This is a genomic window from Catenulispora subtropica, assembly GCF_039531675.1.
Lineage (GTDB): Bacteria > Actinomycetota > Actinomycetes > Streptomycetales > Catenulisporaceae > Catenulispora > Catenulispora subtropica.
Map to the genome: position 1 here is coordinate 115,344 of NZ_BAAAQM010000001.1, position 57,488 is coordinate 172,831.

49 protein-coding genes, 1 tRNA gene and 2 pseudogenes (2 of these 52 cut by a window edge) are annotated in these 57,488 nt (G+C 69.1%); 25 read left to right on the forward strand and 27 right to left on the reverse strand.

Annotated elements, in window-relative coordinates; genetic code table 11:
- A protein-coding gene (locus tag ABD466_RS00475) for a sensor histidine kinase (protein ID WP_344654853.1) crosses the window boundary here: on the reverse strand, window positions 1-724 show its 5' portion. Its footprint begins 485 nt before the window's first position; 724 of the gene's 1,209 nt are visible here — the first part of the coding sequence; it begins with the start codon at window positions 722-724; its stop codon lies beyond the left edge, outside the window.
- A gap of 131 nt (window positions 725-855) precedes the next feature.
- Here ABD466_RS00475 and ABD466_RS00480 point away from each other — a divergent pair, with 131 nt between their 5' ends.
- From ABD466_RS00480 to ABD466_RS00490, 3 genes are all read left to right on the forward strand, one after another.
- Complete coding sequence (locus ABD466_RS00480) at window positions 856-1,584, forward strand: ABC transporter ATP-binding protein (RefSeq protein ID WP_344654854.1); 729 nt, start codon at window positions 856-858, stop codon at window positions 1,582-1,584.
- An 89-nt stretch (window positions 1,585-1,673) separates the two neighbouring features.
- Complete coding sequence (locus tag ABD466_RS00485; RefSeq protein WP_344654855.1) at window positions 1,674-4,007, forward strand: ABC transporter permease; 2,334 nt, start codon at window positions 1,674-1,676, stop codon at window positions 4,005-4,007.
- A 70-nt stretch (window positions 4,008-4,077) separates the two neighbouring features.
- Window positions 4,078-4,851 carry an alpha/beta fold hydrolase gene (locus tag ABD466_RS00490; protein WP_344654856.1) on the forward strand — a complete coding sequence of 258 codons (774 nt, stop codon included), beginning with the start codon at window positions 4,078-4,080 and terminating at the stop codon, window positions 4,849-4,851.
- Between the two features lie 405 nt (window positions 4,852-5,256).
- Here ABD466_RS00490 and ABD466_RS00495 read toward each other — a convergent pair whose 3' ends face one another.
- The gene (locus ABD466_RS00495; RefSeq protein ID WP_344654857.1) at window positions 5,257-5,709 is read right to left on the reverse strand and encodes a MarR family winged helix-turn-helix transcriptional regulator; all 453 of its coding nucleotides are present in this window, start codon (window positions 5,707-5,709) and stop codon (window positions 5,257-5,259) included.
- A gap of 132 nt (window positions 5,710-5,841) precedes the next feature.
- Here ABD466_RS00495 and ABD466_RS00500 point away from each other — a divergent pair, with 132 nt between their 5' ends.
- Window positions 5,842-6,690: an NAD(P)H-binding protein gene (locus ABD466_RS00500; protein ID WP_344654858.1), complete on the forward strand. Its 849-nt coding sequence runs from the start codon at window positions 5,842-5,844 to the stop codon at window positions 6,688-6,690.
- A 390-nt stretch (window positions 6,691-7,080) separates the two neighbouring features.
- Entirely contained in the window at window positions 7,081-7,392 is a 312-nt protein-coding gene (locus tag ABD466_RS00505) for a hypothetical protein (protein ID WP_344654859.1), read from the forward strand.
- A 129-nt stretch (window positions 7,393-7,521) separates the two neighbouring features.
- Here ABD466_RS00505 and ABD466_RS00510 read toward each other — a convergent pair whose 3' ends face one another.
- The 3 genes from ABD466_RS00510 to ABD466_RS00520 form a co-directional block, all read right to left on the reverse strand.
- Window positions 7,522-9,285, reverse strand: a complete 1,764-nt coding sequence (locus ABD466_RS00510; protein WP_344654860.1) for a serine/threonine-protein kinase — start codon at window positions 9,283-9,285, stop codon at window positions 7,522-7,524.
- Window positions 9,286-9,873: 588 nt separating this feature from the next.
- On the reverse strand, window positions 9,874-11,292 hold the full coding sequence (locus ABD466_RS00515; protein WP_344655157.1) for an RtcB family protein: 1,419 nt from the start codon (window positions 11,290-11,292) through the stop codon (window positions 9,874-9,876).
- 83 nt (window positions 11,293-11,375) lie between these two features.
- Window positions 11,376-11,810, reverse strand: coding sequence for an archease (locus tag ABD466_RS00520; RefSeq protein WP_344654861.1), 435 nt, complete (start codon window positions 11,808-11,810; stop codon window positions 11,376-11,378).
- Window positions 11,811-12,424: 614 nt separating this feature from the next.
- On the opposite strand from ABD466_RS00520, the gene ABD466_RS00525 reads away from it, so the two are divergent.
- On the forward strand, window positions 12,425-12,814 hold the full coding sequence (locus ABD466_RS00525; RefSeq protein ID WP_344654862.1) for a LysR substrate-binding domain-containing protein: 390 nt from the start codon (window positions 12,425-12,427) through the stop codon (window positions 12,812-12,814).
- Between the two features lie 271 nt (window positions 12,815-13,085).
- On the forward strand, window positions 13,086-15,542 hold the full coding sequence (locus ABD466_RS00530) for a cell wall-binding repeat-containing protein (RefSeq protein WP_344654863.1): 2,457 nt from the start codon (window positions 13,086-13,088) through the stop codon (window positions 15,540-15,542).
- 352 nt (window positions 15,543-15,894) lie between these two features.
- Here the strand turns inward: ABD466_RS00530 and ABD466_RS00535 are convergent, their stop codons facing one another.
- The 3 genes from ABD466_RS00535 to ABD466_RS00545 form a co-directional block, all read right to left on the reverse strand.
- Window positions 15,895-16,839 (reverse strand): hypothetical protein, encoded by a 945-nt coding sequence (locus ABD466_RS00535; RefSeq protein ID WP_344654864.1) that lies wholly within the window; start codon window positions 16,837-16,839, stop codon window positions 15,895-15,897.
- A complete protein-coding gene (locus ABD466_RS00540) occupies window positions 16,836-17,369 on the reverse strand; it encodes a cytochrome b N-terminal domain-containing protein (protein ID WP_344654865.1) in 534 nt (177 codons plus the stop codon). Before ABD466_RS00540 ends, ABD466_RS00535 begins: the two co-directional genes overlap by 4 nt.
- Before the next feature lie 145 nt (window positions 17,370-17,514).
- A complete protein-coding gene (locus ABD466_RS00545) occupies window positions 17,515-17,700 on the reverse strand; it encodes a hypothetical protein (protein WP_344654866.1) in 186 nt (61 codons plus the stop codon).
- Between the two features lie 734 nt (window positions 17,701-18,434).
- Between ABD466_RS00545 and ABD466_RS00550 the strand changes: the two genes are divergently transcribed.
- Window positions 18,435-18,959, forward strand: a complete 525-nt coding sequence (locus ABD466_RS00550; RefSeq protein WP_344654867.1) for a hypothetical protein — start codon at window positions 18,435-18,437, stop codon at window positions 18,957-18,959.
- Window positions 18,960-19,261: 302 nt separating this feature from the next.
- Window positions 19,262-20,188: a hypothetical protein gene (locus ABD466_RS00555; RefSeq protein ID WP_344654868.1), complete on the forward strand. Its 927-nt coding sequence runs from the start codon at window positions 19,262-19,264 to the stop codon at window positions 20,186-20,188.
- 99 nt (window positions 20,189-20,287) lie between these two features.
- On the opposite strand, the pseudogene ABD466_RS00560 reads toward ABD466_RS00555, so the two are convergent.
- The 4 genes and pseudogenes from ABD466_RS00560 to ABD466_RS00575 all read right to left on the reverse strand — a co-directional run.
- Window positions 20,288-20,548 (reverse strand): annotated as a pseudogene (locus tag ABD466_RS00560) (ISKra4 family transposase); the annotation flags it as partial.
- A gap of 16 nt (window positions 20,549-20,564) precedes the next feature.
- The gene (locus ABD466_RS00565; RefSeq protein ID WP_344654869.1) at window positions 20,565-21,068 is read right to left on the reverse strand and encodes a TspO/MBR family protein; all 504 of its coding nucleotides are present in this window, start codon (window positions 21,066-21,068) and stop codon (window positions 20,565-20,567) included.
- A 119-nt stretch (window positions 21,069-21,187) separates the two neighbouring features.
- Window positions 21,188-21,838: an NADPH-dependent F420 reductase gene (locus tag ABD466_RS00570; RefSeq protein WP_344655158.1), complete on the reverse strand. Its 651-nt coding sequence runs from the start codon at window positions 21,836-21,838 to the stop codon at window positions 21,188-21,190.
- On the reverse strand, window positions 21,835-22,617 hold the full coding sequence (locus ABD466_RS00575) for a type 1 glutamine amidotransferase domain-containing protein (protein WP_344654870.1): 783 nt from the start codon (window positions 22,615-22,617) through the stop codon (window positions 21,835-21,837). Before ABD466_RS00575 ends, ABD466_RS00570 begins: the two co-directional genes overlap by 4 nt.
- 82 nt (window positions 22,618-22,699) lie before the next feature.
- Between ABD466_RS00575 and ABD466_RS00580 the strand changes: the two genes are divergently transcribed.
- Together ABD466_RS00580 and ABD466_RS00585 are read left to right on the forward strand one after the other, a co-directional pair.
- Window positions 22,700-23,509 (forward strand): MarR family transcriptional regulator, encoded by an 810-nt coding sequence (locus tag ABD466_RS00580; RefSeq protein WP_344654871.1) that lies wholly within the window; start codon window positions 22,700-22,702, stop codon window positions 23,507-23,509.
- A complete protein-coding gene (locus ABD466_RS00585; protein ID WP_344654872.1) occupies window positions 23,506-24,177 on the forward strand; it encodes a TMEM175 family protein in 672 nt (223 codons plus the stop codon). The genes ABD466_RS00580 and ABD466_RS00585 overlap by 4 nt, the downstream gene beginning before the upstream one ends.
- Window positions 24,178-24,672: 495 nt before the next feature.
- Here ABD466_RS00585 and ABD466_RS00590 read toward each other — a convergent pair whose 3' ends face one another.
- The gene (locus ABD466_RS00590; protein ID WP_344654873.1) at window positions 24,673-25,494 is read right to left on the reverse strand and encodes a hypothetical protein; all 822 of its coding nucleotides are present in this window, start codon (window positions 25,492-25,494) and stop codon (window positions 24,673-24,675) included.
- Between the two features lie 525 nt (window positions 25,495-26,019).
- On the opposite strand from ABD466_RS00590, the gene ABD466_RS00595 reads away from it, so the two are divergent.
- Window positions 26,020-27,225, forward strand: coding sequence for an alpha/beta hydrolase family protein (locus ABD466_RS00595; RefSeq protein WP_344654874.1), 1,206 nt, complete (start codon window positions 26,020-26,022; stop codon window positions 27,223-27,225).
- Between the two features lie 52 nt (window positions 27,226-27,277).
- On the opposite strand, the gene ABD466_RS00600 is transcribed toward ABD466_RS00595, so the two are convergent.
- Window positions 27,278-28,480: a L,D-transpeptidase gene (locus ABD466_RS00600; RefSeq protein ID WP_344654875.1), complete on the reverse strand. Its 1,203-nt coding sequence runs from the start codon at window positions 28,478-28,480 to the stop codon at window positions 27,278-27,280.
- A 417-nt stretch (window positions 28,481-28,897) separates the two neighbouring features.
- Between ABD466_RS00600 and ABD466_RS00605 the strand changes: the two genes are divergently transcribed.
- The 4 genes and pseudogenes from ABD466_RS00605 (at window position 28,898) to ABD466_RS00615 (ending at window position 31,100) form a co-directional block, all read left to right on the forward strand.
- Window positions 28,898-29,368, forward strand: coding sequence for a helix-turn-helix domain-containing protein (locus tag ABD466_RS00605; RefSeq protein ID WP_344654876.1), 471 nt, complete (start codon window positions 28,898-28,900; stop codon window positions 29,366-29,368).
- A gap of 3 nt (window positions 29,369-29,371) precedes the next feature.
- On the forward strand, window positions 29,372-29,602 hold the full coding sequence (locus ABD466_RS00610) for a hypothetical protein (RefSeq protein ID WP_344654877.1): 231 nt from the start codon (window positions 29,372-29,374) through the stop codon (window positions 29,600-29,602).
- A gap of 208 nt (window positions 29,603-29,810) precedes the next feature.
- Window positions 29,811-29,930, forward strand: a complete 120-nt coding sequence (locus tag ABD466_RS44590; RefSeq protein ID WP_486334151.1) for a VapC50 family PIN domain-containing toxin — start codon at window positions 29,811-29,813, stop codon at window positions 29,928-29,930.
- 187 nt (window positions 29,931-30,117) lie between these two features.
- Window positions 30,118-31,100, forward strand: a pseudogene (locus ABD466_RS00615) (integrase core domain-containing protein).
- Window positions 31,101-31,400: 300 nt separating this feature from the next.
- Here ABD466_RS00615 and ABD466_RS00620 read toward each other — a convergent pair.
- The 3 genes from ABD466_RS00620 to ABD466_RS00630 all read right to left on the reverse strand — a co-directional run bounded on the left by ABD466_RS00620 (window position 31,401) and on the right by ABD466_RS00630 (window position 35,495).
- Complete coding sequence (locus tag ABD466_RS00620) at window positions 31,401-33,086, reverse strand: hypothetical protein (RefSeq protein ID WP_344654878.1); 1,686 nt, start codon at window positions 33,084-33,086, stop codon at window positions 31,401-31,403.
- Window positions 33,087-33,219: 133 nt separating this feature from the next.
- Window positions 33,220-34,374 (reverse strand): hypothetical protein, encoded by a 1,155-nt coding sequence (locus ABD466_RS00625; RefSeq protein ID WP_344654879.1) that lies wholly within the window; start codon window positions 34,372-34,374, stop codon window positions 33,220-33,222.
- Between the two features lie 35 nt (window positions 34,375-34,409).
- Window positions 34,410-35,495 (reverse strand): spherulation-specific family 4 protein, encoded by a 1,086-nt coding sequence (locus tag ABD466_RS00630; RefSeq protein ID WP_344654880.1) that lies wholly within the window; start codon window positions 35,493-35,495, stop codon window positions 34,410-34,412.
- A 90-nt stretch (window positions 35,496-35,585) separates the two neighbouring features.
- Between ABD466_RS00630 and ABD466_RS00635 the strand changes: the two genes are divergently transcribed.
- The 6 genes from ABD466_RS00635 to ABD466_RS00660 all read left to right on the forward strand — a co-directional run bounded on the left by ABD466_RS00635 (window position 35,586) and on the right by ABD466_RS00660 (window position 39,977).
- Entirely contained in the window at window positions 35,586-36,296 is a 711-nt protein-coding gene (locus ABD466_RS00635) for a winged helix-turn-helix domain-containing protein (RefSeq protein ID WP_344654881.1), read from the forward strand.
- A 41-nt stretch (window positions 36,297-36,337) separates the two neighbouring features.
- The gene (locus tag ABD466_RS00640) at window positions 36,338-37,663 is read left to right on the forward strand and encodes a sensor histidine kinase (protein ID WP_344654882.1); all 1,326 of its coding nucleotides are present in this window, start codon (window positions 36,338-36,340) and stop codon (window positions 37,661-37,663) included.
- A 688-nt stretch (window positions 37,664-38,351) separates the two neighbouring features.
- A complete protein-coding gene (locus ABD466_RS00645; protein WP_344654883.1) occupies window positions 38,352-38,582 on the forward strand; it encodes a hypothetical protein in 231 nt (76 codons plus the stop codon).
- A 40-nt stretch (window positions 38,583-38,622) separates the two neighbouring features.
- Window positions 38,623-38,853 carry a hypothetical protein gene (locus ABD466_RS00650; RefSeq protein ID WP_344654884.1) on the forward strand — a complete coding sequence of 77 codons (231 nt, stop codon included), beginning with the start codon at window positions 38,623-38,625 and terminating at the stop codon, window positions 38,851-38,853.
- Window positions 38,854-38,978: 125 nt separating this feature from the next.
- Entirely contained in the window at window positions 38,979-39,710 is a 732-nt protein-coding gene (locus tag ABD466_RS00655; protein ID WP_344654885.1) for an integrase core domain-containing protein, read from the forward strand.
- An 18-nt stretch (window positions 39,711-39,728) separates the two neighbouring features.
- The gene (locus ABD466_RS00660) at window positions 39,729-39,977 is read left to right on the forward strand and encodes a tyrosine-type recombinase/integrase (RefSeq protein ID WP_344655159.1); all 249 of its coding nucleotides are present in this window, start codon (window positions 39,729-39,731) and stop codon (window positions 39,975-39,977) included.
- Between the two features lie 99 nt (window positions 39,978-40,076).
- Here the strand turns inward: ABD466_RS00660 and ABD466_RS00665 are convergent.
- Window positions 40,077-40,149, reverse strand: a tRNA-Arg gene (locus ABD466_RS00665).
- 244 nt (window positions 40,150-40,393) lie between these two features.
- Here ABD466_RS00665 and glnII point away from each other — a divergent pair.
- The 3 genes from glnII (at window position 40,394) to ABD466_RS00680 (ending at window position 44,688) form a co-directional block, all read left to right on the forward strand.
- Window positions 40,394-41,413 carry a glutamine synthetase gene (gene glnII, locus ABD466_RS00670; protein ID WP_344654886.1) on the forward strand — a complete coding sequence of 340 codons (1,020 nt, stop codon included), beginning with the start codon at window positions 40,394-40,396 and terminating at the stop codon, window positions 41,411-41,413.
- A 173-nt stretch (window positions 41,414-41,586) separates the two neighbouring features.
- On the forward strand, window positions 41,587-43,707 hold the full coding sequence (locus ABD466_RS00675) for a PIG-L family deacetylase (protein WP_344654887.1): 2,121 nt from the start codon (window positions 41,587-41,589) through the stop codon (window positions 43,705-43,707).
- Window positions 43,708-43,809: 102 nt separating this feature from the next.
- On the forward strand, window positions 43,810-44,688 hold the full coding sequence (locus ABD466_RS00680) for a hypothetical protein (protein ID WP_344654888.1): 879 nt from the start codon (window positions 43,810-43,812) through the stop codon (window positions 44,686-44,688).
- On the opposite strand, the gene ABD466_RS00685 is transcribed toward ABD466_RS00680, so the two are convergent.
- The 9 genes from ABD466_RS00685 to ABD466_RS00725 all read right to left on the reverse strand — a co-directional run.
- A complete protein-coding gene (locus tag ABD466_RS00685) occupies window positions 44,667-48,227 on the reverse strand; it encodes a CHAT domain-containing protein (RefSeq protein ID WP_344654889.1) in 3,561 nt (1,186 codons plus the stop codon). The genes ABD466_RS00680 and ABD466_RS00685 overlap by 22 nt on opposite strands.
- An 88-nt stretch (window positions 48,228-48,315) precedes the next feature.
- Complete coding sequence (locus ABD466_RS00690; protein WP_344654890.1) at window positions 48,316-48,603, reverse strand: WhiB family transcriptional regulator; 288 nt, start codon at window positions 48,601-48,603, stop codon at window positions 48,316-48,318.
- Window positions 48,604-48,625: 22 nt separating this feature from the next.
- Entirely contained in the window at window positions 48,626-49,597 is a 972-nt protein-coding gene (locus tag ABD466_RS00695) for an alpha/beta hydrolase (protein ID WP_344654891.1), read from the reverse strand.
- 42 nt (window positions 49,598-49,639) lie between these two features.
- The gene (locus tag ABD466_RS00700) at window positions 49,640-50,545 is read right to left on the reverse strand and encodes a helix-turn-helix domain-containing protein (RefSeq protein ID WP_344654892.1); all 906 of its coding nucleotides are present in this window, start codon (window positions 50,543-50,545) and stop codon (window positions 49,640-49,642) included.
- Window positions 50,542-51,543: an AraC-like ligand-binding domain-containing protein gene (locus ABD466_RS00705; RefSeq protein WP_344654893.1), complete on the reverse strand. Its 1,002-nt coding sequence runs from the start codon at window positions 51,541-51,543 to the stop codon at window positions 50,542-50,544. The genes ABD466_RS00700 and ABD466_RS00705 overlap by 4 nt, the downstream gene beginning before the upstream one ends.
- Window positions 51,544-51,606: 63 nt before the next feature.
- Complete coding sequence (locus ABD466_RS00710) at window positions 51,607-52,602, reverse strand: alpha/beta hydrolase (protein WP_344654894.1); 996 nt, start codon at window positions 52,600-52,602, stop codon at window positions 51,607-51,609.
- A gap of 114 nt (window positions 52,603-52,716) precedes the next feature.
- On the reverse strand, window positions 52,717-55,368 hold the full coding sequence (locus ABD466_RS00715; protein ID WP_344654895.1) for a helix-turn-helix transcriptional regulator: 2,652 nt from the start codon (window positions 55,366-55,368) through the stop codon (window positions 52,717-52,719).
- 69 nt (window positions 55,369-55,437) lie between these two features.
- Entirely contained in the window at window positions 55,438-56,172 is a 735-nt protein-coding gene (locus ABD466_RS00720; protein ID WP_344654896.1) for an alpha/beta fold hydrolase, read from the reverse strand.
- 169 nt (window positions 56,173-56,341) lie between these two features.
- Window positions 56,342-57,488, reverse strand: partial view of a cell wall-binding repeat-containing protein gene (locus ABD466_RS00725; RefSeq protein ID WP_344654897.1) — the 3' end only. 1,787 nt of this gene lie beyond the right edge of the window; only the last 1,147 of its 2,934 coding nucleotides appear in the window; its start codon lies off the right edge, out of view; it ends in the stop codon at window positions 56,342-56,344.

Sequence of the window (57,488 nt, forward strand, 5' to 3'; positions counted from 1 at the left end):
CGAGCGCCTTGCGCGCGCTGTCCGGCTGGACGTCGATGACCAGTTTGGCGGCACCGGCCTGGATCGCGACGACACCGATGTTGTGGGCGACCATGTCGTGCAGTTCGCGGGCGATGCGCAGCCGTTCGGCGGTCACCGCCTGGGCCGCGACCTGCTCGCGGAGCTGTCCGGCGTGGACGCGGTCCTGGCGCAGAACGGCGCCGGCCATCGCCGCGACGACGACGAGCAGCGCCGTCACCATCATCACCGACGTGCCCACCAGCAGCCCCGCGGCCGCCCGGAAGCCGCCGTAGCCGAGGAGCGTGATGAGCGCCATCGTGACGGCGACGACCGCGGTGCGGCGCGTCCTCGTCGCGGCGACGACCGCGACGGCAACGTCGACGCCCAGGTAGTTCGCCGCGTCGACGGCGATCGTGTGTTTCACCCTCAGCGTGACCAGGAGCGAGGAGAGCAACACCAGCAGCAGACCGGTCAGGCCGCGGCGGACGCCGATCCAGCAGGCCGCTCCGGCGATGACGGCGCACAGGACCAGCCGGCCGGCCTCCCCGCTGTCGAAGCCGAACCCGTGCGGGTACAGGGGATTCGTCTCGGGCTCGAACGGCATGCGGTAGACGTAGGCGCCGGAACCGAAGACCGAGTAGACGGTTCCGACGGCCCACGCCAGGAACACCCAGACTCCCGGGGGCGACCGCTTGATGCGCGGCAGCAGAGCGGACGACGACATGCCTTGATCGTATTCGCCGTTCACCGGGCCCACAGCCGACCACGGGTGTACGACCACGGTGGGCAGTGGCCCCGGCACATGTGTCCGGTGCTCCGATGTGGCAGCCCCCTGATCGTCGACAGTGTTGTGGCATGACGAATTCGAGGGATCACGAGGCGCGGGAAGTCGTCGTCCGCCTGGCGGACGTGCGCAAGGACTTCGGGGATTACTCAGCGCTGGACGGAGTCAGCCTGAAGGTCCGGGCCGGGGAGTCGGTGGCGGTGATGGGGCCGTCGGGCTCGGGGAAGTCGACGCTGCTGAACATGGTCGCCGGCCTGGACCGCGCCACCGCCGGGACGGTCACCGTCGCCGGCCAGGACCTGGGCGGGCTCGGCGAGAAGGGCTTGGCGCTGTACCGGCGGCGCCACGTGGGCATGATCTTCCAGTTCTTCAACCTCCTGGACGACCTCCCGGCTCTGGACAACATCACCCTCGCCGGCCAGCTGGTCGGCCTGAAGGCGAGGCCGGCCCGCAAGCGCGCGCTGGAACTGATGGACCAGCTGGGCATCGCCGGTCGCGCGGACGTCTACCCGGCCTCGCTGTCCGGCGGCGAGCGACAGCGCGTCGCCACGGCGCGGGCCCTGATGAACCGGCCGGCGCTGCTGTTGGCCGACGAGCCGACCGGCGCGCTCGACAGCCGGTCCGGAGACCAGGTCATGGGCCTGCTCACCGACCTCAACAAGCTCGGTCAGACGCTGCTGATCGTCACGCACGACCCGCGGCTCGCGGCGAAGTGCGCGGACCGCGTCGTAGAAGTCGCGGACGGCCTCATCGCACGGGAGTGGACCGTGGAGCGCGAACCCGCGGGGATCACGCGGTAAGCACCCACATCGAGCCGCCGGCCACCGCCAGCCGCGCACCGCCATCAATTCCCTGATCCCTTGAACCACTTGTGAATGGAGACACCCCGATGAGTGCCGTCTGGCGAGCATCCCGTGCGGCCGTGAAGCGCCGCCGCCTTCAGACGTTCACCCTCGGCGTGGTGGTCATGGTCTCCTCCATGATGGCCGTCGCCACCCTCAGTCTGCTGGCCGCGATCTCAGGTCCCTTCGACAAAGCGTTCAACGCGGCGCACGGCGCGCACATCGTCGCCGAGTACGACCGCGCCAAGGTGACCGAGACCCAGCTCGCCCAGACCGCGCACGCTTCCGGCGTCACCGAGGCCTCCGGACCGTATCCACTGGCCGTCCTGAACCACCCGGCCATGGTCGGCGGCCGCCCGATCGGCCTGGCCGGCTCCTTCACGGCGGTGGGCCGCGACCGGCCCGACAGCGCGGTCGACAAGCTCCAGCTCTCCTCGGGGCGTTGGGCCGCGGCGCCCGACGAGATCGTCCTGAACATGCCCAAGGACCTCGGGGCGCAGCAGATCCGCTACGACAGCCGCGTCACCCTGGCCGACGGCACGAGCCTGAAGGTCGTCGGATACGCCTCGTCGGCGAGCAACTCCGCGGACGGCTGGGTCACCCCCGCCGAGGCGAAGGCGCTGGGCGCGACGTCGGAGCAGATGCTGTACCGCTTCTCCGACGCCGGATCGGACACGGCGCTCACGAAGGACATGGCGACCGCCACCAAGGACCTGCCGTCCGGCTCGCTCACCGGCACCTCCTCCTACCTGGGCATCAAGGCGAACCTGGCCAAGGGCCCGGGCACCTACCTGCCGTTCCTGACCGTCTTCGGCATCCTCGGCCTGCTCGTCTCGGTGCTGATCGTCGGCAACGTCGTCAGCGGCGCGGTGGTGTCCGGCTACCGGCACATCGGTGTTCTCAAGGCCCTGGGATTCACCCCGGACCAGGTGACCGGCGTCTACCTCACGATGGTGACCTTTCCGGCGGTGCTGGGCTGCGCCGTGGGGACCGCGGTCGGCTCGGTCGTCGGCGAGAAGCTCGTCCACCAGGCCTTCTGGGGCATCTTCAACAACGACCTGGTGCTGGCCGACACGTCCGTCCCCGCCTGGATCTATCCGGCCGTGCTGATCGGCATGCCGGTCCTGGTCGCGGTCTCCGCGCTCATCCCGGCCCTGAAGGCGCGGCGCCTGCCGGCGGCCGTCGCGATCAGCGCCGGCAGCGTCCAGCAGACCGGCCGCGGGCTGGCGGTGCAGCGCCGCCTCGGCCGCTCGGGCCTGCCCCGGCCGGTGAGCCTGGGCCTGGGCTGGCCGTTCGCCCGGCCCGGACGCACGGCGCTGACGCTTTCGACCGTGGTGCTCGGCGTGACGACGGTGACGATGGCCATCGGCCTGTCGGCCTCGGTGGTGAAGTACGGTGACGTCCAGAAGCAGACCGACAGGATCCAGGTGAGTGTCGCCGTCGACAACCCGAAGTTCGGCCAGACCGCGCCCGCCCACTCCGACGACCAGCTGTTCGCCTTGCTGCGCTCGATGCCCGGCGCCGTCCATGTCTCCGCCGACACCCCGCTGCAGACCCGCATGGCCGGGTATCCCGGCGTGGTCCGGATGGCCGTCGAGACCGGGGACACCGACGCGCTGCATCCGGATCTGGTGCACGGCCGGTGGCCGAGCGGCCCCGGCGAGGTCGTCGTCGATTCGGAGTTCTGGCACGCGCACGGCGCGGCCCTCGGGCAGACGATCACCCTGGACGACTCCGACGGCCGGCCGCGCAGCGAGACGATCGTCGGGGAGACCGCCGGCGGCTGGGACATCACCAGCACCGACTGGGACCACTTCGCCAAGCTCGGCCCCAGCGGACGCGCGGCGACCTTCTCCGTCGGGCTGTCGAAGGGCACGAACCCCCAGTCCTTCGCCGCGGCGGTCCGCAAAGCCGACCCGGGGATCCAGGCATCCGTCAACGGCGGCACCGACACGATGCAGAAGGTCATGGTCAGCGTCATCTCCAGCCTGACGGTCATGCTGATGATCGTCGCGGCGCTCGGCGTGTTCAACACGGTGGTGCTGAACACCCGCGAACGCCGCAAGGACCTGGGGATGCTCAAGGCCGTCGGCATGACGCCGCGCCAGGTGGTCACGATGGTGGTGATCTCGATGGCGGCTCTCGGCCTGGTAGGCGGCGTCGTCGGCGTGCCGCTCGGCATGGCCGTCCACCGGATCGTCATCCCGCTCACCGGCCACAGCACCCACCTGGACCTGCCGTCCTCGCTCCTGCACGTCTGGGACTGGCGGATGCTGGCGCTGCTCGGTCTGTCCGGCGCGGTGATCGGCGCGCTCGGGGCGTGGCTGCCCTCGATCCGGGCGGCGAAGGCGCCGGTCGCGGAGGTGCTGCGCACCGAATAGGCGCGGGGGACCGCGCCACGGCGAATCTTGAAATACCGAACCCGATTGTCCGACAAGGAGACGACGCGTCATGACCGACATCCAGGTGCACCAATTCACCAGCCGCGACGGACTGGACCTGACCTACCGTGAAACCGGGGAGGGCCGCCCGCTGGTCCTGCTGCACGGCTTCTCGGGCTCGTACCTGCACTGGTTCGAGCACGGCCCCGCCGCCGCCCTCGCCCAGCAGGGCCGCCGCGTCATCCTCCCGGACTTCCGCGGCCACGGCGACAGCCCGCAGCCGCGCGACCCGGCCGCGTACCCGCCCGACGTGCTGGCCCACGACACCCTCGCCCTGATCGACCACCTGGGCCTCGACGACCAGGGCTACGACCTCGGCGGCTACTCGCTCGGCGGTCGCATCGTCATCAGGATGCTGGCCCGAGGCGCCAGGCCGGCCCGCGCGGTCATCGGAGGACAAGGCCTCGCCGACATGACGCGCGCCGGCGGCGGTGTCGCCAACCACCGCGTCCTGACGGCGCTTGCGCACGGAGACAGAATAGAACCCGGAACACCGGACGCGGAGATGGCGTACTGGTTCGGGCAGTCGGGCGCCGACCCGCAGGCGCTGTTGTACGTCCTCGACTCCCTCGTCGCCACACCGGGTGACACGCTGCGCCGGATCCAGACCCCCACCCTGATCGTGGTCGGCGACGAGGACCACGGCCACGGCACCGGCGAAGAACTCGCCGCAGCCCTGCCCAAGGGGAGGTTCACTGCCGTGGCGGGGAACCACTGGACCGCGCTGACCGGTTCCGGCTTCGCGAACGCGATCGCCGAGTTCCTCGACGAACCGCTGGACTGACCGACCAGCCTCAGGACCCGACGTGGCCGTTCGACCACGGGCACGCCGGGTCCGATCGCCATCGCTGCGGGGTCGAGGTCCTCGTCGGCGGCGAGCAGGTCACGACGGGTTCGCCAGCGACTATGGCTGCTGTTCACGATTCCTCCAAGGGCTTCAACGGGCGGTCGTGCAGGTCGTGACCCACACCATGCGCCGACACACCAGAGACGTTCGGTGAACCGCGCGCACGACACCTGCGGCCCAAGCTGTTCCATCAGTCACTTTCCTCGGTCGGCTCTTCGCGTTACCGACTTGAACTTGACGGATCAAACGTTCTTGGGGTCACAACTACGCCGACTGCGAGCCGCCGGCCAGTCCGTGAAGCGGACTTGTTGAGCGGATCCGTCTTCGACCGCCGGTATCGGTTCAGCGCGGCTCCGCATCTGCGGGATCGCTGTCGGCCAAAAGTTCCAGGGCGCGGCGACGGATCTTCGTCAGGGCGCTTATGAGCTGCTCGCGCTCCCGCTCGGTGAGGTCCGCTGTGAGACGGTTCTCCAGGTTCTCGCGCTCCTGCTCGACCGGCTGCCGCAGGGCGCGTCCGGCCTCGGTGAGCCAGAGCCGGACCAGGCGGTTGTCGCGTTCGTCACGGCGCCTGGTGAGCAGGCCGGCAGCGGTCATGCGGGTCGCCATCTTGACCACTGTGGGCGTGGAGACATGCAACGCCGCCGCGATCTCGCCGGGGGGCCGGCCGTCCTGCTCCCACAGCAGTGCCAGGACGTGGTTCTGACCCAGGTGCAGGCCGAGGCGGCGCATCCCGGCGTCGGCGACGGCCCGCACCGCCTTGTTCGTGTTGCCGTGCAGGTCCAGGAACTCCGGCATGGGCGCCCTTCCCTCGTGGTGTCGACGGACGCCGATCCTACCGAGAACATCGCTTGACGGCTAATCATTGCCCGGCTAGCGTTCTGCGCCGTACCGCCATTCATTAGACGGCAAACGATTCGGAGGCGGAGCATGCTCCTCATCACCGGCGCCACGGGCAACATAGGCCGCGAACTCGTCCGCGAACTCGGCACCCGCCAAGCCGACTTCCGCATCCTCGTGCGCGATCCGGCACGTGCGGCCGCCTTGCCGGCGCGTGCCCACCGCGTGGTCGCCGATCTCGAAGAACCCACAACACTGAAGGCCGCGTTCGATGGTGTCGAGAAGCTCTTCCTCCTCACTCAGGGCACTGGTATGGCGCAGGCTGAGAACGCCATCGCCGCCGCCAGGAATGCGGGCGTGAAGCACATCGTGCACCTGTCCTCCTTCCACGCCGGCTTCGACCCGGTCCCGGCCATGGGCCGCTGGCACCGCGACCGCGAGGACGCCATCCGGGCCAGCGGCATTCCCGCCACGTTCCTGCGCTGCGGCGGATTCATGACCAACGCGCTGGACTGGGCCCAGAGCATCCGCGAAGACGGATACGTCTTCGACGCCACCGGCCCGGGCAAAGTCGCACCGATCGCCGCAGCCGACATCGCCGCCGTCGCGGCCCGCGTACTGACCGAGGACGGCCACGCAGACCAGATCTACGCCCTTACCGGCAGCCAAGCCTTCACTACCGCCGAGATGGTCGAGATCCTCGCCGCCGCACTCGGCCGCGACATCCAGGTGCGCACGGCGGCGACCCCCGAAGAAGCGGTCAAGGCCCGGTTCCCCCAAGGCGCACCCCCCGCCTTGGCCGCCGCACTCATCGAGACCATCCAGGTGGCGCGTGCCGATGCCATCGGCTTCCGAACCGACACTGTCGCCCGACTGCTCGGACGAGACCCGATGACGTTCCGGCACTGGTGTGACCAGAACGCGGTGGCATTCACCTGAGTTTGCGGGTCAGTTTTTTGGTACGGCGACGCAGAACCTCGGCCATGTAACAGAAGCGCAGATCGGAACGCCCCCGGCGAAGAGGGTTCAGATTTCGAGCCTCGCGGGGTCCTGGCGCGGCGGCCGGGGTCTCCAGGGGTCCTGCGGGTCGTGGGAGAGCGGGGATGCGGCGGTGGCAGCGGATGACTGGCCGAGGCAGGGCCACGAGTCGGGCGAAGGCGCCGTGGCGAGGTCTTTTGACCCAGGGCCAGTTGGCGGCGATGCGCCGTCGAACCCGGCGTTGGCCTCGGGTCACGCGGGCTGCGGTGTGCAGGATCCGGTGGCACAGCTTCTTCGGCGAGCCTGCGAACGCTTCGTCGGATGGGGATGTCCGCGCTTGAGGAGTCATCCATGCTCGAACTCGCTCGGCTGACCTTCAACCGCTCGACACCCCGGCTGCGAACGGAACTGTCACGCGCGGATGTGGTCAGGGCCGAATCTCGGTACGCCAAGGCACTGGAGCTGTTCGCCGACCGCCCCCGCGGGCGTGCCGCGGTGATGCTGCGCAGGGCTTATCTTGCCTCGCTGCGCGGCGACCACGACGACGCAGCGCATCGGGCACGGGCCGCCGAGTCGGCCTGCCGGAGAGGCAACGCATCGGCAGTGACGACGCATGCGGGTCGTGCTGACCGGCTGCGGTATTCGGAGTCGGGTGCGGCTTGAATCAAGTGAACCGCTGACGCGACGATCTGCTCGGACTCGATCTGGATCACGATGCCTCTGTGGCCGACACCAGAGCCGCTGACCTCGCACGATGCACCACGCCGAGGCGTGAAAGACTCTCGTTCGCTGCTACTTGACTGTAATGGTCCGTTGTTCGCTGCCACCGCTGGTTCCGTGGCCCAAGCCTGGTGCAGTTGAATCGTTCGACCCCCAGACGCCCCACGCATACTGTCCGGGCGTCGTCGGCGTGAATGTGTAGGTCTGCCCGTCCTGCCAGTCACTGGAGTGGTCGGTGCCGTCGGGATACCGGAGGAGGACCTTTGACAGGCGCCCGGTCGTCGTCCAGGTCAAGGTGACAGGTTGGCCCGCTGCGACCTCGATCCGGTCGCCGGGCGAGACCAGCGTCGGCGGATGGGGAGAGTTCGAGAACTGATCAACTGCCGACTCTCCCGGCGACACGACCTTGATGAGCCTGGTCTCGCTCCATGGGCCGCCGAGGCCGGTCTTCAGTCCTGGACGCTCCATCAAGGTCCAGGCGTAAAGGCCAGGAGTAGTGGGCTGGAAGATGCAGCCACTGGCCTGTTTCCAGGAGTAACGCTCGAAGTCGCTGTTGTTGGAGGACAGCGCCAGCTCAAAAGCGTGTCCGGAGGGTGCCGCCCAGCGGAGTTCGATCGGCTGGCCCAGGGTGAAGACGGACTCGTCGGCAGGAGCGACCAGTGTCGGTGCGTGCGGCGTGCCCGGGGGAATCGCCGGAATCGGTCGCGTCACGGGGTCGACGGTGCCACCGCCGAACCCGCCTGACGGCGTGCAGTTCGCGAGGGCTTTATCGGCCCAGTGGAAGAGCATCCAGGCACCGCTCGCGGACGCACCGAGGGCGACCACGACCACTGAGACGCCGATGGCTAGGCGCTTCTTCCTGGGTCTGCGGCGTGGACTCGCGGCGTTGGCAGCGGAACCCTCATCGGAGGGCTGCTGAGCAACAACTGTCTGGCCGTTCGCCGGCATGGTCGAGGGGAACCGGACCTGACCTCCGAGAGCCTGGGCGCTCGGCGCGGCATGACCGGGCGCGGGTATCGCAGTGCCCAGCATCGCTGCGGCCTGCTGTGCGGTGGGCCGGTCGTCCGGGTTCTTCTGCGTCAGCGCTTGAATCAGCGGTGCGAGGTGTCCCGCGTGTTCCATCGGCGGCAGGGGTTTGACCAGGATGGCGGTCACGGTGCCGGTCCGGGTGTCCTTGGCGAACGGCGAGTAGCCTTCCAGGGCCTCGAACAGCGTGACACCCAGCGAGAACAGGTCGGCCGCAGGCCCGTCGGCGTAGCCCTCGTGGCGTTCGGGGGCCATGTACGGGGTGGAGCCGATGACCACGCCGGTCCGGGTGAGGCTGTCGTGGTCCTGGTTCTTGGCGATCCCGAAGTCGGTGAGCAGCGCGCGCCCGTCGCCGTCGTTGAGCATGATGTTCAACGGCTTCACGTCCCGGTGCGTGATCCCGGCCGCGTGGGCGAAGCCCAGCGCGGACAGCAGCTGCCGGGCCAGGTCGGCAGCCTCGGCCTCCGGCATCGGGCCCGCCTGGAGGCGCTCGGCCAGGGAGCGGCCGCGGACCAGTTGCAGCACCGTCCACGGGACGCCGTCCTGGATGACGACGTCGTAGACCGTGACGATGTTGGGGTGGTCGGCCAGCGCGGCGGTGGTGCGCCCTTCATTGACGGCGCGTTGGAGGAACTCGGGCCGTTGGATGGGAGGGATCAGGTCCAGGGACACCTCCTTGACCGCGACCAGTCGGCCCAGCTGCTCGTCGCGGCCCTCCCAGATCGTCCCCATGCCGCCAGACGCGATGACGGTCAAGAGGCGGTAGCGGCCGCCGATGGCCGTGCCCTGAGCCTCGTCGTCGACCGTCACTGGAAGCCCCCTGTCGGACGTGGAGCCGCCTGGCGAGGAAGGCGATCTCCTGACCAAGACATAGTAAGGGCCTGGATTCACTTTCTGGAACAGCGGTGGCCGAGCCCTGTCGCCGCGCCGTCGGCCCGACATCAAGCACGCTTGAAGGCCAGCCCGCCCACGACATCAGGACACGATCATAAGAGTTTCGCGAGACGAAGCCGAAGTCGGCGGTCTCGGCAGTCCCCGGTCCCCGGTCCCCGGTCCCCGGTCCCCGGTCCCCGGTCCCCGAGTTCGACGCACCGGGGTCCGCCACTGGTTACGCTTTGGTCAGACCGTTCTCGTGCTCCTCCACGATCACACTGGCTCTGCCACTGTTCGCCGTGCGAAGGCTCGTCTTCCGGCTCCGGCCTGCCTCGTACGGGCATTCTGGTGCCAGCGCACCACGTAGGGCGGGCAAGACGGCACATCCGGCGTCTCCGGATCGAGCACCCAGACGTCGGCGTCGCCAAGCGGGGTGGCGCGCATGGCTTCGTCGGTGACGGGTCCGTCTTCGGTTTCCCGTGGCTCGGTTGCCACCGTGGGAGCGGGCATCCGACGTTCGCGGAATCAGCCCTTGATAACGCCGAGGGGAATCAGGCGGGCGACAGGACGGGCCAGCCCGGCCCGATGGCAGACCTCGACCACCTCGTCGACGTCCTTGTAGGCCATCGGTGCCTCCTCGGCCAGGCTGCGCGGGGAGGCGCCGCGGACGGTGATCCCGGCGTGGGCCAAGTCGTGGCGCAGGGCGGTGCCCTTCACCCGGCGTGCCACGGCGTGCCGGCTGAGCACACGTCCAGCGCCATGGCATGCCGAGGCGAACGCCGGGGCGTTCGGGACCCCGGCCAGGACCCAGGAGGCGGTGCCCATCGAGCCGGGGACCAGGACCGGCTGACCCTGCGGGCGTAGCGCCTCCGGCAGGTCCGGATCCCCGGGGCCGAAGGCGCGGGTGGCGCCCTTGCGGTGTATGCACAGCTCGCGGGGCTCTCCGCCGAGGTGGTGGGTCTCCATCTTGGCCAGGTTGTGCGAGACGTCGTAGAGCAGGCGCAGGTCGCCCAGCCCGGCGCGGGCGAATGCTAGTCGGGTGGCATGGGTGAGAAGCTGCCGGTTGGCCCGTCCGTAATTGGCGGCTGCGGCCATGGCGCCCAGGTAACGTCGGCCGTGCTCGGAATCGACCGGGACGCAAGCCAGCTGTTGGTCCGGGACGGTGATTCCGTAGCCGGGCATCACCTCGACCATGGTGCGCAGCTGGTCGGTGCAGATCTGATGGCCCAGGCCGCGGGACCCGCAGTGGATCATCACGCACACGGTGTCCGGGGCGAGGCCATAGGCCTCGGCGGTGTCCCGGTCGAGTACCCGGTCGACGATTTGCAGCTCCCAGAAGTGGTTGGAAGAGCCGATGCTGCCGACCTGGCGACGTCCTCGCTCCCGGGCCCGATCGCTGACCTGCGCCGGGTCAGCGTCGGCAACAGCACCATGGTCTTCACAGAAGGTCAGATCCCCGGGCTGACCGTACCCGTGCTCGACGGCGTAGACCGATCCGGTGCGCAGGATCTCCTGCAGCACCTGTTCCGAGCAGTCCCGCAGGACTCCGCCGGGGCCGACGCCGCGCGGGATCAGTGTGTCAGCGGCGTCCATGAGCGCCTCAAAGTGTGCGGAAAGCTGCTCACGAGTGGCGTCGGCCACCAGCAGCCGCACCCCGCAAGAGATGTCGAACCCGACGCCGCCTGGCGAGACCACGCCGCCTGCGGCCGGGTCGGTGGCGGCGACCCCGCCGATGGGGAATCCGTAGCCCCAGTGCACATCCGGCATGGCGTAGGAGGCCTGCACGATCCCTGGCAGCATGGCGACGCTGGCCACCTGATCCAGTGCCAGGTCACCGGGGGCATCGGGCAGCAGGTGCCGCGAGGCGAACACCACCCCGGGTACCCGCATCCCGTCGTGCGGTTCGATCCGCCAGCGATACGGGGTCTCCTCGATCAGGTCGATCATGATGCCGTCCCATCCGATGCCTCTACTTCGACGCTTTCCCGGCTCGGCGGCAAGGACCAGGGCCATTGGACCCTGCTGGATCAGACATCGACCGTGACGGCGACCTGCCATATCCCGTGTTCGCGCTGAAGCCGCATGCCATGGCGGGTGATCGCCTTGGGCGCCGGGCCGACCACCCGCGCTGCGGCGAGGGGAACAAGCCCGAGCTCCACGGCCAGCCCGCCGTCCGGCGTGCCTACCACCCGGGTCGTGGCTGGGACGTCCCCTCGGACGTCCAGGAGGTAGACCACCTCTTCCAAGGCCAGCAGCAGCTGCTCCTCATGCGCTGCCGCGGGGATCACATTGACGGCGGCATCGCCAATGGCGGCCGCGTCGACCTCGGCGAAAGACGTGACCAGCCCGAGAATCGCCTCTTCGACACAGGCCTGGAAGGTTTCGCCCCAAGCCTGGACGATCAAGTCGGCGGTATGCGGCAACAGCTGATGTCCACGACGCGGATGAACTGGGTGACTCATGACGCCTCTCCTTTCATAGTACCTACCTGGTGGCGAAGTCGGGCGGACGACTCTGGTATGCCGTCGCTTTGCGCGGCGTACTGCGAAGAGCACGTGGTACATGCCCAGCGGTGGAGGGCCAGCATGAAAACTGATGGTGAGTTCGGCACTATGGAGCCGAGGACCTGGTCTCTGAAGGGGCGCCGGTGTTCGTGGCAGGAGCGGCAGCCCCCGTCGGTGACGACGGCGTCCGAGAACCCAGGCGGAGGCACCGGTGGCTGCGGCGCGCAGAAAAATCACCCGTTCAACCCAAGCCATCGCCTGGCACATACGCCGCGGCCGTCACGAGGCGACGCCGGTTGCGCGGGCTGTGCCTGCTGCTCCCGCTACCGTGGACGAAGACCACGATCCCGGTGGCCCCGTCGGGGACGGACAGCGAGCCGTAGAGCCGAACGGCGCCTACGGGGATGACGATCTCGGGGTCGTCGGCTGAATCGACGACCGCGGCGCGGGTCTCGGCGACTCGGCGCCGGCGATCCTGCTCCCGGCCGTGGCCAGGCATGCGACGACCTCCAGGTCGGTGGTCTGCGTGAAGTCGCGGTAGAACTGCCCGACCCCGAAGACTCACGGTTGTCGTGCGCGCGGGCCATCCCCTGGCTCGCGGCGAGCTCACACCCGCCCGTTTCGCCACCGAGCCCGACCACGTCATCGTCTCCCGCCGCGGCCGGACGCAGGATCCCACAGATGAACTGCTGGCCGCCATGAACCTCGAACGCAAGGTCGCGATGACCGCGCCGACCGCCGCCACCGCCTTGTTATTCGTCCGCGACAGCGACCTCGTCGCCACCGTCCCCGAGCCCGTCGCCCGCACGGCCGCCGACCATGGCCTGGTCGTACTGCCGCTCCCGTTCGCCACGCCGCCGATCCCGCTCTACCTCTCTTGGCACCAGCGCCACGACAACGACCGCGCCCATGCGTGGCTGCGCAACAAAGCCCAGAGGGCACTACAACGCATCAGCTCCTGAGGCTGCGCACCTGGGCCGCGTGCCGCGTCGATGTCGGGCGGCTCGTGGACGGCCAAGCCGCGGACATCGCCGGCCAAGCTGACCTGCAGGTGGAGGGAGAAGTGGTTGCGCCGGGTGGTATCGCCTTCGGGATGCCGGCGCTTCTGACGCGCACGCATAGCTAGGGCTTTCACCGTGACCGGTTGTCTTTACGGGGTGGCTCCTGTGGTTGTAGTGATGGCTCCGGTGCTGTGATCCAACGTCCAGGCCATGTTCGAAGGAAAAATTTCAGATGCGCGACTCAAAGGTCTTGTCGGTCCGGACGCGGGCTTCAAAAACGTTGCGTTACCGGCTTGCCTGGTTGGGCGTCGTCGGGGTTGTGGCGGCGTCGGCCGGCCCGGTGTCGGCGGCGAACGCGGGCGCGGCGGTCTCGTTTTCCCGATGGCAGGGGCATGATCGTTATGGCACGGCGGCCGCGTTGGCTGAGGGCGCCTACCCCAATGGTGCGGCGGACGTCATCGTGGCGAGCGGCGTCTCTTATGCGGACGCTTTGGCCGCCGGCTACTTGTCCGGCTATCTGCACGGTCCGATCTTGCTGACCGATCCACGGTCACTGCCGGGTGACACCATTACCGCGCTGGCCGCGCTGCATGCACGCAGGGTGCGTATCGTCGGCGGGCCGCAGGCGGTTGATCCGGGCGTCGCCGCGGCCATCGCCGCGTTGCCGGCGGCCGGCGGCGGGAAGTTGCAGGTGACGCGGATCGCCGGGTCAAGCCGGTATGAGACCGCCGCGGCGGTCGCCGAGGTGCCGGCGCCGTCGGCGGTGGGCGTGGTCGGCGGGCAGCGGACCGCGATCGTGGCCTCGGGCGCGAACTTCCCCGACGCCCTGGCCGGCTCACCGCTGGCCGCGGGAGCGGCACTGCCGATCCTGCTCACCGATCCGGCGGCGCTGTCAGGGCCGACCGCTGACGCGCTGACCCGGTTGGGGATCAAGCAGGTGCTGGTGTTGGGCGGATCGGCGGCGGTCTCCCCGGCAGTGGACCAAACGCTGGCCAAGATGGGGATCACGGTGCACCGCCTGGCCGGGCCCGACCGCGGCGCGACCGCGGCCGCGATCGCGAACTGGGCCGTGACCACGCTCGGCTTCGTTCCGAACCGCGTGGCCGTCGCCCGCGGGGACAAGACCGGCGGCGGCGTCGACGCGCTCGCCGTCGGCCCGCTGGCCGGGACCAGGCACGAACCGCTGCTGTTGACCGATTCGGCCACCGAGGCGGGTTCTGCGACCTTGGGCTATCTGCGCACTTTCGGCCCGCAGGTGAGCGGCGGCGATGTCGCGGGCGGCCCGGCTGCCATCAGCCCGGCGCTGAAGGCCCGGCTCGAAGCCCTGGCCACCGGATCCTCAAGCTCGGATCCGAACCCGGGCACTGGACCGGCGAAGCTGCACATAGCGGTCGCCAACCTGCCCGACCGCACGGCTGCGGCGGTGACCGTGACCGGCCCCGGCGGGTACCGGCGCACCGTCACGGCCACCACCGACCTCACGGGTCTGGACACCGGTGCCTACCACATCGCCGCCGACCCGGTCACCGGCGCTGACGGAACCAGGTACATCCCCACTGTCACCGGCGCCGACCCGACGATCGGTGCCGACACACCAGCGAGCGGCACGGTCGACTACTACACTCAGATCTCCGCCGCCACCAAGGTGCTGGACCCCGCACAGATCGCCTCGGCCACGGTCAACTCCGATGGCACCACCACTGTCGTGACCGCGCCTGGGGCACCCGCCCTGAAAGCCGGGGACATCATCGCCACCGGCATCGGCCCCGCGACCCCGGACGGACTGCTCGTCAGTGTCAGCAACGCCACGGCCGGTGGCCAGGGGAAGACTCCGACCGCGGCCGGCGCCGCCGCCGTCGGCAGCCAAGCCCAGACGCTGACCACCCGCCCGGCCTACCTGCAATCAGCGGTGCCCCAGGGCAACCTTGACTTTGACGCCGTCCTGCCACCGCAGAGCCCGACTGTCCAGACCAGCACGACGAGCACAGCACGAGCAGGCTCGGCCGCCGGCTCATCTTGGCTGAAGAACATCTCCTGCGCCTATAACGGTCAAATGGTGCTTCAGGGGGCGCTGACTGCTTCGATGGCCCCGGCCTTGCACGCGCACTGGTCACGCAACAGTATCGGCGCCACCGCGACAGCCACAGCGACCATCGACTCGGCCGCGACAGCGACGATCAACGCCGTCAACGAATGCACCCTGCCCGCGACACCTCTGGCCCCGGAACGTTCCTTGACACCGATCGTCGTCCAGGTCGGCCCCGTCCCGGTCGTCGTCGTGCCACGACTGCTGTTCACCATCCAAGCGGACGCCCAGGTCGATGGCGCCTTCAACTCTGCGGCGGCGATCCACATACAGGGAGTAGCCGGCGTAAGTTACGAGTACGGCCAAGCCCCGGAACCGATCGCTTCCTGCACGCGGAGCACGACGTATGAGCCGCCGACCGTCACCGGCAACGCCCTGGTCAACTCGACGCTCAGCAGCAAACTGACCCTTGCGTTGTACGGCATCGCCGGCCCGGTCGTCAACGTCGACACCAGCCTGCACTTCGGCGCGCAATCGGCGATTCGGAGCTGGTACCTTTCGGGCGAAATCGACGCAGGAGCCGAGCTCAACATTCCGCCCCTGAACATCGACATCTCCAAGCAGGACCTGATCCGGGAATCGTTCCTTATCGCGCACAACTGAGCGTCGATCAGCTCCTCAGTGTCCTGCCGGTGCAGACGAAGGCGTCCGCACCGGCAGGACACGCGATGGTCGTGCAGTTTGGCCGGCCACCTCCTCGACAACGGCGGCGACGATCAGCGCTACGAGGTTTGCCTGCCCAGCAGTCCTACCCCTTCGTGGCGGTTTCGCTGCCGCACTCAATGAAGGACTCTGAAGCTCCTATAGATCGTCAAGTCGTGTGGACTGGCCGTGTCGGCCATAAGTCATACGTGCGGAGGCGGTCGCTATCGAGTACTGCGATATCACGGCCGTAGTCGGATCGATGACCGGTAACTCTTGTCCGCCCGCGCCGCCGACCGCGGTCTGCCTCGTGTTACTGCCGGCGCTCACGCCGGTAGTAGTCGCGCCAGATGAGCCGGTAGACGGGCACATAGCGCGGGATGGACCGCACTCCGGGGATGAACGGGACGAGGATGAACCCGAGGGTCAGCAGCGCCATCAGGCCCCAGATGAGAGCGTCGGCGTTGGTTGTGTGGTTGAACGGAGAAATCTGGTACCAGAACGTGTACAGCCACAACCAGGGCTGGCCGGGGTAGTTCCCGGTCTCGTTCATCATGCCCCACTGGTCGCCGGACAGATGCTTGGCATCGGCGAGTCCGGCCAGGTAGGTGCCGTCGTTCAGGAACAGCAGCGGCTTGGTGTAATCGCTCTGGTAGAACTCGCCAGCGGCCAGGAGCTGCCCGTCCAGGGACCCGGCCTGGGCCTGGCTGAGCAGTCGGTTCAACAGCACTTGCACGGGTCCGGCGGTTCCGGGAGGGATCTGAGTGGGGTCGCCGTTGACCGCAGCCAGCGCATCGGAGTACTGCTTGCGCATGGCTGCCTGCTGGTCGGCGGAGGCATTCTTGTACTGCGCCAGGGCCGCAGTGACGTCAGGGGTCTGCGGGGCGTTCGACAGCGGGGTCAGGACGAAGTCGTTCGCGGTGTCGATGGCATGATGCACTCCGAAGAACTTCGCCAACCCGATGGGCCCGATCTTCTGCCCGGTGGCGGCGGTGTTGTAGGGCGGACCGTAGCTCGCGGTGGCACTGCTGCCGTCCAGCTCGGCCAACGCGGCGGACAGGAAGTCGCCCGAGTCGGCCTTGGCCCAGGACTGGAGAGTCACCGGCTTGTCATCAGGCGCGCCGAACATCGCGGCCAGCCCGACGGTGAGCAACGCGACCACGAGCAACGCGATCACGAACTCCTTGACCAGGTCGTAGGGCCGGGTGTGTTCCGGCGCCGGTTCGGGGTGGGGCAGGCGAGCCCAACGGGCGGTCATCGGGCAACCCCGTCATCGGGCTCGGTGGCGCCGGATCCGTCGCCGTCAAGCGGAATCGGCGGCACGACGCCGCGCCGGCGTACGAGCAGGATGTGCCAGGCGGTGAGCAACGCGAGGGCGAACGGCAGAAGCACGATGTGCCACATCAGCATCTGGCCGAAGTCCAGGACGTTGAAGTACGCGCCGATCCCGACTGAGTTCAGGCCGTCCTTGGCCTGGCCGGCGATCCACTGAGAGTCGAAGTTCTGTTGCACCAGATAGCCGGTGAAGGCGGTGCCGATCGAAGCCAGGAACGCCACGGCGCCGGTGATCCAGGTGGTGGCGCGGCGGCCACGCCATGCGGCCATGAAGAACTTCCCCCACAGGTGGACGACCATGAAAGCCATGAACAGCTCGACGCTCCACAGATGCAGGGAATTGATGTAACGGCCGACAGAGGAGAGGTGCCACCAGGACGGGCCTTTCAACGCCAGAAGGCCGCCGGTTGCCAGGACCACGCACAGCGCGGAAAGCGTCAGCACGCCGAACACGTAGATCCATGAGGCGACCCATGACGGCTGCGAATCCGGTAGCAGCTTGTCCGGTGGCAGTGCCCGGACCACGCGGCGGCGCAGCGCTCCGGTCCAGCCGCCAGAGGCCGGGCTCGGGCTCGGGCCGGAGGCGCGAGCGCTCTGATCAGTCATCGTGCTTGCGTCCCTTCGGGAACGGCAGCAGCAGTGCCAGGACGAACAGCACGATCATGATGACGATGACGGTCAGGTTCGCCACCGAGATCTGGATGACCCCCCAATGCACGTAGTGGCCGGTGTGGTTGAGGTCGACCGAAGCGACCACCACCGCCGCGGCCAGTGGTGCGGACACGACGGTTTCCCCTTCGCTCGACGCACCGCGGAGAGTCTGGAGTGATGCCGAAAGAACTGTCTCTCTGTGGCATATCCCGGAGTAGGGCTGATAGCCCCGTGACCGCCCAGGTTCATCCGCGCCAGCCCAAACCGTGCCCATATGCCGACAGTAGGTGCACAGCAGCACGACGGTATGTCCGGTACTAGGCCAACCGGGGACGCCCGGTACCAGCAATATTCGAACAACGGTTCTCTTCGGTGACGCGAGGCGCCTGTCCTGGTCAAACACTCGGCCACCGACCCTGACCTGGGCGATCGGCGCATACGATCGGTGGTCGCGGGTGTGCGACTGCTGTACCGGTTCCCTAACACTGACTGCACCGGGAAGGTCGGCAACGACATCGGGGGCCGCGCGGGATCCGCTTCGGCCCGAAACGAGGAAGTGCCCTGTCCTGGTCAGAAACTCGGCCAACGGGCCTGGCCTGGGTGATCCCGTGGCATTATCGAGGTCTGTGTTCGTCGGTTGCTCTACCGGATCCTCGTGAACCTGCTGTCCTGGCTGGCGTTGCCAACCCGTTCACAGTCGTCGAAGAACGCCCGAGATACTGGTGTTACGGCAGGAGGTGACGGTGCTGCGCCGGGTGAACCCGAAGCCGAGGCTCACCTGGCACGACAGGGCGCTGCTCGCGACGCTGTCCAAGCTCCTGCCCCAAAACACTGCGCGGCCACCGGCTCGTCACCCCAGGCACGCTGTTGCGTTGGCATCGGCGTCTGGTCGCGAACAAGTGGCGCCAGCCGAGCCCGCCGGGCTGGCGACCGATCAGCGACGAACTCGTCCAGCTGATCGCCACCATGGCACGAGAGAACCGGACCTGGGGTGCGGTACGGATAAAGGGCGAGTTGCGCCGCCTGGGGCACCGCGTGGCCGCGGCCACGATCCGCAAGGCCGTGCGCGCCCACCGGATCCCGCCACCGAGACACCGCGACGACTCCTGGCGCACGTTCCTGCGGGCCCAGGCCCAGGCCCTGCTGGCCACAGACTTCTTTCATATCGACTGCGCACCCACCCTCACCCGGCTCTACGTCGCGTTCGTCATCGAGCACTCCACGCGGCGGGTCCACCTGCTCGGCAACACCCGATACCCGACCGCCTCCTGGGCCACCCAACTGGGCCGTGACTTCACCGCCGACGGTCGCCTCCCTGCTGGTCGCGGTCAAGCGGCGGTCAAGGGAGGATCACTTCGCGCTCGCGCCGCACTCCTTGATGTGACAGCTTGACGCGACAGGAGTCGAGCGTTGGTTCCCGAGCTGCCGGCGAAGCTGTCGCCCTGGCGACCACCCGTAGAACATGGAGTGCTTCACCACCGGCGCTTTTACGCATTATTACCAAGCTTGACCATTTCTTTCCTGGACCCTTCCATAGTGGGGCGATACGTTCTCGGCGAAGAAGTCAGGTGCCTAACATGCACCTGACTGGTCGAGCGGACGGCGCCGATTAGCAGTGCCGTCCCATCTCCCTGCCCGAACCGCCGCCGGGCTCAACCCCGCCCGGACGCGGGACGTCTCGAATGGAGAAACGGATGTCCTCCTCACGACGCGGATCCCGGTGGACCCGCAGACTCATGGGCCTGGCCGGTGCGGTGGCCCTCCTCGGTGGCCTGGGCGTGGCCACCGGTGTGACGGCCTCGGCCGCCCCCGCCGCGCACACCCACCACCGGACCGCACACCCGCACGGCCGGTTCGGCGTCGTGCCCATGCACTCCGGCACCGCCGCCACCAAGACTCACCGGGCGCCGGCCGCCGCCGGGAACCTCATCTACAACGGCGGGCCAGTACAGCACAACGTCTCGGTCTACCTGATCTTCTGGGGATCCCAGTGGGACAGCGACGGCAACGGCGTCCAGTCCTACATGCAGAACCTGTTCGGCGGGCTCGGCACCGGCTCCGACACCTGGTCGACCGTCACGTCGCAGTACACGGACAACAGCGGCTCCGGGCCGTCCTTCAACGGCGCGGTGCTGGCCGGCAGCTGGGTCGACGACTCCGGCGCCGCGCCGCAGGCGGCGTCGCAGCAGGACATCGCCAACGAGGCGGAGAACGGGGTGCAGCACTTCGGCATCAACGGCGGGACCGACGTCCAGATGGTCGTGCTCAGCCCGTCCGGCACCAACCCGGACAACTTCCCCAACGCCGGGTTCTGCGCCTGGCACGACTGGGACGGCAACGTCTCGTACACGAACATGCCCTACGTGCTGGACGCCGGCAACGGCTGCGGCGCCGGCAGCGTGCAGAGCCAGCTCGACGGCTTCAGCATCGTCGAAGGCCACGAGTACGCCGAAAGCCTGACCGACCCGCAGCCGTCCTCCGGCTGGGTCGCCTCGGACGGTGAGGAGAACGGGGACCTGTGCGCCTGGCAGAACCTCGGCACGATCAACCTGCCCACCGGCACCTTCGCGATGCAGCCCACCTGGAGCAATGCGGCCGGCGGCTGCGCGATGTCGTCGTAGTCGTCGTAGCGGCACCATCGCACCTGCTGCGCGGTGCGGGCGTCCGGCAGACGCCCGCACCGCGTCGTGGGTGCAGATGATGTGGAGTGACTTCGTCGGTCAGGCTGTGAGTTGGTATTGCCGCTGGTAGCGGGCTGTGTGGCTGCGTTGGTGTTCCTGCTGCAGGTGGTAGCGCCAGTAGGCGTCGAGGTCGCCGTTGGAGATCAGGGCCCGGAGTTTGAGGACTGCTTCGGCGCCGGCCGGTGACCAGCGGGCCCCGGTGATGTCCAGGCGGTCGGCGATCAGGTGCCTGGCCGCACCTTCCACGATGCCGGTGGCGATGGGCCAGCCGTTGGCCAAAGCGGTGTCGTAGCGCAGGTAGTTCCACTGCTTTGAGTCAGCGGCCGCGGCTGACTTGGCGATTGCGGCGTACGATCGCCGTGTTGAGAGCGGCGGCGAAGCCGCTCCACAACACGTACGGCACCAGGAACGCGCCGGCCGCCTTGTCCCGGCGGGCCGCCTCGACCGTGAGCGCGACGTTGCAGGTCTGCAACGCGGCCAGCTCGGCGAGCGCCGCCTTGGGGCGTTTCGCTCTGAAGAACAGCCAGCACCAGCCCGCGTTCAGTGCGAGGTCGGTGGCGAACAGGTAGGTGAAGCGCTGTCGTGAGCGGTCGGTCGCCTTGCCCAGCACGCGCGCCCCGGAAGCTGCAATCAGCCCGTATAGGGGTGTCCATACCAGGCCGAACGTCTTGGGCGGCGGCTGCCACGGCGGTTTGCTCAGCGACTGGTACCAGGGACTGGTGGGGTCGGTGCCGAGGGCGCCGGCTGTTGCGGCGGCTGCGACCGCTGCGACGGCGCCCAGCGCTGGTTTCAGGTTGTCTCTGATTCTCGTTGTGGGCATGTCCGCCTCCGTTGTTCCGGTGTTGCGATTCGCTTTCGCACGATGGTGCCCGCACGGTGAGAGTCCATAGGTGGGCACCCGCGATGTCAGCGGGTCGACAGGCCGGTCATGTGCCGGCCTCAGCTGCTTTCGGCTGAGCGGGTGAGGGTGCGGAAGGCGAGGTGGCGACCGTGACCCTGTGTGATGGCGAGGGCGAACCATAGGCGCAGTACGCCGTCGACGGTGTCCTGCTGGTTTTCGCCGACGTACATGGGACGCAGGCCGAGTGCGCCGATGAGGGCTTCGATGGTGGGCCGGTCGCTTCTGGGTGCGGAGTAGAACAGGTCGGCGGCGGTGCCGTCGAAGTCAGGATCGGCCAGGTTCTCGCCTCCCAGGGTGTTGAAGGCGCGGGCGTAGCGAGCCTTGGGGGCGTAGCGGGCGACCAGTTCAGCGTGGTGGGCGACGGGGCCTCCCACGTTGTTCGCCGCGTCGATGACGAGCTTGCCGGCCAGGGCGTCGCCGTATGTGGCGAGGAGTTCTTCGACGGCGGTGGCCGGGATGGCCAGTACCACGGTGTCGGCCTGGGCGATGGCCTCGGCGACGGTGGCCGTGGTGGCGCCGGAGTCCCGGGCGGCGGTGTCGGTTTCGGGGGTGCGGGATCCGAATACGGTCGGGTGGCCGGCGCGGGCGAAGGCCCGGCCGAGGGTGCCGCCGATGAATCCGGTTCCTATGACCGCGGTGGTCACGGTGTCCTCCCTGATGAGCGGTGCGGTGGATGGCGAACGGGTCAGACGCCGAGAGCGGCGATGACCGCTTGGGCGATCTTGCGGCTGGAGTACTGCTGCTGGCCGGTGATCAGGCGGCCGTCACGGACGACGAAGGGCTTGAACAGCCCGGCGCTGACGTAGTGGGCGCCTCGCTCGCGGAGAGCGTCTTCGGCGCGCCAGGGCATGACCTGCACGCCTGCGGCCCGGTCGCTGTAGTCCTCCTCGATGTTGGAGAAGCCGGTGACGGTGCGGCCGGCGACGAGAGGGGTTCCGTCGGCGAGGTCGCAGTCGACGAGCGCGGCGACGCCGTGGCAATAGGCGGCCACGACCTTCTCCGCCTGCCAGAAGGCGCCGATGGCCTCGTGCAGTGTCGTGTTGTCGCGGTAGGTGAACATCGGCGCCTGGCCGCCCGCGATCAGCAGCGCCTCGAACCGGTTCCAGTCCAGGGCGTCCAGGGCGGGCGTGGCCTCCAGCCGGGCGGCGAGTTCGGGGGTGTTGACGAAGCCCATGGTGATCAGGTCCTCGGCGGCCCATCGGGACGGGTCGCGGGGGTCGGACAGGGCGTCCATCTCCACCTTCCCGCCGTCCGGGGAGGCGATGGTGACCTGGAATCCGGCCTCGGTGAGTTCGTAGTAGGGGTGGGTGAGTTCAGCTCCCCAAAATCCGACGGGCCAGCCGTTGTTGCTGCTGACGGCCGGGTTGGCCACGACGATGAGGATCTGGCGCGGGCGGTCGGAGAGCCGGTCGACGCGCATGTGATGGTCTGGCGAGGTCGCGACGGCGGCGGCCTTGGACTCTGACATTGGAAACACCTCCAGGAGGGATACCCCGATTGCTTTAATTCAAGCAATCGTGCCATCGCAGTTATTCCACTATCCTTCGCTCATGGAGAACCCGCAAGTGAGCGGTGCCGCCGACAGCGTTGACGCGATCTTGGCTCAGTGGCACACGGAGCAGCCGAGCCTTTCGGTGGCGCCGGTCGGCATCGTCGCCCGGCTGGGCCGGGTCCGTACCCACCTCGACATCGCGCTCGCCGAAGTGTTCGCCGGCTACGACCTGACCCCCGCCGACTTCCAAGCGCTGGTCACCCTGCGCCGCATCGGTGCCCCCTACCAGATGGGCCAGGCCGAACTCATGCGGGCCCTGGGCCTGACCTCTGGAACGATCAGCTTGCGCCTTGCCCGGCTTGAACGGCGCGACATCGTGGTGCGCGAGCCCGACCCGCAGGACAAGCGCGGCGCCACCGTACGTCTGACCACGCAGGGTCTGGAGCTGTTCGAGCGCATAGCCCCGGCTCACCTGCGCGGTGAGGAACGGATGCTCTCAGCCCTCACATCCGAGGAGCAAGACCAGCTCGCCGCACTCCTCCGCAAGCTCTTGGCCTCCTACGAACACACCGGCCCCACCGCCGCACAGGCCTGGGGCATGACGCTGGAACCGGCTCACGTCGCCCGCCGCCAGCGCGCGGTCGTCGGCCTGAGCGACCGCCCCGGACTGCTCGTCGCCGGCGTCCGCCCCGGCAGCCCGGCGTACCTCGCCGGCGTCCAACCGGGGGACCTGATCACCGGCTGGGGCGGCCGCCCGGTACGCACGCCCGCAGACCTCAGCGCCGCACCCGGCCCGGTGCCGCTGACATTGCTGCGCGGCGAGACCACGATCCGCGAAAGCATCCAGCTGCCACCGGAGAGCGCATGAACACGCCTTCGTCCGAGCCGCCCCGCGGCGCCGGGCCCGACTTCAGCACCACCCGCCTGGAAGCCTTCAGCGACGGCGTCTTCGCCATCGCCATCACCCTCCTGGTCCTGGACCTGAAGGTTCCCGAACCCGACGCCCTGCACGGCCAGACCCTCGCCGACTCACTGGCCCACCAGTGGCCCGCCTACTTCGCCTACCTCGTCAGCTTCCTGGTCATCGGCATCATCTGGATCAACCACCACGCCATGTGCGCCCTCGCACGCCGCGTCGACCGCAGGACGCTGTTCGCCAACCTCCTGCTGCTCCTGACGGTTTCCGTGATCCCCTACCCGACCAGCCTTCTGGCGACCTACCTCACCGCCGGCAACACCGATGCCCATACCGCCGCCGCCGTCTACGCGGCCACCATGGTCGCCATGGGCCTTGCCTTCACGCTGTTGTTCCTGTCCTTCACCCGCAACGCCCGCGCTCTGCACACTCCCATCTCGCAGGCCGACCTCACCAGCGCGCTGCGCCGTTTCGGCCTCGGCGGCGTGGCCTACCTCGCCACGATCGCTCTGGCATACGTCAGCCCCATCGCCATGCTCGCCACCCACGCCCTGCTGGCCGTCTACTACTGCTTCGACCAACTCGCCCCTGCGCGCAAGAAGCTGCCGACGCAGCACTGAGCGGCGTCCGCATCTGCGGGTGATCCCGGCTTCCCCTTCCTCACCGGCCCGGACGGCATCGTCGGCACCCCCGCCCGCATGCCGGGTGAGCGCGCTGGCGCGACGATCGCCATGGATGGATACCGATGGCTTTTCGCCGGTCGGCTTTCGGTGCCCTGACGCTTCAGCGCTTGGGCAGGCATGAGCACCTCAGCCCGCCTTGGTCACGACCGTCGCGCCGACGACCGCCCCGAATAGCACCAGCGAGTTGATCGCTGCTACGAATACCGCCGGCATTATTCTGCGCCAGCCGCCAAGGTCCGATACGAGCACCGAAATCATGCCGAAGAGCAAGCAGGCCACTAATAGGGCGGGATGAGGATTCCGCGCATCTGACGGGGACGAATTGATCAACGACGGCGGGGGTCCTCGTTTCCGAACCCCGCTGGAACCACCGGCGTCGGCCACCACCGCGGCTCGGCCCACCTGTCGCGGTAATCTCAGCGGCCGTATCTCCTATAGCCGATCGGCATCGGTGGCGGCTTGGACACGGACCGCATCCAGGAATCGGGGTGCGGCCACATCCGGCCACTCGTCGTCTTCGTCATCGAACATTTCATCGTCGACGGCGTCGTCGCCTGTGGCGGTGATGGCTGCGACCGTGTCCTCCAACTCTGGGTCTGTATCGAAGGCTTCGGCAATCCCCTCGCCCTCGACGTCGCTCCCGTATTCCCGATATAGCAGCGCGCAGGCGTAGATGCCGGTCAGCAGGTCCTCCAGGAGGTCGATCGCGGGCCGGGAGGTGTCCAGCGGCGTGGTGCGGATCTCGGAGAGCAGCCGTTCCAGCATGTTTTCGTCGTCGAATCGTTCGGCGCCCTCGATGGCCTCGGACAGCGCGGCCATGAGCCCGGGAAGGTTCGGGACTTCGCCCTCGGCGATGGCGATCGCCTCGCCGATCAGGGCGGTGACCGCGTCGTGGGGGCTGGCCCCGGCTTCCATCATCTCCAGCACCAGCGTCGGAGACGCGGTCGGCACCGCCTCGATGTCGTCGGAGATCTGCACGATCTGGGTGAGGTCGTAGCCGGAGGCCTTGGCGGTCACGGTGGCGGCGGCGTGCAGCCAATGTGCTGCCGCGACCGCCGCCGACGTCGGGTCCACGGCCGTGAACAGCGCGATCCCACCCAGCGGGTCGGCGCGCAGCAGAGCGTCGGCGGCAACGACCTGCGGTGGGGAAGCCGAGACCCGCGAGAGCTGCACCGCCTGCGCTGCCCGGCCCGACAAGTCACCCAGCTCGGCCCGCTCGATCGCCTCGATCTCGGCGGCGACGTCCTTGGACACCGCCGCGGTGAAAGCCTCGTCGCCGATCGCGTGAAAAGGCCGGCCAAGCCGGTGCGCACTTTCGGTGACAGGGTCATAGTCGACGAGCAGGCCACCATCCTGGAAAGGGAGGTTCGGCTCGGCGATGATGGAACGGGCCTGGCCGAACTCCTGACGGACTCCCTGTGCCGCGCTGTGTCAAACTCTCTAAGCACGCCAATCCCTGGGCAAGTCGGCCATGCCACGTTCTGTCAGTCGGTGTTGGGACGTCTGTTCCCGGACTGTTCCCGGACTCGACCGCGACATGTCGCTGTGCATCGTGCAGTTCACGCCTGCTTTCGAACGCGGGCTGGCATCTTCAGCGGTTCGCTTGTGCTAGTACAGCGCCGCGTTGATCCTTCGGGGGTTACCGGTCAGCTGGGGGTCGCATACTCCCGGCGGACGACTCCGGATGGCTCCGGTACTCCCCGGGGCCGACGCGCCGCAGATCAGATGACATCCGTAGGCTGATTCGAAAGCGGGGGTGTGGAACCTAGCGTCGATCCCATGAAACGCTATCGTCGTATCAGCGCTGTGACAGTCCTGGCGCTCACCACCCTCGCCACCGGGACCGGGGCCGGGTTCGCCGCCACGACCACACCGTCGGCCACACCGGTGGCCACGCAAGCGTTCGACACCGCACCGGCCACGGCCACCGCGCCCACGCGCTCCTTCCAAGGCACGCTCCCCGCGCCGACCGGCCCCTACGCCGCCGGCGAGGACGTCATCCACCTCACCGACCGGAACCGTCTCGATCCGTGGGTGCCGTCATCCGGCCCCCGCCAACTGACCGTCACGATGGTCTACCCGGCCGTCCCCGGGACCGGGACTCCGGCCCCTTATATGACCCTCGCCGAGGCAGCCGGACACATCCAGCAGGCGAAGATACCGGCGAGCTCCGGCATCACCCCACAGAACCTTTCCAGCGTCACCACTCACGCCTTCGACGGCGCGCGGCCGCACAGCGGCAAGTATCCGCTGGTGGTCCTCTCACCCGGGTTCGGGGACCCGCGCATGGTGCTCACCTCGCTCGCGACCGACCTGGCCAGTCACGGATACATCGTCGCGCTCGTCGGCGACACCAACGGGGACAGCGGCGAGACGCTGGCGAACGGCCAGACACCGCCGTGCGCGATCTGCGATGACCCGACTCTCGACATGGACACGGTCACCGCCAGCCGCGCACTGGACGTGTCCTTCGTCATCGACCAGTTGACCCATGGCAATACCGCGTGGCCCCTGGCACACCTCATCAACAAGCACGAGATCGGCATGGCCGGACACTCCATCGGCGGAGCGGCGGCCGCCACCACGATGATCGCCGACCCGCGGGTGCTGGCCGGGGTGGATATGGACGGAGCCTTCTACCCGGTCCCGATGCCCGGCCAGATCAACCGGCCATTCCTCATGCTGGGTCGGGCCGGCGTCCACTCTGCCGGTGGTGGCGACCTCACGTGGGGGCAGGCCTGGGCCGCCCTCGGCGGCTACAAGAAGTGGCTGGCGGTCACCGGCGCCGACCACCCCAGCTTCACCGATGTGGACCTGCTCGAGGAGGAGGCCGGGTTCCCGACGCCGCCCCTGGACCCCGAACGCGGAATCGTGATCACGCGTGAGTACGTGACGGCGTTCTTCGACCAGACGCTGAAGGGGATCCACAGTCCGCTGCTGGACGGCCCCACGCCGAACAATCCGGAAGTGCTCTTCCAGCGCTAGTTGTTCTCTCCCGTGAGGTTGGGAACGCGGCTGCCTGGCAGACCGCGCCTCGTCAGAACACCTGGATGCCGGCAGCGGAGTTGGACAGCCACTGCGACCACGACAGCGTGTAGTCGGCGTAGCCGTTGGACTGGCTCACCTTGTCGCTGGTGCCCTTGACCGTCACCGGGTCCCCGACCTGGACGATGTTCCACAGCACTGCCGCGTTGGCTTCCGAGAGGTGGATGCAGCCGTGTGAGACGTTCGCCTTGCCCAGTGAATCGTCCCACCATGCTGAGTGGATGAAGGTGCCGCTGTCGGTGAGTTGCAGGTCATGGTACGTCTGGAGGTCGTACCAGCCGGGCCCGCCCTTGGTGCATTGGATGCCGATGGCGCACGAGGTCATCTCGATGTGCGGGACCATGTCCATGACGGCCATCGTGCCGCTGTAGGTTTCCCAGCCCGGCTTGCCCGTGCCGCTAGGCAGCGCCTTGACCAACGCACCGTTCTCGTAGACGTTCAGCATGTGCGTCGCCGCATCGACGACGATCTCGTGGTCGTCGCCGATGGAGAAGGCCAGCGTGCGTCCGGTCGAGCCGAACTGGACGGAGACCTTGGTGCCGGCCGGCCAGAAGCCCTGCGGGCGGAAGTCGACGGTGTTCGCATCGAGCCAGGACCACGCGCCGTCAACGTGCGGCGTCGTCGTGACCTTCATCGACTTCTCGATCGCGGCGCGGTTCGTCGACGGCACCGTGGAGGCGAAGTCGACGCGGACCGGCATCGCGACACCGACCTTAGAGCCGTCCTTCGGTGACACCGAGGATATGGAGGGCAGCGTGACCGTCCCGGTCGACTGGCTCGGGGTCGTGGTCGGCGCGGCAGGCGTGCTCGGCTTCGCAGCCGCGGTGCTCGGCCCACCGGCGGTCGAGGACGCCGTCGTCGGCGCGGACGCCGTCGTCGGCGCGGCCGATGACGTGGTGGTCGGCGCCGAGGACGCCGCTGTCGAAGCCTCGGGAGCAGACGACGATGGACCGGGCCCGGCGCTGTGGCTGACAGCTGTGCTCGCGCATCCGGTCAGCAGCAGCAGCGATCCGGCGACCGCCGCCCCAGCGAACTTGTTCCCCACCGCAGTTCCCCCTTTGGATGACCCACACAGTGTTCCCGCTCTCACGACGCCCGGGCCGCGGCGCTGGTTGCCAGGGCGATCGAAAATTCTCAAGGCGACGGCCGAAGCAGCTTGGGTGGTGATAGACAGCCGACCGTCGGCCGCGCCCATTGCGCGTCACTCAACCTCACTACCGGAGCCAACGCACACCGATCCGAAAGAAACGGCCTAGATGTACTGCCCTGTGCCCCCGGTCCTGTCTGACGGCCTTCCTCGATCGCCTGGGAGCGGCCGCTCCGGTGTTCCTCCCCCTCCCCGGACGGTAGCGGGGCCCTGCACGGCGACCGTCGCTGGCACGGTTATCGGCCTGGCCAGCGTGTGCTTTGGCACAGCGGCCTGGCTGGACCGCCTCGAACATGGGCCAATCCAGCATCGACGCATCGTCGGCTGGCTCACCGACGAGTACACGGCCGTCCGCCGCAACTCGCAGCGATAATCCGCAGGTCAAATCTTGCGTTTCTTGCGATTCTTGCGATTTGCTGTCACCCTGGACTCAGGTGCCCACAGTCTTGTGAAGGAGGTCTGGCGATGACCGTACTGGTGGAACGCCCTGTCTTCCCGCCCAAGAGCCCCGGTGACCTGCGTGAGCTGGAGGAAGCAGCCGCAGCTCCCGCAGGCTCCCATGCCGCCCTGGTCACGCCTGACGGCACCACTCTGCGCTTGCCCGACGCAGTCTTCGATGTCCTGCTCCAGGTGTTCGCTGCCATGCGGGCTGGCAGGGCGGTCAACGTTGCTCCGCTGCGGCAGCAACTCACCACCCAGGAGGCGGCCGACCTGCTCGGAATCAGCCGACCCACCCTCATCAAGCTCCTGGATGCCGGCGAGATCCCCTATGAGACGCCGAGTCGGCACCGCCGCATAATGCTCGCCGACGTCCTGGCCTACAAAGAACGCCGCCGGAGCGAGCAGGATGCTGCGCTCGATGAGCTCACCTCCCTGACCGAGGACATGGGCCTGTACGAGCTGGACGGTTCTGATCGCCCCGCAGAGGACCATTGAGGCGTGTACGCGGCCCTGCTTGATGCGAACGTCCTGTTCCCGAACCTCCTGCGCGACACCTTGCTCACCCTGGCCCAGCGTGGGCTGCACCGGCCGTTGTGGTCGGAGATCATCCTGGATGAGGCCCGGCGCAACATCCTTGCGAAGCGACCCGACGTCGACCCGGCCAAGCTGAAGCGGACGTTCGCTCTGATGCGCGAAAGCTTCGACGACGCGAACGTGGAGGGTTTTTGAGCCGCTTCTCGCCGGCCTGGAGCTGCCCGATCCCGACGACCGGCACGTCCTGGCGGCCGCCATCCATGGTGGTGCGCAGTCGATCGTCACGTTCAATCTGAAGGATTTCCCGACCGAAACCCTGGGCGGGTTCGACATCGAGCCGGTTCATCCCGACGCGTTCCTGCCCGACCAACTCGACCTGGCACCCGCGATCGTTCTGGACGGGCTGCGGACCATGGCGCGCCGGTTCAAGAAGCCGCCAATGGATCTGGGTGCCGTACTGGCCGTGCTGGAGAACAACCGGGTGCCGGACTTCGCTGAGGAAGTGCGCCGCAGGGCGCTATGAAAGCCTGTGGGGGCAGGCCCTCACCTTCCAGCAAGGGTGCATGGTCGGCGAAACCACACGCCATCGGGCTTTCGCCGATTTGCTCAGGGCCGACTCATGCCAACTGGTGTCGGCTCGTCGGCCTAGACCCTCGACGAGGGATCGCCTCTGCAGCGTTCCCGGACTACAGGAAATTCGGCGTGATCCGCTGCGTCATCAGGTCCGGATCTTGCAGCGGCAGTTGGGCGGTCAACGGGTCCGCTTCGAGCCTGCTGATCGGGCGTTGCTCGCGGCGCTGCTCGGCGCGCTGCCGCGCGGGACGTTGCGTCGGCTGCAGTTGGTCATGAGTCCGGACACTGTCCTGCGCTGGCACCGTGATCTGCTCAACCGGCGTCATGCCTCTCGGAGTCGGCCGAAGCGTCCCGGGCGTCCGCGGACTGTGGCCTCGGTCCGGCGCCTGGTGCTGCGCCTGGCGCGTGAGAACGGCACGTGGGGTTACCGGCGTATCCACGGCGAGCTGGCGCTACTGGGCGTCATGGTTGCCGCGTCTACTGTGTGGGAGATCCTTAAGGACGCTGGAGTTGACCCGTCGCCGGATCGGGCCGCGACCAGTTGGGATGTGTTCCTGCGTGGTCAGGCTCGGCGTGTGATTTCCTCGAGACGGTGACGCTGTCCGGGCAGCGGCAGTACGTTCTGGCTGTCATCGAGCACGCCACGCGCAGGATTCGCATCCTGGGCACCACTGCGCACCCCACTGCCTCGTGGGTCGCCCAAGCCGCCCGGAACCTGATCACGGACCTGGAAGACGCCGGCAGTCCGATCAGGTACCTGATCCACGACCGTGACGGAAAGTTCTGCGCCGCATTCGACGAAGTGCTGACTGAAGCCGGTATCCAGGTAGTGCTAACCGGGGTTCGGAGCCCACGGATGAACGCGGTCATGGAGCGCTGGGTGAGCACCTGCCGCCGCGAGCTGCTGGACCGTATGCTGATCGGGAACCAGGCCCACCTGCTGCATTCGCTGCGTGAATTCGAGGCCCATCACAACCTGCATCGGCCACACAGGTCGCTGGATCAGGGCGCTCCACTGCATGCCGTGCCCGAACCGATCACCGGCAGGGCCGACATCGTCGACCTGCGAAGACGTGACAGGCTCGGCGGCATCCTGCACGAGTACGAGCGCGCGGCCTGACCTGCGTGGATGGAATATTCGGCACCCACAGCCGCTCTGGGCCGTCGAAAAGCACCATTCGCAGGGTACTGAAGGACTCGCATCGATCCGAGCGTCACCGCGGTGGCGACGGACGTGGCCCGGACGAGGATGGCCATCAAACGATCCCCGTGGGGCCGAACGGCCGACAGGGGATGCAGAGCAAGGCGGGCCGGCACTTCGCGAATGGATCGAAGGGGCATCCGTTCGGGGAGTACCGTTTCGCGGAGGTCAGAGCCCGCGCAAGCAGGTCCACCGGGTGCCTGCTCGCGGGACTTCTGGTCAGCCGAAGTAGACCTTGTTCGCGACTGCCTTGACGGCTGCCTGGAGGTCGCTACCCGCGGTGCCGGGCGATTCCTCTTGGAAGTACCACCAGAACATGCCGCCGACGCTGGTCTGGTAGCCGAGAGCTTCGGAGTAGTACTGCGTGGCCAGGGTGGGCCGTGCGGCTTGGGCCTGAGCCTGTGTGGATGAGGTGTTCAGGTGTGTCAGCGCCCAGAAGTAGCGGGACGTGTTGGTGTAGAAGTAGTCGAACTCGCCGAGGCCGATCTGCTTCGTCGGAAAAAGGGCGACGAGGGCGTTCATGGCCTGGTCGAGGCCGGTGCCCATGGGGGCGTCCTCGATATAGGTGGACAGCAGTACGGCGTCGAGCTTCGCCCCGACCCCGCCTGCCGTCAGGTTGTTCCTGGCCCATGTGAAGGTGGAGTTGAGCGGGTAGTTCGAGGTTGCGACCTGCCAGTACAGGGTGCCGACGGCCGGGGCGGCGGTGTGCGTGTGCACGTAGTCGGCGGCGTTGGCGATCTTGACGGCCATCTGTCCGGAGCCGTAGACGTAGGCGTGGGTGACCGGGTCTGTGTCGATCCACTCGCCGTTGATCTCGTTGCCGACCTCCCATGCGTCGATGTTGAGCTTGGGATTGTCGGCGCGGTTGCTGAAGTGGTCGACGATGCCGGCGAAACGAGCCTGGTACTCGGCCGGCGTGCAGTGGGTGGGCTGCGTCTCAGGCAGGCAGGCACGCGCGGTGGTCGAGTCGAACGGCATTCCCATGACCTGTAGGCCCTGGTTGTGGGCGGAGATGACGGCGTTGTCGTAGTCGGAGGGTTGGGTTCCCACGTCGAAGACGATGCGGACCCAGCCGTAGCCGGGGTTCACCACGCCGGTCGGCTGGGTGGCGTTGGCCGCGTCACCGAGCCGGGCGCTGGTGTCGGCGTTGGTGGCGGCGTCGAAGGTGGTGCCGAACCACGGGCTGCCCTGGTTGTGCTCGTCCTTGTACTTCGCGAGTTGCGGGCCGTATTCAGTGAGCAGGATGTCGTATGCGGCGTGCAGATCAGCGAGCACCGGCCATCCCGCCCGTCCGCGCGCGGCGTCGGTGGTGGCGCCGGTCATGGTGGCGTAGTCGGCGGCGAGCTGGTTCTGGGCGTTGGTGAAGGCCGCGCTGGGTATGTAGGCGGGGATCGCGGTGGTCCGTGTGGTGACCGCGGCGTCGAAACGACGCTTGAGGTCGAGCGCGGCCTGGTAGGTGAAGTTCACGGTGGTGTCCGCGACGTAGCCGGCTCCGCCATTGTCCAGGACGACCTGGGAGTAACCACGGCTGCCGGAGGTGGCCCAGGTGACAGCGAGCCCGGCAGGCGTACCGGCGGGCAACGGGAAGCTGAGCGAGTCGGCGTTGACGGTCGGCATCAGGGGCGTGTTGCCCGGGTTGACGTCCTCGAGCGTGGCCGGGTTGACGAACGCGGTCACGATCTTCTGGGCGTACTGATTGGTGAGGTTGTCGGCCTTGTTGCGCATGAGGTCGTACGCGGCCTGTCCGGTCATGGCACTGCCGGTCGCATCGTAGAAGACGACTGCGAGTGTGGCTCCGGCGGCATGAACGGACGGTGCCGTGGTGACGACGCCGACCACGAGGGCCGCCGCGCTCGCGAGGCCGAGTGCGGGTTGCCGTAGATCCGGCAGTCGCAGCAGTTTCATGATCCTCCGTATATCGTCATGTTCTTTCGGGATGGGCCTCGACCAAGCCGGCGACGCCGTCGTGGCGGCCATGGTCGATCTCGTCAACGTCTTCAATCCCGAACGAGTCATCGTCGGCGGCTCGGGGACGTGGTCACATCGCCGGCGCCGTGATCCGCCACAGGGCTGCCGGCGCCTCCTCATCCCGCCCGGTGGAGGACTCGAAGGCGATCCACTTGCCGTCGGGCGACCACGTCGGTGCGCCGTCGTAGCCGTTCGCGGTGTGGGTTACGCGGATGGGGGTGCCGCCGTCGGCGGACACGACGAAGATCTGCGCGTGATCGAGGGTGCCGGTGGTCGAGGAGAAGACCACGCGGCGGCCGTCCGGGGACCAGGTGGCATCGGTCTGTTCGCCGGGGCCGGCGGCGATCTTGCGCAGCTCCGTGCCGTCGGCGCGGACGGTGTACAGGGCCCAGTCCTGGCCGCCGGCCGAGCGGCGCTGGAACAGGATGCGGTCGCCGGTCGGAGACCAGTCGGGCTGGCGGTTGTCGGTGTGGGTGGCACGGCCATCGACCAGCAGGACCGGGGCGCCCCCGGCGGCGGCCGCGGTCCAGATCGAGTCTTGCTCGGCGTCGTCTCCGGCGTTTCGCGGGGTGCCGGGTGAGGTCCATTCGTCTTGGAACACGACCGTCTTGCCGTCGGGGGAGAACGTGGGCTCGCTGTACCCGAAGTCCTGCTCGTGGTCGGTGACTCGGCGCGGCTTGCCGCCCGGGGTCAGGCGCCAGATCTCGTCGTGGCCGCCGCCGCGGTCGTCGGCGAAGACGATGTCGCCGGTCGGGCTCCAGCTGGTACCGGGCAGGTTCACCGCGGCGCTGCCCTTCTCGTCCAGCAGGGCTTTGAAGGCGGACGGTCCGGACGGGGACAGGAGCCCGACGGCCGCGTCGCCTTTGTTGTAGCCCTGGTGGAAGACGGTGGCCAGGAGCTGCTTGCCGTCGCGGGAGTACGCGGGGTTCTGGGCGCTGGCGCCGCCCTCGGCCCTATAGAGGAGCTGGGCGCCATCGGGACGACTCGACGCGGTATCCGCTGAGTCGCCCGACGGCAGAGCGATCGGTGCGGAAGCCGGGGCCGACGGCTCTGTGTCGACGTCCACGACCTTGATGTCGTCGGGCCCCGAAGCAGGCGAGCTCGGCGCCGACACCCAGGAGCCGGCGGTCGGCGACGCGTCCGAGTTCGGCCGCGTCGAAGACTTCGCGGCGCAGCCCGTGACCAGCGCGGCCGCCACCAGGGGAAGCAAAATTCGAGCACGCATGCCTCAGCTCCTTCCGAAAAATCAGCGCTCTGAGGTCACGACTTCACGGCCGCGACGAGGGAGGACCAGGACGGATACGTCGTCAGCGCGGCCCACGGGTTGCCGACGGACTTCCACGTCGAGGCGGCGTCCCCGGCCAGGCCGTTCTGGTCGAGCGTGGTGACGTAGACGTCGCCGGCGTTGACCTGGCGGCTGTGCGCGACCGCCGCCTTGATCTCGCCTGCGCAGTCCGTGGTCGTGGTCGGCACCGGTGTGCCGGGCGGCAGGTTCGTCGGCGGGACGAAGGCCGGGACCGTGTTCGGCGTCGGGCAGGCGTTCCAGACCAGGTGCCACTGGCGCGCGGCGTTCGCAGGATCCTTCATCCACGCGTAGGCGGTGCCGTCGGGGATCTGGTAGCTCTTGTAGCCGGCGAGCGTCCCCTCGAATGTCACCACCTGGTCGGCCTGGTCGGCATAGCACTGCGGCGTGATGCTGCCGGCGTTGGCGACGACGAACGCGTTCGGGTCCCACTGCGTCTGGATGTGCTGGCGGGCGGCCGCGTAGTCGGCCGCACCGGTGCAGTCGACGGCTCCGGGCGTCTTCGTGAGGCCGTTGTAGGCTCGGTCGAAGAAGATGCCGTTCAGGCCTGAGCCCTTATAGATCGTGTACCAGGCGTCGGTCTGGGTGTTGACCCGCGTCAGCCAGTCGGTGGGATTCGTGGGCTCTCCGGGCAGCGGGCCCTGCCACGGGTTCCGGGAGAAGTATCCGGTGTCGACGTATCCGGCCACCGTGACGCCCAGACCGCGCAGCGCCTTGATCATCGCCTTGTTCACATCGACGTTCGGCTGGTCCGCAGTGCCTGGACCGCCCGGGCTGCCGAAGTTCACGACCACAGTGCGGAGCGGCGCGCTCGCGCCGCCGGTCGGGTCCGGCGAGGCGGCGTCCAGGATGCGCTGCCAATCACCGAGGTTGGATCCGTTTGGCGCGATGTAAATATAGGCGGGGATGCTGATTTCCTGCTGCGGGACGACGGTGTCGGCCTTCGCCGGTGCGGCCGTGGCCGCGGATAGGCATGCGGCGGCGGTCAGCAGACCCGCGGCGGCCAGCCCGGTTCCGCGCTTACTAAGGGCATTGACGTGCAAGGTCCCGTTCCCTCCCGTGTGACGGTCCCGGCCGTGTGCTGCCGGGACCGTCGTATGGGTCTTGTCTATCGGGAAGGGCATGAGGATTCGATGAGGCGGCCGCCCGGCCCGCAGCCTATCCTGTGGCGGGTGCGAGTACTGATCGTCGAGGACGACGGGGATATGCGCTACGCGGCGGCTGCGGCTCTGCGCGCCTCGGGTTTGGCGGTCGACGCGGTCGGCGACCTGCCCGAGGCCGACGAGACCTTGTTCGTGAACTCCTACGCCTGCGTCATCTTCGACCGCAATCTCCCCTCTGGCGACGCCGCCGACTATGTGCGCGAGCGGCGCGCCCGGGGCTGGGCGCCACCGGTGCTGTTCCTCACCGCCCGCGACAGCGTCCAAGACCGGGTCGCGGGCTTCGCCAGCGGCGGAGACGACTACCTGGTCAAACCGTTCGCGACCGAGGAGTTCGTGGCGCGGGTGCGGAGCATCTGCCGCCGGGCCGGACAGGTGCGGCCGCCGGTGCTGCGTGTCGGCACCGTGGAGGTGGACAGCGCGCGCCGCGAGGTCCGGCATCGCGGTTTGGTACTGACGTTGACGCCGAAGGAGTTCGCGGTGCTCGAGCAGCTGGCGCTGCGTGATGGCGCCGCGGTTTCGCGGGCCGACCTGGTCGAGAGCTGCTGGGACGAGATGGCCGAGCCGGCCTCGAACGTGGTGGACGTGGTGATGGCCCAGTTGCGGCGCAAGCTCGGCGAGCCGGCGCCGATCGAGACGGTGCGGGGCGTCGGCTATCGCCTGCGCGACAGCGACCTGGCGTGAGCGGCGTGAAGCGTCGGGAGCGGCCGGCCCGGACCGCTGCGGTGCGTAACGTCGCACGACTGCGCCGCCGCCTGACCGTGATGTTCGCCGCGGGCAGCGCGCTGGGCCTGCTGGCGTTGGCGCTGTTCGCCTCGCACATCGACGGCCGGCTGTGGCGCAGCGACCTGGACACGGCTTTGAGCCAGCAGCTGAAATCCGACGACTGGATCACCGATCAGGGCACGCTCTCGCTCGACGACATGGCCGACGACGACGCCGACCCCGCCTGTCCGCCGGTGTTCCTGCTCAACGGGACGTTCCTGCCGGACGGGACGGTCCGGAACCTCACCGTGACCTACCAAGCCGACACCAAGCGCTGTCTGGATCCGTCGCTCGCGGACCTGGACGCGGTGGCCGCGGCCGCGATGGTGGCGGCCGACGACCGGAACAGCGGCTCGGCCAGCCGAGAGGGCCGCGACCGCCGGGGCCGGCCGATCCGGCTGCTCGCCAAGCCGGTGTGGGGACCTACGCATCCGGTCGGGGCGTTCGTCATCGCCGGCAGCGAAAGCCCGGGCATCGCAGCGCACCGGCGGCTGGACTTCATGCTGGTGTCGGGCTGCGCGCTGACGACGGTCTTGTCCGCGTTCGCGGGCCACTACTTGGCGCGGCGAGCGACCCGGCCGGTCGTGGTCGCGATCGAGCAGCAGGAGGCGTTCCTCGCCGACGCCGCGCACGATCTGCGCAATCCCTTGGCGGCGCTGCGGATGCTGTCCGAAACCGCGCTACTGGACCCCGGCCACGACCCCGAGCTGCTCCGGCGCACGGTACTGCTGTCGCGGCGGATGGGCGACGTCGTCGACGGGCTGCTGACCCGTTCCCGGCTGGTGGCCGGTGTCGCCGAGATCCCGCGCACCCCACTGCGGCTGGACCAGTTGGTGCAGGACGTGGTCGACGCCGCGATCATGGCTGACACGGCTGACACGGGTGACACGGCCGAATCGCCCGAGCCCCGGATCCAGGCGCGCACGGCCGAGATCGTGGTTCCCGGCGACCCCGGACTCCTGCGGCGCGCGGTCGCGAACCTGATCGACAACGCCCTGACCCACGGGCATGCACCAGGCGTGCCCGCGGACGTGCTGGTCGAGGTGGACGGGGTCGCCGCCGGCCGGTCCGCGAGGGCACGGATCAGCGTCGACGACGCCGGACCCGGCCTGCCCGCCGGGGACGCCGAGCGGCTCTTCGAACGCTTCCGGAGCGGAGCCGACTCCAGCGGACTGGGGCTGTCGATCGCACTGTGGGTGGCGCGCGCCCACGGCGGCGATCTCAGCGTCGGGGCCAGTGCGCGCGGCGGTACGCGGTTCGTGCTGACGATACCGGCAGCGGGCTGAACAGATCTTTGCGGCCTTTCCGACTGCAATGCGGTGACGGTCGAAGTCCGGCCACGCCGAGGCTCTGACCAGCCCGTTTCGCGTTGACAGTGTCTCGTGGTCATCGACAGCCTCGGGCGGCGGGGGGTGCAAGGCGGTATGAGGGCTTGTCCTTGCCGAGAACCTCGTCCGCGCTGGTCGGGAGGAATGCCCGGACGGCGGAGGGTTGCCGGTGGGATCGTGAGTTCTTGTGTGTTTGCGCTTCGTCTACCCTTCTGGCCGCCCGTATCGTCACCGCGCTTGGACTGTGGCGGCGCGGCAACGATCACAAGACCGTCGAGATCCTGCTGCTACGCCACCAACTCTGCGCCTGCCGAATACCTCGTCCGTGCAGGTCAACAGCATGTGCGGGCTTGGTATGGAGGCGGTCGACCCGGCATCGGATCTCGTGCTGTGGTCTGGGTGACGTCTCGGGCATGATGGCCGGTTGTGCTGCTTCGTCTGACCTATCTCGTTCCCACCGTTTTTCGATGAGGCCCTTGCGCAGGCCGGGATCCAGGTCGTGCTCAGTGGGATCCGCATGCCGCGGATGAACTCGGTGATGGAGCGGTGGGTGCAGATCTGCCTGCGGGGTTCAAAAACCCCGCTAGGGGGTTTCACCTGCGCGAATACTCCCATGCTGGCGCCCGATGCCGGATGATGAATGGTTGTGTCCGCGCGTCTGATCTACCTTCTGTTCTGTCGGATAGCCTCGTGGCTGGTGTTGTTGGGTCGCAGTAGCGCGGCTAAGGACGTGGAGCTACTCGTGTTGCGCCATGAGGTTGCGGTGCTGCGCCGGGTCAATCCGAAGCCACGTCTGGACTGGGCCGACCGCGCGCTGTTCGCGGCGCTGATCCGGCTACTGCCCAAGCACCTTCGCGCACACCGGCTGTTCACCTGAGGGTGCCGATTATTGCTGCGAGCCGGGATGATGCCGCGTCGTGGGGTTGAAGCTGGTCTACCTGGTCGTGACTCGGTTGTTCGCGTGGCTGTGGCTGGCGGGGCGGGATTCGGCGGCGAAAGACGTGGAGATTTTGATGCTGCGGCATCAGCTTGCTGTCGCACAGCGCCGTGATCCGCGCGTTGCGCGGAAGCTGACCTGGACCGATCGGGCGTGGCTGGTGTTGCTGCGAGGTTGTTGCCCACTGATCGTGTGCCGCGGCTCCGGCTGATCGTTACGCCGGCAACGCTGCTGCGTTGGCACCGGGACCTGCTGCGGCGGCGCTGGGCGAGGCGTTCGCGGCGTCGTGCGGGCCGTCCGCCGACGCATCGGAACATCAAGGCTCTGGTACTGCGGATGGCCAGGGAGAATCCCGGTTGGGGCTATCGCAGGATCCACGGCGAGCTGGCCGGCCCGGGCATCAAAATCGCCGCCTCCACAGTGTGGGAGATCCTGAAGGCCGCCGGTGTCGAGCCAGCCCCGACCCGAGATGCCGGTCCGAGCTGGGCTGCGTTCCTTCGCTCGCAGGCCGAGGCGATCATCGCTTGTGACTTCGTGGTGGTCGACTTGTTGGACGGGTCGAAGGCGTACGTGCTGGCGGTGACCGAGCACGCGGCCCGTCGGGTCCGGGTGCTGGGCGCCACCTTCCATCCGACGGCGGACTGGGTCACCCAGCAGGCCCGGAATGTGCTGATGGACCTGGATGACGCCGGAGCGAGGGCGAAGTATCTGATCCACGACCGGGACGCCTCGTTCGGTGCGGCGTTCGACGCGGTGTTCACTGCCGCCGGCATCGATGTGATCCGCACCGGCATACGGGCACCCCGCCAGAACGCGATCATGGAACGCTGGTTCCGCAGCCTAAGCGCGGAGCTGACGGACCGGACCCTGATCTGGAACCTCGAACATCTGCTGCGGCTGCTGCGTGAGTACGAGGACCATTACAACGGGCACCGCCCGCACCGCTCCCTTGACCAGGCCGCGCCGATGCGTCTGCGGCCGGACAACGTGGTCGATCTCGAGGAGTTCCGGGTCCGACGGCGTGATCGCGCCGGAGGGCTGCTCCACGAATATCAGCAGGTCGCATAGGTTATCGGCACCCTCAGGCTGCACGATGCCCGCCACACGGCCGCAACGGTGCTGATCCTGCTGGAAGTCTCCTCCCGCGTCGTGATGGACCAAATGGGTTGGTCGAGCCCTCAGATGATCGAGCGATACGGGCACGTCACCGATCGCATGCGCCGCTCGCTGGCGGACCGGATCGACGGCTTCCTGGTCGGCCTGATGGAGCCTGAGAAGGGCGACGCAGAGCCCGAACCGGCTGACGCGGAAGGGACCGAGGAAGACCCCGGCTGAGACAAGAAGTGAGACCAGCCCAGGAATGGGGCACGCAAAAGCCCCTCCACTTGCGATGGTGGAGGGGCTTTGACCTGCGGTTCATGTGCCTAACATGAGTGCGCACGAAGGGATTCGAACCCCTAACCTTCTGATCCGTAGTCAGATGCTCTATCCGTTGAGCTACGCGCGCTTGCGACACGTCGATAGTACACGCCAGGTGGCGTTCGTCGAAAATCGGTATTCGCGGGGGGCGTCGGGGCAGGTCAGGTGGGGTGTTTTGGTCACGGTGGGTTGTCGGGGGGTGATCGTGGGTCAGTTGATGTTCTGTTAACACGGGTGAAACGGGGGGGACTCGGGGGGTGGTGATGCTGCGGTGTGGGCGCGGGTCTGGTGGGCCGGCTCGGTGGTGCTGGTGCTACGAGTGGAGGCTCGGGATGGTCTACAAGGCGGAGTACATCTGGGTCGATGGGGTGCGGCCTACGGCTGGGTTGCGGTCCAAGACGCGGGTTCTGGCGGATGGGGTGGAGCCGCCGGTGTGGGGGTTTGACGGGTCTTCCACGGCGCAGGCTGAGGGGCGGTCTTCGGATCGGGTTTTGAGGCCTGTTTTCACGTGTCCGGATCCCATTCGGGGTGGGGATGCAGTGTTGGTGCTGTGTGAGGTGGAGAACATCGACTTCACTCCGCATGAGTCGAACAACCGGGCTGAGGCGCGGGAGGTCGCGGAGCGGTTCGCGGAGCAGGAGGCGTGGTTCGGGATCGAGCAGGAGTACACGCTCTTCCGGGATGGGCGGCCGCTCGGGTTTCCTGAGGGTGGGTTTCCGGCGCCGCAGGGGCCGTACTACTGCGGGGCTGGTGCTGGTGTGGTCTTTGGGCGTGAGGTGGTGGAGAAGCATCTCGACTACTGCCTGGCTGCGGGGCTGAAGATTTCCGGCATCAATGGTGAGGTGATGCCGGGGCAGTGGGAGTTCCAGGTCGGGCCGGCGGGGACGCTGGAGGTTGCCGATCATCTGTGGGTGGCGCGGTACCTGCTGCTGCGGACGGGTGAGGAGTTCGGGGTGACCGTCTCCTTCGACGCGAAGCCGCAGCGGGGGGACTGGAATGGTGCGGGCGCGCACACCAACTTCTCCACCAAGGCGATGCGTGAGGGTTATGACCCGATCATCACCGCGTGTGAGGCGCTGGGTGACGGGGACAAGCCTGCCGTGCACGTGCGTGCTTACGGTGCCGGTATCGAGGACCGCCTCACTGGGTTGCACGAGACGGCGCCGTGGAGTGAGTACAGCTACGGTGTTTCGAACCGTGGTTCGTCGGTGCGGATTCCGTGGCAGGTCGAGGTGGACAAGAAGGGCTACATCGAGGACCGGCGGCCGAACGCGAACATCGACCCGTATGTGGTGACGCGGCTCATCGTTGACACGTGCTGCACCGCGCTGGAGAAGGCCGGGCAGGTCTGACCGCCCAGGCGTTCGCGCCCCCGATCCTGACGGGTCGGGGGCGTTGCGCTGTGCGACTCATCCCAATGGAGGACCGTTCGTCGCCGTGACGAGTGACTCACCCGAGCAACCTGCGAGCTGACACGCGCGTCACGCTTATCGTTCGCGGGGAAATCAGTCGACGGGGAGTCCAGGTGCCCAACGTGTCGCGCCGGCAGCTCGGGCTGCTCGGGATGGGAGTGCTCGCGGCCGGCACGCTCGGGGCCGACGGGGCGGTCTCGGCCGAGCGTCTCGCGCGTCCCGCCCGCCTCGCCGGCCGCGTTTCGTTCCTGCAGGTGGTGGCCCACCCGGACGATGATCTGTACTTCATGAACCCCGACATCTCCGACTCCGTGCGGACCGGTGGTGAGCTGACCACTGTGGTGCTGACCGCGGCGGAGGCGGGGGGTGGGGCCCGGTTCGCGGCGGCCCGGCAGCACGGTTTGCGTTCCGCGTACGCCCGCATGGCCGGCGGGGACGAGGACGATCCCTGGCGGATCACCGCGCTGGTCACTCGTGGGGGTGAAGCCACTCTCTGTGAGCTGCGCGGGAATCCGCTGGTCCGGCTGGTGTTCCTCGACATCTCGATGGGTGGCTACTGGGGTACCAACCCGGGTGACGAGAACTACACGCCCTTGGCCGCGCTCTACCACGGGACGCAGACCACCCGCCCGGTCCTGCGCCCGGACGAGGATGCGATCAGCGGCGGCGTCTATACCCGCGACCAGCTGGTCGGCACGCTCACCGACCTCATGGACCGCTTCGCCCCGACCGTGGTCCGCACCCTCGACCCGGACCCCGAGCGGCGCGGCGCCGGCCCGCAGGAACGGGCCTGGGCCACCGACTCCGGTGTGCATACCGACAACGAGGACCATACGGCGACCGCCTGGTTCGCCTATGCGGCGTACGCCGACCACCGCGCGCGCCGCGGTCCTTCCGAGGTCGGCCTGGACTCCTACATCGGTTACGGCAACGCCCGCTGGCGTCACAACCTGGGCGGCCCCAGTCGTCGCGAGAAGCTGAAGCTGCTCGGCGTCTACGGCTGGGCCGATCGGCGGCGGTGCGCGGACCCGGTCGGTTGTGGTGATGCGACGGTCGGCGGCAACGCGGCCCGCCCGGGCTGGATGCAGAGCACGAACTTGCGGCATCCGGGCACGACCGACTGGCTGCGGCTCGACGCGGCGGGCCGGCTCCGGGCGTTCGCGGTGGTCGGCGGACGGGCGGTTGTGTGGCGGGAGACGGCGGCTGGGAGTGGGCGGTTCGGTACGGCGGTCGGCGTGGAGAGCGTCCGGGCGGACATGGCGGGTGCGGCCGGTAGGCCCAGGCCAGGCGGGCATGTCGCGCAGAACACCGCTTCCGCGCTGACCCCGCACCTGTCGGTGGCGGTCGACGTCGCGGGGCGTGCCCACCTCGTCGGGCTGCGCGCGGTCACCGACCCCGATCGGGGGACGTGGAGGCACGAAGTGGTCGTGACGAGCGAACGCCCCGACGGCACGTTCCAGCCCTGGGCCGGCCTCGGTACCCCGATCGGGGTACGGACGAAGGACGCCTGCGCCGTCGGCTGTCCGACCGCGATCGTGGACGGGCACGGCGTGCTGCACGTCTTCGTCCGCAACGCCGACAACGCGGTGTCGTGGCGGCGCCGCGATCTCACCGTGCCGGGTTCCGCCTGGAGCGACTGGCGCGACATAGGCGGGCACCGGGTGCGTGACGGCCTGACCGCGATCGTCACTCCCACGGGTGACGTCGAGCTGTTCGCGAACGGCCACGCGTTCTGGAGCTGGTCGGTGGGCCGCGACGGCGTTCCCCAGGCCACCCGTACTGTCCTGCCGCCGCTCGGCGACCCGCCGACGGTGCGCGGCCGGAGTGACGGCGGTGCTCTTCTGGCCGCGCGGCTGTCGGATACTGGCGAGCTCACCGTCCGCTCGCGACCGCCTGGCAGGGGCAGTTCCTGGGATCGGACGGCTACGGGGCTCGGGGGAACAGGCGGCTTCGGCGTGATGGCGCTGCAACCGCACCGGAACGGGGCGTTCATGGCCCAGCGCGGACGCCGTGGGCTGGTGGAGACGGTGTGGCAGCCGTCCGTGGATCGGAAGGACGGGGTGCGGCGGTGGCTCGGCGGTCCCGGGCCGATTCAGCGGCCGGCGTTGGCGGTGGATGCGCGGGGCGTGGTGGTCGTGGCGGCTGTCGGACCGGATGGTGCGCTCTATACGGCGCGGATCGATGCCGATGATCCGCCGCGAACGCTTGGGTGGAGCGCTTGGCGGGTGGCGTAGCCGGGGGACGCGGGGAGATCTGCTCGACCGTAGGGGTGAGGGCACGGCGGCTGACGGCGTGTTGGCACGGTGGCGGCGGCGTGCTGGGTTCACAGTCCTTGCATGACCCGTTGGTACGTCAGAAGGTTCAAGGCCGCTGCCGTCGTGTTGGCGGGATCGTTCCTGCTCAGCGCGGTGGGGACGCAGGCGAGTGGAGCGGGGGCGGTGCTCCGGGCCGGTTCGGACACGGGGTTCTCGATTCCGTTCACGGGGCCGGCCCGATACGTGTCCTTCGCCCCGACCGAAGTCACTTCCGCTGAGCAGGTCAACCAGGCGATCGGGCAGCAGGCAGCCGATGCGCTTGCTGTACAGCTGCGACTGGACAAGGCGAGGACGTTCAGTCAGCAGCAGTACCAGGAGTTCATCTCGGGTGGCGGTATCGGGGGCGATCCCGGGGCTGCGGCGCTGGTGGACGCGAGCGTGCGGATCCTCACCAACACCACAGGGCACCCGCTGTACTCCGTCATCGACGGCGTGCTCACGCCCACGGTCCTGGCCAGCTATGGGCTCTTCGTGACGAAGGACGGGTGGCTGGAGAGTCCGGCTTATAAGACCGCGCCGACGCGGCTGGTCAACAGGGTCATCGAGCCGGGCGGCTATATGGGCCGGTGGATGCGGGCGAACGGGGCCACCGACACGCTGATCATGCTCTACAGGTCGGTGTACCCCATCGAGGCCGCCTACGGCTTCGTGTCGCAGGCGATCTCGGGCAAGGCGCAGCTGGTGACCAACACCAAGGGGGCGACCTCTGTGCAGGTCGGCATGTCGATGGCCCCGGCGCTGTGGCTGGTCAACTTCTGCCTCATCTACACGCTGAACCCCGCGCTGGCGGCGGAGATGCCCGCCCGGTGGGCTCCGATTCCCTCCGTCGTGTCCGACGCGATCCTGGCGAGTCCCGTTGGCCGGGTCCGGTACAGCGATTACGCGTCCGCGTTGCCCTGATGGATGAAGGGGGCCCAGGCGGCGACGGTGTGCAAGGCGATGCCGGCGCGGTGAAGGCCGGGGGCGCCTGTCAGGGCGGGGATCGGCTCGCGGTCGGGTCCGAGCATCCAGCGTTGGGCGGCCCGGAGGGCTTCGGCGGGGGTGAGGCCGTCCGTGGCGAGGTAGTGGTGGAACACGACCATGCACACCGCGGTCGACCAGTCGTTGATGGCCCAGCGGGAGCCGATCACGTCGGCCGCGCCGCGGGCCACGAACGCCGTCGTGAGGGTCAGGGCCTCGTCGTGGTCGCGGCTGCTCAGGTCCGTCTCGCAGCAGTCGAGGACGACAAGTGGGGTGAACCGTCCGGCCTGGGCGGGGCGTGGGGCGTCCAGGATCTCGGCCACGGTGAGGTATTCCGGACCGACTTGGGCCGAGCGCGGCGGGGCGGTGGGCGCGGACACGGATGCGGATGGAGGCGGAGTCGCCAGGCGGATCCGTGAGGTCGTCGGGCGGGTGCTGGCGGACCCGTGTGCGCTGATCTGCACCATGGACGCGGGCGGCTTGCCTTCGTCGCCGGTCAGCAGCGCGAGGATTTCCGCGGGAGTCCCCGGCCCGGCGGTCTCGTGACCCTCGATCGAGCCCAGCAGCCGGGCGTGCGGCAGATAAGCGCTCCGGATGGCGGCCGCCTCGGCGCCCGGGTATCGCAGGGTCCTGCTCGGATCCACGACCAGGACCGGATCGGTGTCGTACGGCTCCCGCTCCCGGCCCAGGGAGCGCAGCAGTTCGCCCGCCGACGCCGCGTAGGACACGACGAGCAGGTCGCAGGCGCGGACCGGCCGGTCCATCCCGACGTCCGACGGCGCGGTGGAGAGTCTCGCGGCGTGCCACGGCACGATTCCCAACGTTCCGCAGGGGACGAGCACGACGCGTCCCGGCGCTTCCGGTGTGGGATCGATGGGGAGGATGTGGATGAGCGGGTCCAGGACCGCGGCTCCGGCCCGGTCGCACAGCTCGTCGAGAGACTGTTCCCAGCGAGGTGCGACATCGAAAGCCGGATCGGCGTCACGGTGCGGCCACGGGGAGCGCCGCGCCGAGTGGTCGAGGTACCTGCCGAAAGGCCCCGGCCCTTCTGCGGAGAATCCGGGCAGTGGGAGAGTGTGATGGGCGCCGTCGCGGCGGATGATCAGAACTCTGCCTTCTGAGCTGTCACTGTCAGGAAGCAGATATACCAGGGCGTCGAGGCCGGCCCGATCGAGCGCATCGGCGATCTGGGCGAGGTCCGGCGTGGCGAACATACCGTGCGACCGCGAATCGACGGCGAGCGACGCCTCCTGCTCGCGCAGCGTGTCCAGCGCGCGCCGACGCAATTCGCTGGGCAGGCTGAAGTGGTCGTCGGCGGAGGTACGGACTTGGGCGTTCTCCCATGCTTCCGCCAGCTCCGCCGCTCCGACGCCGCGGAGACGGTCCGGTACCGTCCCGGCCGCGGCAGCAGCCCGCAACACCAGTGCACGCCCGAGTTCGAGGCCCTCGACGGCCGCCTCGACACGGTCCTCGTCCAGCGCCCACCCGGCGGCTTGCAGCCCGCGGCTGGCGCCGGACCGAGCCGACTGGAGTCCGTGCTCCGTCCCGAGTTGGAGCAGCACGTCCTCGGCTATCACGCGCAGCGAGTCGAGTGTCAGCGCGACCGCGCGGACGTTGTCGTCCAGACCGGCGTCACGGCGGGTGCGGTATGCCTCCGCCAGAGCCCAGAGGACCCGGCTGCGGAAGTCCGGGGCTGTGCGTTCGGTGATGGCGGCCGCCGCCTGCTCGAGTTCCTGGATCGCTTCGCGCAGCGCCTCGGACCGAGCGGGCCCCTCGGCGAGGTGATACTGCGCCATGAAGCCGGCCGCGATGCTGGCGTGGGCGGCGACGCGTTGGTCGTGTGGCGCGGGCGCCGACGGCCACGCGTCGCGGGCGAGTGCCGTGGCCTGGGCGAGATCAGCCGGCCGGCCTTCGAGTACGGCCGCGACCATCAGCACGGACGACCACGCGGCTTCCATGAGTGGACGTCCCGCTGCCGGTACCGGCCCTTCGAGTGCGCTGCGCATGTGTGCCTTCGCTCGGAGCAGCAGATCGGTGTCCTGCCTCCGGACCGCGAGGCTGATCTCGGCGATGGCGAGTTGAAGCGGGATGAGGAAGTGCCATTCCGTCGCCGGATCGGCCGTGTCGGCGACCTCGGTCAATTCCTCGAGCAGGTTCTCGAGGGCTGGAGTGTCGTCGAGGTCCCATGCTTGGAAGAAACGCAGATGGTGGTCGAGCATCGAGCGGCCGATGCCGAGGTCGTCGAACCCGAATTCGTGGGTGGGCGGCTCGCCGTCATCGGGCATCCGCGGCCATCCGCGCAGGAGCTCGACCGCTTTCACCGCGTCCTGCCGGTTGCCGTGCGAAGCCGCCGAGGCCGCCAGGACGCCGGGGAACACGGCTCGGAGCAGCCAGGACATGTGCTCCGAGTCGGGGGCGTCCGCCATGGCGCGCACGTTCCGCAGCGCCTTGCCCGTCTCCTGGAGATCGTTCGTCCGCATCGCCACGGTGAGGCGTCCGAGCGTGGCGACGCCCAGGCTCCGGGCCTCGTCCGCCGTGTCGGCCTCGTAGCGCTCGATCAGCGCGGTCAGCTCCTCGGCGCTCATGGCTCCGGGGGCGGACATCTCGACGATCATCGCCAGGTCGTCCCAGACGGTCTGGTCGACCTTCGCGGGCGCTTCCGGCGTCGGCGGCTCGGAGGCCGGGCTCGGTGGGCGCCGGGCCTGGTGGGCCTCCAGGCTCTCGCCGTAGTCCATCAAGGTGCCGAGGATCGACCCGATCTGTCCGGAGGGCGCCGTCGGCATCCCGGAGATCAGTTCGCCGAGCCGGGTCATCGGGACGGTCCGGCCGCTCGCCACCTCCGTGACCAGACCCAGGATCCGGCTCAACGTCTCGGCGAACGCCATCAGCGGCGGGATGCGCGGGTCGTCCGGCCGCACGACGACGATCTCGTCGAGGAGCTCGTGCATCTCGTGCAGGTCGGCCACCAGCCGGCCGCCCTCCTGCAACTGCCTGGCGATTCCGAGGATGGGGGCCAGCACGCCCAGGGGCGCCGGAGGGGCGACGACGGTCTCCCGAGGCAGGAGCAGCACCGCGAAGAGCAGCATCACGGACGCGTCGTCCTCGGCGAGCAGGTGGCCTTGGGCGCGGGCCTTCCGCAGCAGGCGTACGGCCTCCGCCCGGTCTTCGGCAGTCCAGCCGAAGCGCAGGCAGCGCGTCGCGTACAGCGCGCCGAGCGTCACGCGCACGCGGCCCAGAACCGCGTCGTCGTCGGGCAGGGCCGCGCTCATGCGCGCTTCGAGGCCGGCCACCTCGTCGAGCATCCGGTCCAGGTCGGCTGGCTCCACGCCGGCACGGTGGACGGCGGCGGCGCCCTGAGCGCCGTCGGCGTCGACGGCGCTCTCCTCCGCGTCCAACTTCGTGGCGACGACGAAGGCCGCGGCCTCGGACAGCAGCTGACGTGCCTCGCCCCGTAGACCCGCGGCCTCCCGGTCGTCCATGACTCCACCTTCCACCGCCTGGCGCAGACGTCTTATATCTGTCGGACAGGCGGGGCGGTTCGGAGGAACGGAGGCTATGCGAGAAACTTCAGCAGCTGCTCGTTGACCTCGTCGGTCGGCGGGTATGGCCGCGGTCGGCTTCGGTGAGGCCGCCCCAGACGCCGAAGGCCTGGCCGGTGCTCGTGGCGAACGCCGCGCACGAGCCCTGGACGGGACATCCGCGGCAGATGGCTTGGGCGCGTTCTTCGCGACGACGGCGAGCGTCTCCGCGTTCGAAGGGCGGGGAGAAGAACACCGAAGCGTCCATGCCGCGGCAGGCCGCCCGCGCCTGCCATTCCCATTCGTCGAGCAGCGGTCTGGCTGACAACAGTTTCATGGCTATGGCCGGCCGGGCATGCTCAGGCGTCGGGGTGCAACGCGGCGCGCAGCGTCTGCACGGCCAGGGTGATGGCGCCCTGGGCGGCCTGCGTGGAGCGCAGGGTGTTGAGCATGACGAAGTCGTGGACGATGCCCTGGAACCGGACCGCGGTCACCGCGACGCCGGCGGCACGGAGCTTGTTCGCGTACGCCTCGCCCTCGTCGCGCAGCACGTCGGCCTCGCCGGTGATGACCAGCGCCGGCGGGAGGCCGGTGAGCTGCTCGGTGGTGGCGCGCAGCGGCGAGGCGGTGATCTCGGCGCGCTGCGCCGGGTCGGTCGTGTACTGGTCCCAGAACCACTGCATGCCGTCGCGGCGCAGGAAATAGCCGGTGGCGAACTGGTGGTAGGAGCCGGTGTCGAAGCTGGCGTCGGTCACCGGGTAGAAGAGCACCTGCTGCACCAGCGGCACATCGCCGCGCTCCTTGGCCATCAGGGTCAGAGCCGCGCTCATGTTGCCGCCGACGGAGTCGCCGGCCACCGCCAGGCGGGTCGCGTCCAGGCCCTGGGCCGCGCCGTCGGTGACGATCCACCGCGCCACGGTGTAGTTCTGCTCGATCGCGACCGGGTACTTCGCCTCCGGCGACAGCGAGTACTCGGGGAACACGACTGCGGCGCCCGCGCCGACGGCCAGCTCGCGGACCAGGCGGTCGTGGGTGTGGGCGTTGCCGAACACCCAGCCGGCGCCGTGGATGTACAGGATCACGGGCAGCGGGCCGGTCGCACCGGCCGGCTTGACGATCCGCGCCTGAACCGATCCGGTCGGGCCGCCGGGCACGGTGATCCACTCGTCGTCGACGGCGGGCTTGGCGATGTCGCCGGACTGGACCTCGTCGACGGCCTTGCGGCCCTCGGCCGGCTCCAGGTCGAACAGGTACGGCGGGTTCGCCGTGGCCTCGACGAAGGCCTGCGCCTCGGGTTCCAGGACCGGCGGGACGGAAACGTTCTCGGACATCGTGGTCTCCCAGGTGGATGAGGATCCTTACCGGAACTCACGCTAGGCGGCGGCGGTCGGTCCGACTTTTCCCTCGCCGCACTGGGAGTCGCCTATTCGTGCACGGCTATGGGCGCCGTCGCGCCACTGCATTGGGGAAGCGCCGAACGCCTCGCGGAACGCGCGGCTGAAGTGGGACGGGTTGGTGAAGCCCCAACGCGCCGCGATCGCGGCCACCGATCGGCGGTGCGCGCCCGAACGGACGAGGTCCCGGCTCGCGGCCTCCAGCCGGCGCTCGCGCACCCAGCCGTTGACCGTCGTCCCCTGCTGCTGGAACAGCACCTGCAGGTAGCGCACCGAGATGTGGTGCCGGTCCGCGATGCGCTGCGGGCTCAGCTCCGGATCGCCGAGGTTCTGTTCGACGAACCCTGTGACGCGCCGCCAGAGCAGCTCGCGTGGTTCAGCGGCTCGGCGCCGACTGCCGACGTGCTCCGCCACCAGGCTGCCGACGACGTCCGCCACCGCACGGGCGAGATGCTCGCGCACCGGCGGTTCGGCGACGATGAGCTCCTCGAGCATGGCGGTCGCCAGCGCTGTCAGACCGGCCGTCGTGCCTTCGCCGTCATCGGCGGTCTCCGGCGCGATCACCATCGGGGTGATGCTCCGCAGCACTGATTCCTCTTGCCGCAGAAGCGCCCGCGGCACGGCGAGGATGTGAGCCCGCTGCCGCTCCGGCATGACGATCTTGAACGGTCGCCCGGTGTCGTAGAGGACCAGCGATCCGGCCGGCACTCGGACCGACCGACCGTCCTGGAGGAGCGACACCTCTCCCCCGGTCTGGAGCCGGGCCGCCATGTGCCGGTCCCCGTCCGCTGCGATGTCACGGGCACTGCGCACGGTCACCGCCGGCCCGCTCTCGTCGGTGACGACCCGCACGCCGCCGTGCCAAGCGATCTGCGGCGTGGTCACGCGGCCCTGCCGATCGCGATCGGCTCGTTGAGCTCATGAAGCCACTCCGACGGAGAAACGCCGTAGACGCTCCGGAAGACACGTCCGAAGTGTGCGCTGCCGGAGAACCCCCATCGGCGGGCGACCTGGCCCAGGGTCGCCGTCCCGCTTCCAGCGGCGAGCTCCGAGCGGCACTCCCGCAGGCGCTGCTCACGGATCCACCGTCCGACGCTCATGCCCTCGTCGTCGTCCGCGAACAGCTTGTGCAGATAGCGCAGGGAGATGCCGTGCGCCGAAGCGATCTTCTGCGGACTGAGGTCCGGGTCCGACAGGTGCCAGCGGATGAACGACTTGATGCGGAACAGCAGTACCCGTTCGGCGCCCGGAAGATCGTCCGCCCCGATGCCGAGCTGATCCGCCGCAGTGGCGGCGAGCAGGCTGGTCATGCTCTGGGCGAGCCGGGCGGCCACGGGCGCGTCATAGGAGGTCGAGGCGTCCGCCAGATGTTCCATGAACGGGGAGACCAGCGCTGCGACCCCGTGTGTGGGGCGCACGGCCCGGGCGGTGAGATGTCGCAACTCACCTTCGCTTCTCCCGAGAAGAGCGCGGGGCACGGAGAAGATCTTCAGCACGAACCGCTCCGGGAACCGGGTCCGGTACGGGCGCGTGTTCTCAAAGAACGCCATGTCGCCCGGGCGCAGCTCGGTGGTGCGGCCGTCCTGCTCGACCTGCGCGGTCCCCTTGCTCTGCACGGCGACGAAGATGCGGCCGCCGTCCCCGCGCGCGATGAACCTGGGCGCCCGGTGCACCTCCCCGGCCTCGGTGGCGACCGTGCTGATCTGCAGATCGCCGAGGCGGTCGATGCGGATCTCACCGTCGATGGTGCCTTGTGCGGTGTCGACGTCCATGCCGACGAGCGTGGCCATGACGGCGTCACACCAGTAGTCGAGGCTCTCGTGCTCCGGCACGGCGCTGGTACTGATCACTTCTCCACGGACCGCCTGGGGTGTCGACAGCATGGCCCCAGCCTCTCCCGCGCGCGGGGGTGGAGGCATGCGTCGGGCGACTGGTCGACGACTGGTCTAGTGGGAAAGGTGCGACCGGAGGAAGTCGGAGCCGTACCGGAGAGCATCCCGGCTCGGCGGGCTGTCGCGCAGCGCGTTCAGCGACACGAAGTCGTGGACGGTCCCCAGGAAACGCATCGCGGTCGCCGCGACCCCCGCTTCACGCAGGCGTTGCGCGTAAAGCTCGCCCTCGTCGCGGGCGATGTCGGCTTCCGCGGTGACGACCAGGGCGGCGGGCAGCCCCGCGAGATCGGCGTGCGTGGCGCGCAACGGGGAAGCGGTCGGCTCGGTCCAGCCGCTGGAGCCCGCCAAGTACTCCCGCCAATAACGGAGCAGCGCCTTGCGGGTCAGCATGTAGCCGCTGGCGAACCGGCGCTGGGACTCGCTGGCACAGCTCGCGTCGACGAGCGGGTAGTACAACAGCTGCGCGGCGATGGACGGGCCGCCGCGGGCCTTCGCGACCATGGTCAGCGCGGTGGCCAAGGTGGCTCCTGCGCAGTCTCCGGCCACCGCGAGCCGGCTGCTGTCCAAACCCAGCGTTTCCTGCTGCTCGACGAGCCAGAGCAGCAGCGTGTAGCACTCCTCCAGGGCCACCGGGTAGCGGGCCTCAGGCGTACGGCTGTATTCCGGGACCACGGCGACAACACCCGCGCCCTTGACGAGTTCGCTGACCAGACGTGCGTGGGTCCGGGCGTCGCCGAGCATCCACCGGCCGCCGTGGACGTAGAGCAGCGTCGGCAGCGGTCCGCGCACGCCCTTCGGGCGGAACGTCCAGAAACCCATGAGGCCCAAGGGACCGGTCGGCGCCACGCGGAACTCGGCCTCGACCTCGAAGTCCTCGACACGGTCGGCTTGGGCCTCCTGAAGAGCGCGGCGGCCGAGCGCGGGTCCGAGGTCGTCCAGGGACGGGGGTTTGGCGGAGGCGGCGATCAGCTGCTCCACCAACGGATCGAGGACGACGGCGGTGGAGGAGGCATGGCGAGCAGCGGCGTCGTCCCGGGCAACCGGTTCCATCCACCTCACCTGCTTCCACTTCCTCGGTTTGCCGACATCCGCTCCGGGATCGGCCGTTCCGGCGACGCCACCCGGTGATCCGCGCGGTGATCCGTCCGATGGCCCCGGCCGACCCTATCCGGCTTCCAGGAGATCACGAAGCTGGTGCCGGCTGCTGACGCCCAGCTTGGGATAGATGTTGTACAGGTGCGAGCCCACGGTCCGGGGCGAGAGGAAGAGCTGTTCACCGATCTCGCGATTCGACATGCCGCTCGCGGCCATACGGACGATCTGCTGTTGCTGAGCAGTCAGGGTGGAGAGCGCCGCGGAGGGCTCCGGGGCCGTGGCGACTCCGCTGGCGCGCATTTCGCTGCGCAGCGCGGCGGCCAGTCCGGCCGATCCCAGCTCCTCGGCGGTTTCCAAGGCGGCGGCGAGCTGCTCGCGGGCTTCCGAGGTACGGCGTCCCCGGCGCAGCCAGAGGGCGTAGCTGAACCGGGTCTGGGCGCGTTCCAGCGGCCACTGCTCGCCCGCCGGGTTGACCAGGGCGAGCTGGAAGCCGGCCTCCTGGTCCGTGGCGGGATCGAGGAGAGCGGACGCGTGGTGCATCAGAAGCGTCATGCGGGTGGTCGGCCGCTCGCCTTGCTGGTCGCGGACTCGTTCGAGGACCCGGGCCGCGTCCTGGGTCCGGCCCGACCGGACGGCTGCGATGGCGAGTTCGGCGATCGCGCGCGGGGAGAGGTACGGGTGTTCCGGTTCGCCGTCCGGCGTGAACAGGCTGCGGAGCCAACGGTACGCGTCGGACCAGTCGCCGCGGTCGAAGGCGGCCGTGGCGCGGGCGCGGGCCCACCGGCAGCGGGTCGCGCCGTTCTCGGCGAGATCGACGTCGGGACCGGGCGTGGCGGCGGTGCCGTCCAGGTCGGCATCGCCCCGCACGGCGCGCAGGGTCAGGTCGAAGGCACGGAGGTCGGAGACGACGCGGTGCATGCCGAGGACGGCGGCGTGGTCGAGGGCGGTTGCGGCGAGCGCCTCGGCTTCGGCCCAGCGGCCGGTGGCGAGCAACGTGTCCAAGAGCGGGGACAGCAGCCAGGCGCGTGCGCCGTGGGCGCCTCGAGCACGGAGATAGGTGTCGGCTCTGCGGAACTGTGCGAGCGACGTGGCCGGTTCGTCGGCGTGGTAGGCCACTGCGGCGACGGCGAGGCGGAGGAGGAGACGGCGGAGATCCTCGGACAGGGTGCCGAGACGGGGAGGGTCGAGGCGGCGGATGACCTGCGCGGGTGCGGTTTGCTGCGTGATGACCGAGACGTATGCGGTCAAGGTGGTGCGGAGGTCCGCGTCGTTGAGATGCGTCAGAACATCGGTGACCGTGTTGACCGTGTTGACCGTGTTGACCGTGTTGACCGTGGTGGCTTCGACGGATTCGAGCGTTCCGGCGCGCGCCGACTTCTCCAGCACTCGCCGGTAGTGCTCCGGCAGCCCGGACTGGTGGGCGATGGCGGCGGCGATCGTGGTCACGGTGAGCGAGAGTGGTCCGTCGGCCAGTCCGCTGTGCCGGTCCGCGGCTTCGAGAAGGAGGTCGAGCGCCTCGGTCTGGTACGACGCGAGCGACAAGGTCGCCGCTGCTGCGCAGGCTGCGAGGCATACCAGGGCCGGGTCTGTGGTGCGACGGATGAAGGTTTCGTGGAGCGACCTGACCCAGTCCAGGTCTCCCACCGCGGCGGCCGCCAGGAGGGCGTCGACGAGACTGGCGGCGCGGTCGGCGTCGCCGGTGAGATCAGCGGCCTGATCGAGGACGCGAGCGGCGGTGAATGTGTCGCGGCTTGCCCAGGCTGTCGCGCGCAGTGCTTGGGCGGCGGCTTCGTCGACGCCCAGCGTTGCGGCGGCCGCGTGATGGGCGTGCGCGGCGGGACGGCCGGCCGCGGTCGCGGCGGCGGCGAGGTCGCGGTGCGCTCGGTAGCGGAGGTCGGCCGGCTGGCGGCCCGCGGCGGTCCGGCCGAGCGGATGGCGGAAGGTCACCTGTCCGCCGTCGATCTGGACGAGTCCTGCCGCTTCGGCCGGGGCCCAGATGCTGAGGTCGTCGGTGCCGAGAGCGGCCATGATGGCGGCGAGTCCCTCGTCTGGTAGCGCGGTGGCCGCGTAGAGGAGGGCGCGTCGCGTCTCTGGCGGGAAGGCGTCGATCCGCCTTTGGAATCCGTGCTCGACACGACGCGGGTGAGCTGTGTGGTCGCCGCACAGTTCCAGCAGCGCTGACGGGTTGCCCCGGGCCTTCTGCAGGAGTTCCAGGCGGGGCCGTCCGGTGGGAGGATCGGGCTGGGCGTCCAGGAGTGCCGCGGCCGAGGGCAGGCCCAGCGGGTTGACGCGTATGACCTCCACCTCGGAAGGCAGGCCGGCGGGGGCCGCGTCTCCGCGCGCGGCCAGGAGGATCGACGCCGGACGTTCGGTGGTGCACCGGACCAGCCAGCACAGTGCGGTCAGGGAGGGTTGGTCGCAGTCCTGGACATCGTCGACGATGATCAGGGTCCGTTCCGGGCTTTCGGATGCGGATGCGGTCGAGGATGTCTGGTCCGGGACCACGGGGAACAGGCGGCGCAGTGCGGCGAAGGCGACGTTCTTCTCGGCGCTCCAGCACTGCACGGAAAGCACTCGTGTGCCGGCCGCCGCGGACCGTTCGGCGACCGCCCGCAGAAGCCAGGTCTTGCCGATGCCTTCCTCGCCGAGCAGGAGGAGGATCCGGGGCCCGGACGCTTCCGGCCCGATCCGGCGGAGGATGTGCTGGAGATCGCCAGACATGATTGAAGATTGTACAAGTGTGATCGCCCGGGTGCGACGGCACCCGGGCGATGCCGCTGCCCGCCCCGCTCAGCGGGCGGCGCGAACCGCCTGGAGGATCACGTCCGCGACCGCCTTCGGCTGCGAGACGGCGACGGCGTGCGAGGCGCCGTCGATCTCGATGACGGTGGCGCCGGCGCGCTGCGCGCCGTAGCGCTCGACCTCGGGGTTGATGGCGCTGTCCGCGCCGGCGACCACGGCCCACGAGGGCTTGGTCTTCCACGCGGCGGTCGAGGCCGTCTCGGTGAAGGCGGAGACGGCGAGCGGACGCTGCGCCGCGGCCAGCACCTGCGTGGTCTCCGCGGGCACGTCGGCGGCGAAGATCGAGGGAAACGCGTCAGCGTTGATGGTCACCTCGACTCCCGACTCGCCACCGGGAAGCGGGTACTTCCACTCGGTGAGGTTGGCGACCAGCGGCGCCAGTGGGAAGCGCTCCTGCAACTCGCCGAGGCTCTCCCCCTCCTCCGGAACGTACGCCGCGACATAGACAAGGCCCACCACGTTCTCCGCCGCGCCGGCCACCGTGATGACCGCGCCGCCGTAGGAGTGACCGACGAGCACCACCGGGCCCTCGATCTGGCTCGCCACCGAGCCCACGTACGCGGCGTCAGCCGCCAGCCCCCGCAGCGGATTCGGCGGCGCGATCACCGCGACGCCCTGAGACTGGAGCTCGCCGATGACACCGGCCCAGCTGGCGGCGTCGGCGAACGCACCGTGTACGAGGACGACGGTCGGGTTGGTTGCAGACACTGTGACTCTCCCCATTGTTGGATCAGGCGGACGTGGCCCTTGGCTGATCACGCTAGGGAGCGGTGCCGCCTGCGATCTGACGGTGCGCGCATGGGGCGGTGCGCGGAAGTGCACTCGGGCACAAAGGGCGGGTGGCGGCCCCCGTCGACCGGAGACCGCCACCCGCTTCCTGCTCAGCCGCCGCTCAGGTGTGCACGATCCCGTGCACCGCCATCGCGATGGCCAGCACCACCTTGTCGGGGAGTGCCTGCACACCGCCGAACGCGTCGACCGCTTGGACCTTGGCCGCGTCGGCGGTCAGGGAGGCTGCGGTCGGGGCGGACAGGCCCGCCGGATCGGTCAGGAGGATGGGTCCTCCCGCGGCGGCCATGAAGGCGCCGCCGGTCAGGGCGTCCGGGAACGCGATGCCGGTGGCGACCCCCACTGTCGAGGGGCTGGTGCCGAACAGGGCGGCGACGGAGGCCGCCGTCGCGTAGCGGTCGGCGCCGGACAGGGGGCGGTAGGCGGAGGCCGGGAGCACGGACTTGGCCGCGGCGACGGCTTGGCCGCCGATCGCCGCCACGTTCTGGCCTCCGGCTGCCGCCTTCGCCTTCAGGTAGGCCGCCGTCGCCGGGTCGAGGGTCCGGTCCTGGGACAGGACCACGGCCGCCGGTTGGCCGGGCTGGGCGGCGAACGGGCCGGCCGCCAGCGGGCCGGCGGCGAGGGCGTCCGGGTAGTTCAGACCGGTCGCGACGATCACGTGGGACGGGTCGGCCAGGCCGTCCGGGGATTGCGCGACGGTCAGGGCGGTGGCGAAGCGGTCGCCCCCGGCGAAGCGGACGACGTGGTAGCCGAGGCCGGTGAGGGAGTTCTCAACGTTCTTCGACACCGCGTTGACGCCGCCGAGCACGTAGACCGTTCCGCCCGTGGGCAGCACGCGCTGGATCTCCTTGCCCACCGCGCCGTCGAGCACGGCGGGTGAGGTGAGCAGCAGCGGTCCGCCCTTCTTCGCGGCCAGCGGCACGCCGGCCAGGGCGTCCGGGTACAGGTCGCCGCGGGCTAGGACCACCGCGCCGGCCTGGCCCGCGTGGTAGCGCGCCTGGGACAGCATGATGCCGGTGGCGAACCGGTCCGCGCCGGCGATCCTGGTGACCGAGGGGCCGGACACCGCGGTGTAGACCGGGCCGGCGACACCGCCCAGGCCGATGCGGTTGAGCGCCTGGATCTGCAGGGTCAGCGGCAGCTGGCCGGCGGGCAGCGTCAGCGACGCGGCGCCGCCGTGCTGGACCACGGCGCGGAGCACGCCGTCGGTCGTCGAGACCTGATACGCCTCGGTGGGCGGTCCGGCGCCC

Bases quoted from the DNA above. Each gene is read 5' to 3' on its own strand.
- ABD466_RS00555 (WP_344654868.1), top strand. From the start codon at position 19,262: ATGTCCTCCTCACGACGCGGATCCCGGTGGACCCGCAGACTCATGGGC.
- ABD466_RS00635 (WP_344654881.1), top strand. From the start codon at position 35,586: ATGAGGCGGCCGCCCGGCCCGCAGCCTATCCTGTGGCGGGTGCGAGTA.
- ABD466_RS00585 (WP_344654872.1), top strand. From the start codon at position 23,506: ATGAACACGCCTTCGTCCGAGCCGCCCCGCGGCGCCGGGCCCGACTTC.
- ABD466_RS00580 (WP_344654871.1), top strand. From the start codon at position 22,700: ATGGAGAACCCGCAAGTGAGCGGTGCCGCCGACAGCGTTGACGCGATC.
- ABD466_RS00600 (WP_344654875.1), bottom strand. From the start codon at position 28,480: ATGGGCGCGGCCGACGGTCGGCTGTCTATCACCACCCAAGCTGCTTCG.
- ABD466_RS00625 (WP_344654879.1), bottom strand. From the start codon at position 34,374: ATGCGTGCTCGAATTTTGCTTCCCCTGGTGGCGGCCGCGCTGGTCACG.
- ABD466_RS00690 (WP_344654890.1), bottom strand. From the start codon at position 48,603: ATGAAACTGTTGTCAGCCAGACCGCTGCTCGACGAATGGGAATGGCAG.
- ABD466_RS00530 (WP_344654863.1), top strand. From the start codon at position 13,086: ATGCGCGACTCAAAGGTCTTGTCGGTCCGGACGCGGGCTTCAAAAACG.
- ABD466_RS00490 (WP_344654856.1), top strand. From the start codon at position 4,078: ATGACCGACATCCAGGTGCACCAATTCACCAGCCGCGACGGACTGGAC.
- ABD466_RS00620 (WP_344654878.1), bottom strand. From the start codon at position 33,086: ATGAAACTGCTGCGACTGCCGGATCTACGGCAACCCGCACTCGGCCTC.
- ABD466_RS00485 (WP_344654855.1), top strand. From the start codon at position 1,674: ATGAGTGCCGTCTGGCGAGCATCCCGTGCGGCCGTGAAGCGCCGCCGC.
- ABD466_RS00535 (WP_344654864.1), bottom strand. From the start codon at position 16,839: ATGACCGCCCGTTGGGCTCGCCTGCCCCACCCCGAACCGGCGCCGGAA.
- ABD466_RS00520 (WP_344654861.1), bottom strand. From the start codon at position 11,810: ATGAGTCACCCAGTTCATCCGCGTCGTGGACATCAGCTGTTGCCGCAT.
- ABD466_RS00500 (WP_344654858.1), top strand. From the start codon at position 5,842: ATGCTCCTCATCACCGGCGCCACGGGCAACATAGGCCGCGAACTCGTC.
- glnII (WP_344654886.1), top strand. From the start codon at position 40,394: ATGGTCTACAAGGCGGAGTACATCTGGGTCGATGGGGTGCGGCCTACG.
- ABD466_RS00710 (WP_344654894.1), bottom strand. From the start codon at position 52,602: ATGGAACCGGTTGCCCGGGACGACGCCGCTGCTCGCCATGCCTCCTCC.
- ABD466_RS00705 (WP_344654893.1), bottom strand. From the start codon at position 51,543: ATGCTGTCGACACCCCAGGCGGTCCGTGGAGAAGTGATCAGTACCAGC.
- ABD466_RS00715 (WP_344654895.1), bottom strand. From the start codon at position 55,368: ATGTCTGGCGATCTCCAGCACATCCTCCGCCGGATCGGGCCGGAAGCG.
- ABD466_RS00680 (WP_344654888.1), top strand. From the start codon at position 43,810: ATGACCCGTTGGTACGTCAGAAGGTTCAAGGCCGCTGCCGTCGTGTTG.
- ABD466_RS00685 (WP_344654889.1), bottom strand. From the start codon at position 48,227: ATGGACGACCGGGAGGCCGCGGGTCTACGGGGCGAGGCACGTCAGCTG.
- ABD466_RS00480 (WP_344654854.1), top strand. From the start codon at position 856: ATGACGAATTCGAGGGATCACGAGGCGCGGGAAGTCGTCGTCCGCCTG.
- ABD466_RS00575 (WP_344654870.1), bottom strand. From the start codon at position 22,617: ATGTCAGAGTCCAAGGCCGCCGCCGTCGCGACCTCGCCAGACCATCAC.
- ABD466_RS00655 (WP_344654885.1), top strand. From the start codon at position 38,979: ATGGCCAGGGAGAATCCCGGTTGGGGCTATCGCAGGATCCACGGCGAG.
- ABD466_RS00720 (WP_344654896.1), bottom strand. From the start codon at position 56,172: ATGGGGAGAGTCACAGTGTCTGCAACCAACCCGACCGTCGTCCTCGTA.
- ABD466_RS00495 (WP_344654857.1), bottom strand. From the start codon at position 5,709: ATGCCGGAGTTCCTGGACCTGCACGGCAACACGAACAAGGCGGTGCGG.
- ABD466_RS00695 (WP_344654891.1), bottom strand. From the start codon at position 49,597: ATGTCCGAGAACGTTTCCGTCCCGCCGGTCCTGGAACCCGAGGCGCAG.
- ABD466_RS00605 (WP_344654876.1), top strand. From the start codon at position 28,898: ATGACCGTACTGGTGGAACGCCCTGTCTTCCCGCCCAAGAGCCCCGGT.
- ABD466_RS00595 (WP_344654874.1), top strand. From the start codon at position 26,020: ATGAAACGCTATCGTCGTATCAGCGCTGTGACAGTCCTGGCGCTCACC.
- ABD466_RS00565 (WP_344654869.1), bottom strand. From the start codon at position 21,068: ATGCCCACAACGAGAATCAGAGACAACCTGAAACCAGCGCTGGGCGCC.
- ABD466_RS00505 (WP_344654859.1), top strand. From the start codon at position 7,081: ATGCTCGAACTCGCTCGGCTGACCTTCAACCGCTCGACACCCCGGCTG.